Genomic DNA, 42,708 nt, shown 5'->3' with positions numbered 1-42,708 from the left:
GGGCGGGGTCGAACGCCTCGCCGAGCCAGTGCAGCACGACCGGCGCGGACGCCCGGCCGAGCACGGAGGCGTACACGCGGCGGTAGGTCGCGGCGGGGTCGGCCGCGGTGCGTGCGAGGCGCGCCAGGTGCCGGCTCGCCATGAGGACGACCCCGGCGCCGACGTCCTCGGCGTGGTGCAGCTGCCCGACGTAGGCGTCGACGACCTGCTGCTCCGACACCGGTTCGTCGGGGAGGTCGTCGGTGTTGACCCCGACGACGAGCCGGCCGCCGACCGACTGTGCTTCACTGGCGCTGCGGGCGATGAGCTCGCGGGTCGCCGAGGGGTCGAGGCCCATGTTCCGCTGGGCGGTGTCCATCGCGTCGGCCACGCCGAGTCCCCACGACCAGAGGTGGTGCCGGAACGCGAGGGTGGCGTCCCAGTCCAGGTCGGCCGGGGCTCCCGGGGTGTTGTCCGCGGCGGTGCGCGGCACGACGTGCGCGGCGGCGTAGACGACACGCTCGGTCAGCGGCCCGGACGGCCTGCTCGTGGACATCGGCGCGCGGAGCGGTTCGGTGCTCGTGGTGCCGTCCGGGGCCAAGAGGGTGATCCGGTCGCTCATGCGCCGACCGCCCCGACGGTCTCGCCGTGCTGCGCGACCTCGTCGACGTCGCTGGGTCGCGCGACCTGGTCGACGTCGCCGTCCTGCGCGACCTCGTCGACGTCGCCGTCTTGCGCGACCTCGTCGGCATCACCGTCTTGCGCGACCTCGTCGGCGTCGCCTGTCGTCGGTGCGGCTCGGGGGTCCGCCTGGAGGCTCGGCTCGGCCGGGGTGCGCAGGTCCAGCTCGGGCAGGTCGATGCGTCGGCCTTCGGCGCTGGACCGCAGACCGGCCTCGGCGAGCGCGACGCCGCGGGCGCCCGAGAGCAGGTCGTAGCGGTGCGGCCGCCCGGCGACGAGGTCGCGCACGAAGTCTTCCCACTGGGCCCGGAAGCCGTTGCCGAAGTCCTCGTCGGGCACCTCGAGCCACTGCCCGCGGTAGTCACGGTCGTCGCGGAGGTCCGGGTTCCAGACCGGCTTCGGCGTCGCGGTCCGCGGTTGGACGCGGCAGCCGAAGAGCCCGACCACGGCGCTGCCGAGGGTTCCGTCGACCTGGAACTCCACGAGTTCGTCACGGTCGACGCGGACGGCCCAGCTCGAGTTGATCTGCGCGGTGATGCCCCCGGCGAGGTCGAACACCCCGTACGCGGCGTCGTCGGCGGTGGCAGCGTACGGACGACCCTGCTCGTCGGAGCGCTGCTCGATGTGGGTCACCGCACGGGCGTACACCGACTCGACCCGGCCGAAGAGCTGCTCGAGGACGTAGTTCCAGTGCGGGAACATGTCGACGACGATGCCGCCGCCGTCCTCCTTGCGGTAGTTCCAGCTCGGGCGCTGCGCGGCCTGCCAGTCGCCCTCGAAGACCCAGTAGCCGAACTCGCCACGCACCGAGAGGACCCGGCCGAAGAACCCGGAGTCGATCAGCCGCCGGAGCTTCCGGAGCCCCGGCAGGTAGAGCTTGTCGTGCACGACCCCGTTCGGGACCCCGGCGTCGTGTGCGAGCTGGGCGAGTTCGAGCGCCTCCGCGGAGGACTCGGCGGTCGGCTTCTCGGTGTAGACGGCCTTGCCCGCGGCGATGGCCCGACGGAGGGCTCCGGCTCGGGCGCTCGTCACGGCGAAGTCGGCGAACACCTCCCAACGCGGGTCCGCGAGCGCGGCATCGAGGTCGGTCGTCCAGTGCTCGAGGCCGTGCCGCGTCGCGATCTCCTCGAGCCGGTCGGCGTTGCGTCCGACGAGGAGCGGTTCGAGCTGCACGCGGGTGCCGTCGGGCAGGAGCACGCCGCCCTCCTCGCGGATGGCGAGCACCGAGCGGACGAGGTGTTGGCGGTACCCCATGCGCCCCGTGACGCCGTGCATGATGATGCCGATCGTGCGTGTGGTCATCGCGTGCTCCCTTGCTCGCCGCGCCGCCTCCGCCTCTACGGAAAGCGCTTGCCAGGCAAGGTACACCACGAGGAGCGCGCTGCGCAGCCCTCGGTCGTGGATCACGATGCGTCACCCGGTACGGACACCCACCCCGAGGTTCCAGAATTCTGGGATCTCGGGGTTGTCAGCGACGCTCCGTGGAACCTCGGCGCCGAACACGCGAAGTGTCGTGGAACCTCGACGTTCGTGCACCGGTGCAGCACGTCCTTCTCGCGACAGCAATCGGTGCCGCCCCCGTGCCGAGGAGCGACCTCGCCACGCGCTACCGGGCGGTGCTCGCGCGCAGGACGACCTCGCCGTCGACGGCACCGCCCGTGTCCGTCCCGAGTGCCCGCCGGACCGCCCGCGCACCGATGTCCTCGAGCGGGAGCCGGACGGTGCTGAGCGCCGGCACGACGTCGGCGAGCATCCGGACGTCGTCGAACCCCGCGACGCCGATGTCGACGCCCGGGACGAGTCCGCGCTCCCGGATCGCCGCGAGCGCCCCGACCGCCATGAGGTCCGTGACCGCGAACACGCACCGCGGCAGCGGTGCCGCTCCCCCGGCGGCTGCGTCGAGCAGGGTCTCCATCGCCCGGTGTCCGCCGTCGCGGGTGAACGCGGACGGAACGACCCACCGGTCCGGCACGCTCAGTCCGTGTGCGGCGAGCCCGGCCACGAACCCCTCGTAGCGGGCGTGCGCGGTGGCGAGCGTCGGGTCCCCGGCGAGGACGGCGAACGAGTCGTGCCCCTGCTCGACGAGGGCACCGGCGAGCGCCGCGGCTCCGCTGAGGTTGCGGATCACGAGCCCTTCGACCCCGGGGACGGACCCGCCGTCGAGGTCGGAGACGAGCGCGGCGACCCCGGCACCCCCGGCGGCGAGCGCCTGCACCGCGGCTCCGGTGTCGGACGCAGCACCGAGCCTGCGGCTGACGGCGAGCACCACGGCCCGGGGGCGGAGGCCGGCGACCACGGCGAGCACCTCCTGCTCGCGCGAGGCGTCCCCGCCGGTGGACGTGATCGTGACGACGAGGCCGGCCTCGTCGGCGGCGCGGATCGCCCCGGCGGCGATCGCGGCGAAGTACGGGTCGGCGATGTCGCCCACGACGAGGGCGAGGGTCGTGGTGGTCCCGCGGGCAACGGCCTGGGCCTGCACGTTGGCGGTGTAGCGGAGCTCCTGCGCGGCGGCGTGCACGCGGTCGAGCGACTCCTGCCGGACCTTCCGCGTACTGCCGTTGAGGGCCCGCGAGGCGGTGGCGAGCGAGACGCCTGCCCGCTCGGCCACGTCCGCCAGGGTGACCGTGCTCCGCTCGGGCATGTCGTGCCTCCAGTCCGGACCGCGACCGCGGTCTGGTCGCGAGGATAGCGATTTCCACCCCGTTCCGCGCCGCTCGGCGGCGCACGTCGCGTTGTCATCACATGATTTCGGAAAGCGCTTGCCAAGCCGCCCCGGCTCGTGTAGACCTGTGGCACTCGGCCGAGACCCCCTGAACGCTCGCCCGCGGCGCACGCCGTGGTCCCGAACGAAAGCAGTGACGATGAAGTCCTCCAAGAGAATGCTCGCCCTCGCCGGCGGCATCGCCGCGCTCGCACTCCTGAGCGGCTGCGCGTCCGGCGGCTCCGGCTCGAACGGCGGGAAGGTCGACCAGCTCACCTTCTGGCTGTCCACCTCGACCGCGCAGGAGAAGGGGTACCAGGACCTCGCGGACTCCTACGAGAAGAAGACCGGCGTCTCGGTCAAGATCGTGAACCTCCCCTACGACGGCCTGCAGACGAAGCTCCGCGAGTCCGCACAGGCGAACTCGCTGCCCGACGTCGTCCGCGCCGCCGGTATCGACCCGATCTGGACCGGCAAGACGGTCGACCTCGCGTCCATCGTCGACGACGGCGCGAACAAGATCGACCAGGACATCATCGCGAAGGAGAAGGGCGGCAAGATCACCTCGATCCCGTCCGACGTCACCGCGGCGGGGCTGTTCGTCAACAAGTCGCTGTTCGACAAGGCCGGGGTGTCCTACCCGACCGACCCGTCGAAGGCCTGGACCTGGGACGAGTTCCTGCAGAAGGCCGACCAGGTCAAGGCGAAGACCGGCGCGAAGTACGACCTCGTGTTCGACTCCTCGCCCTCGCGGCTCCGCGCCTACATGTTCACCAAGGGCACCGACTTCATGCAGCAGGAGAAGGACGGCTCCTTCCCGACCGACTCGAAGACCGTGAAGGCGCTGCAGGACTTCGCGGACATGAACGACGACACGACCATGCCGAAGTCGGTGTGGACGAGCGGGCAGGACCCGAACGCGCTCTTCAAGAGCGGGCAGGTCGTCGCGTACTTCTCCGGTGTCTGGCAGTCGTCCGACTTCGCGTCGAACATCACCGACTTCGACTGGGCGAGCGCAGCGACCCCGGCCGACCCGACGCACGCGACCGAGATCAACTACGGCGGCAACATCGTCGGGTTCGAGAACTCCGACACCCGGGGCGCCGCGGCGAAGAAGTTCATCGCCTACATGTACGACCCGACGAACTACGCGAAGCTCGTGACGACGAACGGCTTCCTGCCGGTCGAGTCCGGCCTCGACATCTCGTACCCGTTCGAGTCGCAGGCGGCGAAGGACTCCTTCGCGCTGTACCAGAAGGAGATCGAGGCGGCCGCGCCGATCTCCAGCTCCTACGCCAAGGAGAGCGCCCGCTGGGGTGTCGAGGGCAAGGAGCTCGGCACCGACCCGACGACCGCCGAGGTGGGGAAGCTCATCAACGGGCAGCAGTCGGCGAAGCAGACGCTCGAGACGATCACGAAGTACTACGAGGACCACGTCGGCTGACGGACCGGGCCGGGCGCACGAGCGCCCGGCCCGTCCGGCACTCGGGCCGGGCCCGTCCGGCTCCCACCCCAGACCGCGACGAACGAAGAGGACCACCGTGAGCACCCAGACCGCCGTCCCCCGAGCGGTGCCGTCGAACGACACCGTCCGACCCCCCGGCCCCGGCACCCGCCGCCGACGCTCCGGCGTCCGGAAGCCCCTGCTGGCACCGATCGCCTTCGTCAGCGTCAACGTCGTCCTGTTCGCGGTGTTCTTCGTCTGGCCCGCCGTCATCGGCCTCGGGTACTCGTTCACCGACTACAACGGCGTCGTCTCCCCGAACTTCATCGGCCTGCAGAACTACGTCGAGCTGTTCCAGGACGACACCTTCTACGCCGCCCTGTTCCGGACCGTGCTCTACGCGGTCGTCGCCGTGCCGCTGGGGTTCGTGCTCTCCCTCTCGATGGCGCTCATGCTCACGAGCAGTGCGGCGAAGGGGAAGAGCGTCGCCCGGATCGTCTTCTTCGTACCGTGGCTCATCTCCCCGATCGTCACCGGCGTCATCTGGCGGTGGATGTTCGGCGAGAACTTCGGCCTCGCGAACTTCGTCATCGAGTCCCTCGGCGGCAAGGCCGTGCCGTGGCAGTCGAACGCGGACCTCTCCCTGCTCGTGGTGGTCTTCGCGAGTGCGTGGGCGGGGTCGGCGTTCAACATGCTGCTCTTCGTCGCCGCGATCCGGAACGTCCCGCAGTCCTACTACGAGGCAGCCGCGCTCGACGGTGCCGGCGCCTGGCACCAGTTCCGGTACATCACGCTGCCGAGCATCGCGCCGACGTCGTTCATCGTCGTGCTGCTGTCGTCCCTCGGCGCGTTCAAGGAGTTCGCGACGATCCAGGCCCTCAACGGCGGCGGCCCGGGAACGGACAACAACCTGCTCGTGCAGTACATCTACACGAACGGGTTCCAGAACGCCCACATCGGCTACGCCTCGGCCGCGTCGATGGTCCTCATGCTCATCCTCATGGCCATCGCCCTGATCCAGCTGGCCCTGAACCGTCGGACGGAGAAGCGCCGATGACCACCACCCTGCCCGGTGCCGGAGCGCCGGGCGCCGCGAACCCGGACGCCACCCGGCCCGACGCCGTCGACGGCGACGCGACCCGTTCCGTCAGCACCGCCGGCCGACGCGCAGCGAAGCGCGCCGCGAAGCAGGCCGCCACCCGCGGCGGACTCGACCGGGTGCCGAAGCCCCAGGCCATCGCGGTCAGCGCACTGCTCTGGGTCTTCATCATCGGCTTCGGCTTCCCGGTGCTCTGGTTCGTGCTCAGCGCGTTCAAGCCCGGCGGCGAGTTGTTCTCGTACCCGCTGACGCTGTTCCCGGAGCAGTGGTCGGTGTCCGGCTTCGTCGAGGCGTGGCAGAGCTTCGACTTCGCCCGGTACTTCGGCAACACCATCGTCGTCGCGCTCGTCACCACCGTGCTGACGGTCCTCGCGAGCGCCGCCACCGGGTACGCCCTGGCGAAGTACGACAACCGGTGGCTCAAGGTGTTCTTCGTGTGCATCCTCGCGACGACCATGCTCCCCACCGAGGTCATCCTCGCGCCGACCTTCATCGTCATCCGGGACCTTGGCATGTACGACTCCCTCGCGGGCATCATCGTGCCGTCGATCATCACCGCGACGGGCATCTTCATGTTCCGGCAGTTCTTCCTCACCGTCCCGGACGACCTCGTCGAGGCGGCACGGATCGACGGTGCGAGCGAGTTCGGGATCTTCTTCCGGATCATGCTGCCGATCTCCCGCCCGATCATGGTGACCCTCGCGATCTTCTCGTTCCAGTGGCGGTGGAACGACTACATCTGGCCGCTCCTGGTGCTCAACGACCCGCACCAGTTCACGATCCAGATCGCCCTGCAGAGCATCGTCGGCGCCGAGAACGTCAACTGGACCGTCCTGCTCGGTGCCTCGGTGATCTCGATCCTGCCGCTGCTGCTCATCTACCTGGTGTTCCAGAAGTACGTGAACGGCGCGGACCTCAACGCGGGACTCAAGGACTGATGGGGTTCGTCGACGCGGTCGGCCCCGCCGCCGAGGCCGAGCTCGCCGCGTGGCGCGCATCGCCGGGTGACCCGGCGGCGCTGTCGCACCGCGAGCTGATGGCGCGTGCCCTCGCCTTCGTGGGTGCCCGGGTCCGGCAGGAGCGGCCGGGAGGCACGGGTCGCCTCCCCGACGACGACCTCGCCACCGCACACGGGTACGTCCGGCACCTCGCCGCGCTGCAGTCCCCCGGCGGCACGTTCGTCGGCGGCGACAACGTCACGTCACCACCGGACTCCGCGTTCACGGTCAACGACGTGTGCGACGCCCTCGAACTGCTCGGGCCGCTACGCGACGGCGATGCCGCAGCCGATGCCCTCGCCGCCGACCTCGACCGGATCGTCGAGCGGGCGACGCCGGCGCTCCTCACCGGTGGCGTGCACACGCCGAACCACCGGTGGGAGATCAGCGCGGCGCTCGCGCGCATCCACCGCCTGCACCCGTCGGACGCCCTCGTCGAGCGCATCCACGAGTGGCTCGCCGAGGGACCGGACATCGACGCCGACGGCCTGTGGTCCGAGCGGAGCCCGAACTACGCCGCCGCGGTCTCGTGCCCCTCGTTCCTCGTGCTCGAGGACGTGCTCGACCGGCCGGCGCTCCTCGGCCCGGTCCGCCGGTCGCTCGACGCCACCCTCGCGCTGCTGCTCCGCGACGACACCGTCGAGACCGTGCAGTCCCGGCGACAGGACCAGTCCGAGCCGTTCGGGATCGGCCCGTTCGCGCCGCTGCTCTGGCACGTCGCGGTGCTCGACCAGCGTGGGGACCTCGCCACCGTGGCGGCCCGCGCGGCCGTGGCCCCGATGTGGCAGCCCGCCGTGACCGCGGCCCGGGCGATGACCGACCCGCTCCTCGCCGAGCCGCTGCCGGAGCCCGCACCGCTCCCCCTCGGCACGACCGTGTTCCGGGACGCCCGGCTCGTGCACGTCCGCGAGGAGCACCGGGACGTCGTGCTGTTCGCCGGCTCCGACGTCCCGACGCAGGGTCACGTGCGGTCCGGGCTCGCGAACAGCCCCACGTTCCTCCGCGTGCTCTCCGGCGACGCCGTGCTCTCCGACGTCCGGCTCTCGCGGGAGTTCTTCGGCCTCGGACCGTTCCGGCCGACCACGCTGGAGCCGCTCGGTGACGGTCGGTGGCGGCTCAGCGAGACCGTGTCCGCCGGGTACCACCAGCCGCTCGCCCCCGCTGACCGCCGGGCGGACGGGGACTACGCCCTCGCGGACGAGGGTCGGTTCTCCGGCTCGATGGCCTTCGGGTCCCGTGCCGTCGACACGGTGTCGCTCCGCACGACCGTCACCGTCGCGGTCGAGCCCGAGCGGGTGGTCGTCGACCTCGAGACCGACGGCGCCGACGTACCGTGGTCGCTCCAGCTCACTTTCCGCGACGGGGGTACGGTGACCGGTGTGAGCACCGACGCCGCCACCGGGGAGACCGTGCTCGTCGAGGGCACCGGAACCCACTGCGTCGGGGAGTCGACGATCACGTTCGGACCGGGCTCCGGCACCGGGTACGCGCAGCCGGCGTTCTACGCGCCCGGTCAGGACTACGCGTTCCTCGGCGGCACCGACCGTCCGGAGGGGCAGCACGTCCACGTCACGGGCCGCGCGCCCGGACGTGCGCGCATCGTCATCGGCACGCCGGTCCCGACCGGTGGAGCGGCCGCGACCACCGGCGTCGCGACGAACGACGTCGCCACCGCAGCGGTCCGGTGACCGTGACCGGCGGCGGGCCGCAGCCGACGGGACGGACCGGTGGCGGGCCTCCCGGCATCGTCCTGGTCGGCGCCCGCGGGTACGGGCTGCACCACCGCGCGACCATCGACCGGATGGTCGTCGCGGGCCGGTGCGTCCTGACCGCCGTGGTCGACCCGACCCTCGGGACCGACACCGACGGCGGTGTGCCCGTCGTCGCGGACGTCACCGCCGCCCGCGCACACGGCGCCGTCGACGTCGTCGTGGTCGCCGCGCCGATCGGCGCGCACCTGCCGCTGGCGACGGCGGCACTCGAGGCCGGTGCCGACGTCCTGCTCGAGAAGCCGCCCGTGACGACCCGCGCTGCCCTCGCGGAACTGCTCGACGCCGAGCGCCGCACCGGTCGGGTCGTGCAGGTCGGGTTCCAGAGCCTCGGCTCGGCCGCGCTCCCGGCGCTGCGCGACGGATCGGTCGTCGGGCCGGTGCGGTCGGCCGCCGCGGTCGGGACGTGGACGCGCGACCAGGCGTACTGGTCGCGTTCGGGATGGGCCGGCCGTCGCCGGGTGGCCGGGATCGATGTCCTCGACGGGGTCGTGACGAACCCGCTCGCACACGCCGTCGCCACCGCCCTGGCGCTCGTCGGGTGCCGCCACGCCGCGGACGTCGCCCGGGTCGAGGTCGAGCTGTACCGCGCGAACGCGATCGAGGGCGACGACACCTCCGCCGTCCGGGTCACGACCACCGCGGGACGGGAGGCCACCGCCGCCCTCACGCTCTGCGCACCGACCGAGGTGCTCCCGACGGTGCGGGTCACGGGCGCGACCGGACGGGCTGTCCTCGGCTACACGACCGACGAGGTCACGGTCGACGGGACGACCACGACGTACGAGCGGACCGAGCTGCTGGAGAACCTGCTCGACCACCGGACCACCGGAGCGCCGCTCCTCGTGCCGCTCGTCTCGACCGGGGCGTTCGTCGAGGTCCTCGAGGCCGTCCGCGCCACCGAGCCCGTGCAGATCGACCACCCGTGGGTCACGTGGGAGGGCGACGGCCCGGGCCGCCGACCGCTCGTCGCCGACGTCGAGGCGATCGCCGACCGGGCGGCCGACCGGCTCGCGCTCTTCTCGGAGGTCGGGGCACCGTGGGCGCCCACGGCGCACGACGAGGTGCTCGCGACGCTCCGGGTCGGTGGCACAGCGGTCGGCGAGGTCCTCGACGGCGCGGGGACCATCCCGACGTCGTCGCCGCGGCCCTACCTGCACCCGGTGCGGACCCGTGCGGGCGTCACGGTGTCGGCGCACCACCCCGGCGACCACGACTGGCACTGCGGTCTCGGGGTGGCGATCCCCGACCTCGACGGCGTGAACTGCTGGGGCGGCCGGACCTACGTGCACGGCGAGGGGTACGTGTGGCGCGAGGACCACGGCCGCGTCGACGTCCTGCACGCCGAACAGCGGCCGGGGTGGCTCGGGCAGGAGATCGTCTGGCGGTCGCCCGACGGCGGCGTCGTCCTGCACGAGGACCGGGTGCTGACCTGGGCCGCGCAGGAGGACGGCTGGACGCTCGACTGGTCGTCGTCGTTCCGGGCGCCGGGGCACGCCCCGGTGCGGCTCGGCGGGCCGGGGTCGAACGGGCGCGTCGGGGCCGGGTACGGCGGGTTCTTCTGGCGCTTCCCGACGTGCGACCGGGTGTCCGTCCGCACCGCCGACGCCGTCGGTGAGGACGCGGTGCACGGGTCCGTCGCGCCCTGGGTCGAGTGGGCCGCGGACTTCGACGGCGGTCCGGCGACGATCCGGGTCACCGCGCTCGACCACCACGATCCGTGGTTCGTCCGCGTCGCCGAGTACCCCGCGATCGGGTCGGCGCTCGCGTGGCGGTCCGCCGTGACCGTCCGGCCGGACGTGCCGCTGGTGCGGTCGTTCCGGGCGTCGGTGCGCGACGGTCGCTGAGCGTCGGTCACGCTACGGTCGCCGAGGATCGGTGCCGCTACGGTCGTGGGATGACCGATGCTTGGGAACACGACGTCGCCGAGACCTGGGCGGCGGACCTCGACGACGAACAGCTGGTGTCGCGGATGACGTCGCTCGCAGCTGTGGCGCCGCACCCGGCCCTCGCCGCCTTCGAGCTCGGCGGGGCGTACGACTCCACCGGACGCGAGGCCGACGCGGACGTGCAGTACGCCGCCGCCACCGCCGCTGGCCTCGGCGAGGTCGACCCCGACCGTGCGGCACGGATGGTGGTGCAGCACGCCTCGACCCTCCGGAACCTCGGCCGGGTCGACGAGGCGATCACGATGCTCCGGGACGCGCCCGAGCACCCGGCGACCGGTGCCGCGCCGAAGGTCTTCCTCGCCCTCGCGCTGCACAGCGCCGGACGGGTGGACGAGGCGCTGCGGGTGGCGATCGAGGCCGTCGAGCCGACGCTCCCCCGGTACCACCGGTCCGTGCGGGCGTACGCGGCGGCCCTCACCGACTGACCCAGTACAAGGAAATCCGATCCTGGCCGGTTTTCCTTGTACACTGCCCCGCATGGACGTGTTGCGCGGGTTCGACCTCCTCGGATCGCTCGGTGCCGGTCGCACCACGATCCGGGCGACGTCGGCGACCGAGGCTCGCGTCGAACACGACGGTCTCGGCCACGATGCCCGCGTCCGAGCCGTCGACAGCGCCCCCGGGCCGGCGCGCGTCGCCCGAGAACTCGCCGCGCTCGACCATTCGTCACGGCACGACGCCGTGCTGTACGTCGTGCCGCACGTCACCTCGTCCCTGCGGTGGACGGCACTGCACGACCGCAGGCTGATCGTCACCGGCGTGGACGACGGCGTCGTGATCATCCACACGCACGAGCTCCGAGCGCCGTCCTCGACACGGGGGATGTCGCCTCGACCCCGAGGTCGCCGGCCGTGGGGTCGGTTCGCGCTCCTCCGAGCCTTCGTCCGGACGGCTGAGCCGCGGACCCAGGTACGACTGGCGCGGGAGACCGGGATGACCCAGCAGGCGGTCGCACTCGCCCTCACCGGCCTGCGCCCGCTCGGCGTCGGACGGTCGGGCGACGGCTGGACCGCGGTCGACCCGGCAGTGCTCTGGGACGCGTTCCTCGACGAGTACCCGGGACCCGACGGGGTTCGCCGCAGGTGGGCGGGGGCGGCGCCGGTCGTCGAGCAGGCCGAGCGTGCACTCGCGGTCGCGCGTGCGACGTCGACCGAGGCACTGCTGTCCGGCGACGTCGCGGCGGACGAGCAGGCGCCGTTCCGTCGGCCGTCCGTGGGGGTCGTGTACGCACGCACGGAGCTCGACCTCCACGCCCGCTCCGCCGTCGCCGACGCGGGCAGCGAGACGCTGTCCGTCGTCGTACCGGCGGACCCGACGGTCTTCGCGAGCGCGGCGGCGTGGTCGGGCTCGGCCCCGCGCAGCACCGATCCGCTGCTGACCGCGTGGGAGGTGGCCCACGGTCGAGGAGCCGACCGCACCGACGCCGTCGCGAACCTCCGCAGCGTCACCCTCGCCGGGTGGGCGGACCGGTGATGCGCCGCGCCGTGACGATCCCGAGTACGTCGAACGCAGACGACCTGGCCTTCGGGGCGCTCGTCGACGCCGTCACGGTCGCAGACGGCCTCGACGGCTTCCGCATCGTCGGAGGGCACATGGTGGGGTTGCTGCTCGCCGCCTTCCCCGTGCCTGGCCTGCAGGTTCGCCGGACCATCGACGCCGATGCCGGCCTGAGCACCGAGCTGGCCGCGGCCGGCTCGGTCGTCGAACGACTGCGCCTCGCCGGCTACTCCCCGACCGCCGGCAACCGCTTCGAACGGCAGGGACGCACGATCGACCTCCTCGTCGAGTCGCTCGGCGGACGCTTCCGGCCACGGTCCCTCGGCGGGCGGCAGTACGACGCGAGCCCCGGCTTCGACCTCGCGCTGCTGCATCCACCGATCACCGTCGAGACGACGCTCGTCTTCACGGACGGTTCGTCCACCCGGGTCTCCGTCCCCGTGCCGACCGTCGAACTCGCCACGCTGTTGAAGGCGTACAGCGTGGCGTCCCGCCGAGCGGCGAAGGACCTCGTGGACCTCTCGCACCTGTTGGAGATCCGGCAGCACCACGGAGCGCACGACGTCGGTGGATGGGGTCTGGATCGCACGCCGGCGGTGGGGAGACGCCTGGACGTCGCACGGATCCTCCGTGGGATCCGTGGCGACGACCCGCGTTTCGCGGTGGGCGACGTCGACCCGATCCGCTTCACTGCGCTCGTCCGCGAGCACATCGCCGTCGTCGACTGAGTGGGATCAGCGCGGGCGGTCGAGGGGCAGCGCGTCGCTGGTCGTCCGCAGGGACTCCTGGCGCAGCTCGAGCTGTGCCACGGCGAGCGCCGCGAGGTCGCGCAGGTTCGCCAGGTCCGACTCGGTCGCCTCGCGCGGCTTCGCGTCGAGCACCGCGAGGGTCCCGATCGTCGTGCCGTCGTGCTTCACGAGGGGGACGCTCACGAAGAACCGGATGCCGAGCGGCCCGGTGACGAGCGGACTCTCCCGCATCTCCGGGTGGGTGGCGCCGTCGGGGATGACGACGGGTTCGGGCACCGGTGCGAAGCCATTGCGGAAGCTGATCTTCCGCGCGGACGGGTCGACGCCGTCCGCGATCCACGACTGGGACCACTCCCGGTCCTCGTCGAGCACCTCGACGAGCGCGATGGGTGCGTCGAAGAGCCGGGCTGCCATCGCGGTGGTGCGGTGCAGGGCCTCTTCGGGCAGTTCGTCGAGCGTGGCCGGCCGGTCGCCCGTGCCCGCAGGTGCGGCCGCAGCGTGCGCGCCGGTCGGAGCCACGGCCGCCGGGGCCGAGGCGGCGGCGGACGGGGCTCGGGTGCCCTGGTCGTGCGCCCCGTCAGGCGTGAGCTGCGTGACGGGCGCGGTGGGTGCCTCCAGGCCGTCCGGGTCGACCACGTGGTCGGGTGCCGACGTGTCCGCGATGACGACGTCGCGGAGCATCGCGACGAGCTCGGCCCCGAGGGGCCGGTCGGCCGGGTCCTGTGCGGTCATCGCGCGGAGCGCGGTCTTCCAGTGCTCGGGGAGCGGCTCGGGCACGACGGGGTCGCGGGACAGCCGGGCGATCGCCGACTCGACGACGGAGCCGGGGAACTCCCGTCGGCGGGTGAAGCACTGCAGGAGGACGAGGCCGAGCGAGTAGACGTCGCTCGCCGGTCCGACCTCGCCGCCGCGGGCCTGCTCGGGGCTGAGGTAGGCGGCGGTGCCGGTCGTGACACCGTCGGCGGTGAGGCGTTCGGCACCCTCGGCGATCGCGATGCCGAAGTCGGTGAGCCGGGCACGGGCCCGGTCGACGTCGTGGCCGTAGTCGACGAGCAGGATGTTCGACGGCTTGATGTCGCGGTGGACGACCCCGTGCGCGTGGATGTAGTGGAGCGCCTCGGCCATGTCGAACCCGACCTCGGCGATGTGCCGGACGGCGAGGGGGCCGACCTTCAGGCGCGCCTCGAGGTCCTGTCCGACCACGAGCGACATGACGATGAACCGCTGCTGGCCTCCGTCAGCGTTGGTGAGGACTCCCGCGTCGAGGAGGCCGACGAGGTTGTGGTGTTCGAGCGAGGCGAGGACTCCGAGCTCGGCGTCCTGCCGGGCGATGTCGACCGAGCCGGAGTGGAAGACCTTGACGGCGACCGGTCGGCGGAGCACCTCGTCGGTGGCCTGGTAGACGACCGACATGCCGCCCTGGCCGATGGCCCGTTCGACCCGGTACCGGCCGTCGAGGAGCGGCGCTGCGTCGTCGTGCGTCATGGGGTCCTCGTGCTCGGCGGGTCTGACGTTGCATCCTCCCATCCCGGCCGGTCCCGTGCCCGGGCCGCTTCGCGCAGCGGACCGAGCAGCGGTGCTGGCCCGCAGCGGTGCTGGCCCGCAGCGGTGCTGGCCCGCAGCCGGCAGCGGACCGCTGGCCGCGGTACCGGTGGCAGTGGCAGTGGCGGTGGCGGTGGCAGTGGCAGTGGCAGTGGCAGTGGTGGCGGTGGCGGTGGCGGTGGCGGTGGCGGTGGCGGGCGTAGCATCTCGGCATCGCAGGTCCGACGAGGGAGTCGCCATGCCCGCACGCTTCGTGTACTGGATGAACGTGTCCGTCGACGGCTTCATCGAGCGCGCCCCCGGGGAGCACAGCGGCCCGGACGGCCCCGAGTGGGTCAGCATCGACGAGGAACTGCACCGCGAGTTCAACCGGCGTGCTGCGGCGATGGTGCTGTCCGTCGAGGGGCGCGTCGTGCGGGACATGATGGACCCGTACTGGCCGGACGCCCGCACCGACGAATCCCTGCCCGAGGTCGAGCGCGAGTACGGGGAGATCTACGTCGCGCAACCGAAGGTCCTCGTCTCGCGGACCCGGACGACCGCCGATCACAACACCCGCGTGATCGGTTCCGACGGTCGGGCGATCGAGCTGCTCGCGCGGATCCGACAGGAGACGGAGGGCGACGTCGGGGTCGGTGGGGCGGACCTCGCGTCGCAACTGTTCGATGCGGGGCTCATCGACGAGCTCATGCTCTTCACGCACCCCGCGGTGCTCGGCGGCGGTCGGCCGCTGTTCGACCCGCCACGCTCCGGCGAGCGGGCGCCGGTACGGCTCGCGCTGCTGGAGGAGCAGCGCTTCGGCTCGGGCGTGGTGTTGCGGCGGTGGGACGTCTTGCGGGCGCAGTGACATGTCGTACGCAATGCGCTGGTGATCGCTCGCCCGGCTGCGTTATCGTGGTCGGGAACACGGAGGGGGTCCGCGTGGGGGATCTACAGGTCGACACGGCGTCGCTCGACGCCCTGACGCACGCCATGGCGCCGCTACCGGCGACGGTGCGGATGGACCGCTCGATCGCGGATCCGCGCGAGGACGCACTCGGCTCCTCCACGGTCGCGGCCGCGCTCGGCGACGCGGGCTCGACCATCACCGACCGCGGCGAGGTCCTCGCGGAGTCACTGACGTCCATCGGGCAGTACCCGGCCCAGGTCGCGTTCCAGATCTCGACGACCGAGGGCGAACTCGCAGCACAGCTGGGCGGTCGTTGATGGCCTGGTCGAACACGGATCCGGGGCAGGGCGATCCTGCTGCCGTCTCGGCGATCGCGGCGTCCCGACGCGACAAGGCCGACGACCTCCGCGACACCGCGCGGTCGCTGCGGGTGTTGGCGCACGACGGCCAGACCGCTGACTGGCGGGGTCGAGCGAAGGAGCCCTTCCAGGTGAACGTGGGCGCGTTCACGACCGACGTCGGGACCCTCGCGACCGCTCTGGACGAGCAGGCGAGCGCCCTCGAGACCTACGCGTCCGCGCTGACCGCGATCCAGGAAGACCAGCGCGATCTCGAGACGCGCCGCTCGTCCGCAGCGCAGGCGCTGACGGACGCGCAGGCGGCTGCGAGCAACGCACGGTCCGAGGCGCAGGACACCGCACGCTCGTCCGACAGCACGCCCGAGCAGATCGCGAGCGCGAGCAGCACCGCGAACCGACGCGCGGACGACGTCACCGACGCGCTGACCGCGGCCCGCAGCATCGACCTCGAGTGGGACGCGCTCGTCGAACGGCGGCGTGCGGCCGACCGCGCGTGTACCGATGCGCTCGACGCCCGTGCAGCGAACGGGCTGCCGAAGCGGCTGACCGACTCGGACGTCGCGAGCGCCACCCCGCTGATGCTCCTCGCGCTGTTGCAGAGCATGAGTGCGGACGACGCCGCGGAGTTCCTCCGGAAGCACCCCGACGTGGCGGCACGGATCGAGACCGCCGACCCGGGTGCCGTCCGCGCCTGGTGGAAGTCCCTCGGGACCGGTGACGACACCCGCCTCTCGGCCGAACAGTCCGCCCTCGTCGGCGCGATCCCGTCCGTCATCGGCGCACTCAACGGCGTCCCGGCGCAGGCTCGGGTCGCAGCGAACCGGAGCCTCGCCGCCGACCGGCTCGAGGACGCGAAGACCCGGCTCGCAGCGTTGCAGCTCACCGAGGGCGTCCTCGGGCAGTCCCTCGGCCACGGCACGAAGGCCAACCGGGACGAGATCGCCGCGCTGCAGCAGGAGATCAAGTACCTCGAGGGTGTGGTCAAGGAACCGCCCGAGCACCAGCTGTACCTCTACGATCCGTCCCAGAAGCGGATCATCGAGATGTACGGCACACCGGGGCCGGACACCAAGCACGTCATCACGTACGTGCCCGGGACGTTCAGCAACATGGAAGGCTTCTACAACGACGGCATCCAACAGGTCGGCAACTGGTTGCACGAAGCCTCACCGAACGACAGTGTCGTCTTCGTGGCGAAGGACGGTGTGTTCCCCGGAGAAGAGACTGCCGGCGTCGGAGGCATCAACGAAGCGAACGACCCAGAGTTCGCGCTCGGGCCTGCGGAGCGGCTCCGACAGCTTGCCGCAGGCATCAGCACGGATCCCAACATGACCAACGCTCTCACCACCGCCATCGGTCACAGTTGGGGAACGGCCAACATCACGACCTCGGAGACGCTCGGAGCCGTGTACAACCAGGTGGACTCGCTCTCGGGCGCCGGCATGCCGCAGGACTGGAAGCCGAACGCGCTGACCGAGTACAAGGACTACTCGTACCTCGACATCCTGCAGGTCGGGCAGGCGACACGGCACGTCTGGGACGGCAACAACCCGCGCTGGAACCCGGCGTTCGGGCACGACGCCTACTACGGGCCGAAACCGGAGGACGTGAACCCGTACGATTACGGGTTCCTGCTCGATGAGCACAACCGGGTCGCTCGAGTCGAGGGCAACCGCACCGTACTCGACGACCTCTCCGAGGACATCTACAAATGACCCAACGCCCGCTCACAGCCGTAGCACTCGGCATCCTGTCACTGCTGACGCTGGCTGCCTGTGCTGGAGGACCGTCAATGGAACAGTCACCGTCATCAACGCCCGTGTCGCGCGGCCAGGCAGAGCAACGGTCTGCTGTTGTCCAGCATCGGATCGTCGAAGCCTTCCCCGACGGTTCGGTCACCCGGGCCGACGATCGCAAGTGGGTACTGCTCTCGTGCTCGAACTCCGAGGTTCAAGCTGCCGGGGGCGTCGCCGTCACCTTGGCCGCCCCAGTTGACGTGGAGCAGACCTACGATTCGATCACGCGCGCCGTGGAGCACGACGGGTACAAGGGGACGATCGACACCACTCCCAAGGGAGCGAAGCGCCTGACGATCACGGGCCAGGACAACGACCAGTACCTCGTGACGATCTACGTCGAGGACAAGGACGTACGAATCTCCTCGTTCTCCCAGTGCTTCCCGGGGTCCCTGTCCGACAGCTGATCAGCCGATCGAGGACGCGGGGGCTCGGTCTTCCTCGGTGCTCGACGATCTGAGGACGGACATCGACCCGTGACCCCCAAGACAACCGCTGCGATCCTGCTGAGTTCGACGATGCTGTTCGCCGTGACGGCATGTGCAGGAGGCCCCGCCGTGCCTGGACCACCGACGCCGAGCTCGAAGATCACCCGTGCGGATGCCGAAGAGCGCACCGCGAGCGCGCAGCGCCGGATCATCGATTCGTTCCCCGACGGTGCTGTCGAACGCACGAGCACAGGCGGCTGGGCCTTGCTCGATTGCTCCGAGAACGAGATCCAGTCCTCGATCAGCGCGACCTTGACACTTGCCCGAGCCGTGCCGATCGACGAGACCTACGACGCGATCTCGCATGAACTGCAGGCCGACGGCCATCGAGGAGAGCAGAGCACGAACTCACTCGGTACGGAACTCGTCATCACGGGCGAGGCGAACGACCAGTACTTCGTCGCGATCGAGAACGACAAGAAGCGCGTGCTGATCTCTTCCTTCTCACAGTGCTTCCGCGGTTCGCTGGCGGACCAGTGAACAGGAACTGCGCATGTCACAGGCGGTGGCCCAGCAGAAACGGAACGGCACTCCGGTGAGCGTCAGGCGGACCGGAGCGCTCGTGGTGACTGCTCTGAGCATCCTCGGTCTCAGCGCCTGCGCGCACAACCCCACTGAGAGGGCGACGCCGACGGCCACCCGCGCTGAGGCGCAAGAGCGGACAGCCGACGTGCAGCGCCGGATCATCGACGCGTTTCCCGCGGGGTCTGTCGGCGAGACCCGGACGGGGAGCTGGACGTTGCTCGACTGCTCTGAGGATGACGTCCAGTCGTCGATCGGTGCTGATCTGACGCTCACGCGGGAGGTCCCCGTGGAGTCGACTTACGACACCATCAGCCGAGAACTCCGTTCCGCTGGCTACGACGACGAACGGAACACGACCTCGCACAGGAGACGCCTGGTCGTGACCGGGCCGGGGAACGACCAGTACTTCGTCTCGATCCTCAATGACTCGAAGCGCGTGCAGATCTCCTCCTTCTCGCAGTGCTTCCCGGGTTCGCTCACCGACGGCTGATCCAGCTCGCCGGTGTCGTCGGTGGAGCCGGCTCCTGACACTGCCCGTCGCCGCGTCCACACCCAGTGCCCGCCGCCTGGCGCGCCTGGCCCTCGGGGCGGCCGCGCACGCTGTCCCCTCCTGCACCGACGATCGGGCCGACCGCAGTACGGTCGGGCCCGTCCGGACGACGACGGGAGGCCGAGCTGATGAGTGTGCTGCTCCGGGATCGACCCGGTGAATGGACGTGGGCCCGCCGGAACGGACTGTTCCTCGCGAACGCCATCGTCTTCCTGCTGTGCTTCGTCGGCATGGTGCTCGCGGGGTGGCGGGTGTCCGTGCACGACGCGCTGCTGCACCGTCAGGCCGTCGAGTCGCTCTGGGGGTTCCTCACGAGCGGCGACTTCGCCGAGGCGACGTTCGAGAACTGGGAGAGCGAGTTCCTCCAGATGGGGTCCTACGTGGTGCTCACGACGTTCCTCTTCCAGAAGGGGTCGAGCGAGTCGAAGCCGCTCGACGACGAGGCGCCGCAGGACGCCGATCCCCGGGAGCACTCGGGCGAGCGCCGCGCTCCGTGGCCGGTCCGTCGCGGCGGCGTAGCGCTCGTGCTGTACGAGAACTCGCTGCTGCTGCTCTTCGCCGTGCTCTTCGTCGGCAGCGTCGTCGGGCACGTCATCGGCGGTGCCGCTGCGTACAACGAGGAGCAGGTCGAGCACGGCGGCGCGGTCGTGACCGGCTGGCAGTACCTCGGCACGTCGCAGTTCTGGTTCGAGTCGATGCAGAACTGGCAGTCCGAGTTCCTCGTCATCACGGTGATGGTGGTCGCGACCGTGTGGTTGCGGCAGCGCGGGTCGAGCCAGTCGAAACCGGTGGCAGCGCCCGACACCCAGACCGGCGACTGACCTGGCCCGGTACCGCCGCCGCTGCACCAGCCGGGCCCGCGGTCAGTCCGCCGACAGGAACGCCGCGAACCGCTCGATCGTCCGGAACGCTTCGGGGGTGCCCTCGTCGTTGAGGTGCCCGTGGAAGGTCCCCGGCTCGACCGCGTACACCACCGGGACGCCGGCAGTCCGCAGCTCCTCGGCGAACGCGGCGCCGCTCGCCCGCAGGTCGTCACGCTCGGAGTCGACGATGCACGTCGGCGGGAAGCCCGAGAGGTCTGCCCCGCCGGCGAACACACCGTCGGTGACGCCGTCTGCGTGGTTCGCGTTCATCCGCCGTACCGCTTCGGGTGTGAACCGTCGTGCGGCATCGACGCCGTCCATCGCCGCAGCGAGCTCGTCGGACAGGGGCGGCAGCTCGGCGTGCACGGTCGGGTACGCGAGCAGGACCTTCCGTGGGGCCTCGCCGTCGGCGACGAGCCGGAGCGTCGCGGAGGCGGTGATCGAGGCCCCGGCGCTCGCTCCCCCGATGGCCCAGTCCCGGCCCCCGGTGTCGAGGGACGCATCAGCGCGGACGGTGGCGAGGACGTGCCGCACCTCGTCCTGCGGCACCGGGAAGTGCACGCCGTCGGGGCGTTCGTCACTCGGTGCGAGGCGGTACTCGACCTCGACGGTCGTGATGCCGCGGGCAGCGAGCTCGCGGGCGGTCTGCACGGACTCCGGCATGTCGAGGTCGCCGAACACGAAGCCGCCACCGTGCGACCAGACGAGCGCAGCGCGCGCGGGGCCGTCGGTCGTGTGGACCCGGATGCGCAGCGGCCCGTGGGGTCCGTCGAGGGTTCGGTCGGTCGTCGTCATGTCGTGTCGTCCTCGTCACGTCGGGCCGCGGCTCCGCGGCGGTGCGTGTCGTCACGGTACCGGACGGCGGCGGCGCGCTGCGCCGGCAGCGGTCGGCCTGGAGGCGCGGTGCAGGTGAGCAGGTGCGCGCACCGGCACCGCGTCTCGGCCTGGAGGCGCGGTGCACGTGAGCAGGTACGCGCACCGGCACCGCGCCTCCAGGCCGTCATGCCGCACCGCGGCCGCTGCGCGCCCGCAGCAGACCGGCGACGACGATGCCGGCCGCGAGCACCGTCAGGAGGATCCCGGAGACGGTGAGTCCGTCCTGGAAGGCGGCGAGCCGGGCCGCGGACGAGGCGCCGGCGGTGATGCTCCCCGGGACGAGCGCAGCGAGGACCGTCCCGACGACGGCCGTGCCGGCGCCGGTCGCGACCTCGCTCGACGTGTCGACGAGGGCGGCCCCGATGGACGTGCGGTCCGCCGGGAGGCCGTGCAGGACGTCGTTGCCCGCGACCGCGCCGACGACGCGCATGCCGGCGCCGACGAGCACGAGGGCGAGGGCGATCCAGGCGTAGCCGGCTCGGCTGCCGAGCGCTGCGACCGCGAGCCCCGCGACGACGGCGGAGGCGCTCGTCCAGGCCGCGGTGCCGGTGCCGACCCGTTCGACGAAGGGGCCGACGAAGCGACCGCCGACGAGCAGGACGACGACCATCGGCAGCATCGCGATCGCCGCGCTGGACGGCGCCCAGCCCCAGACGAACTGGAGCTGCAGCGTGGTCAGGTAGGTGAGACCCGACACGGCGAGGCCCGCGGCCGCCTTGTACGCGAGGCCGCTCGCGACGAGGGGCCGGGCGAGCAGGGCGAGGTCGAGCAGCGGGCGCGCCGCCGTCCGTTCCCGCCACACGAACGCCCCGGTAGCCGCCACCGTGGCGACGACGGCCGCGGTACCGACGCCGCCACCGACCTCGACGAACGCCGTCGGGGTGAGGAGCGCGCCGACGAGGGCGACGGTGCCGAGCAGGGCGCCGGCGACGTCGATGCGGTCGGGGTGGAAGTCCTCCGGGCGGTCGGCGGCGATGCCCGCGCGGATGCCGACGATCGCGAGCACGGCGACCGGGACGTCGACGAGCAGGAGGGCCTGCCACGGGACCACCGCGAGGGCGAAGCCCCCGATGGTCGGACCGACCGCGTAGCCCACGAGTCCGGCGGTCGAGATCACGGTGAGGGCACGGATGCGGAGGTCCTGGCGGTCGAACAGTCGGAAGGCGAGGGCCATCGAGCCGGGCGTCGTCATCGCGGCCGCGAGGCCGGTGACCGCACGGACGGCGATGAGCTCGCCCGGCGTGTGCACGAGGGCGGTGGCCGCGCTGGCGACGGCGAGGAGGACGAGCCCCGTGAGCATCACCCGGCGGCGGCCGAAGCGGTCGGCGACGGCGCCGAAGAGCAGCATGGTGGCCCCGAAGACGACCGAGTAGGCGCTCGTCACCCACTGGAGGCCGACGGTGGAGGCGTGGAGTTCGCGGCCGATGGTGGGCAGTGCGACGGTGAGCACGGCGTTGTCGAGCATCTCGAACAGGAACACCGCGGACAGGCCGGCGAGTGCGAGCCAGGCGTCGCGGAGACGAGCGGGGGCCGGGCGCTCGGTGCGGACGGGGGCCGTGGACCGGGACGTGACGGACATCGGGACTCCTTCGTGGTGAAGAAGTAGCGGCCCGTTCGGTGCCGTGTCCGTGCGCCCTCGCGGGCGGTTTTCCCTCTGGGGCGAGTGTCACACGCCGCTCGCCCCGGCGCAAGCTGCGGGTCAGGCGGTCGTCGTGGGCTCCTTGCTGAACCGCTGCACGAGCTCACGCTTGAGCACCTTGCCGCTCGGCCCCAGCGGCAGCGCGTCGAGGACGTGCACCACGCGCGGGTACTTGTAGGCGGCGATCTCCGCGGCGACCATGTCGATGAGGTCCTGCGGCGTGACGGTCGCGCCGGCGCGGAGCACGACCGCGGCCTCGACCTCTTGTCCGTGCTGTTCGTGCGGTGTGCCGAACACGGCGGCCATCGCGACGTCGGGGTGCCGGGCCAGGACCTCCTCGACCTGGCGCGGGTAGACGTTGTACCCGTTGCGGATGATCATGTCCTTCGTGCGGTCGACGATCGTCAGGTAGCCGTCGTCGTCCTTCGTGCCGAGGTCTCCGGTGCGGAACCAGCCGTCGACGATCGCGGCGGCGGTGTCCTCCGGCCGGTCGAGGTAGCCGTTCATCAGGTTGTGGCCGCGGATGACGAGCTCACCGATCTGCCCGTGCGGCAGCATCACGATGCGGTCCTGCGTCTCGGGGTCGGCGATCTCCACGTCGACGCCCCACACCGGGGTGCCGATCGTGCCCGGCCGAGGGGTGGTGCCGACGTGGTTGAACGACGCGACGGGCGAGGTCTCGGTGAGCCCGTAGCCCTCGTGCACCGGGGCGTCGAACACCTGCTGGAACCGCTCGAGGACGGCGAGCGGCAGGGAGGCCCCGCCGGAGATCGCGTACCGGAGCGGCGGCCGGGCGTCGGTGCGGGTGGCTGCGTCGAGGAGCGCCATGTACATCGTCGGCACGCCCATGAAGACGCCGGTGCCGTGCTCGACCATCGCGGCCAGGGCACCGTCGCCGTCGAACTTCGGCAGCAGGACGATCGTCGCGCCGACCCGGAACCCGGTGTTCATCGTGCAGGTCTGCCCGAAGGTGTGGAACAGCGGCAGCGCTCCGAGCATGACGTCGCCGCGGTGCAGGTCGAACGTGCTGAGCAGGTTCGTGTTCGCCTGTTCGAGCAGCGCGAAGTGCGACCCCTCGGCGCCCTTCGGGTGGCCGGTGGTGCCGCTCGTGTAGAGGATCGTGGCGGTGTCGAAGGGGTCGCGGGGGACGTAGGTGTCGAGCGGCTCGGCGGACTCGGCGAGGTCCTCGAGCCGGTCGGGGGCGTCGGCGCTGGTCGCGGTCAGCGCGTCGCTGGTCCCGGTCAGCGCGTCTGCGCCGGTCGCGCTCGTCGCGTCCGCTCCCGCGGGCGCCGGCGCCATCACCGTGACGACGTCGACCCCGGCGAGCGCTGCGCCCGCCGCGCCCTCGCCGAGGAGCGGTGCCGCGCACACGAGCAGCGACACGTCGGCGTCACGGAGCACGTACTCGATCTCGCCGCGCTTCAGCAGCGCGTGCACCGGCACGACGACGGCTCCGAGCGCGAGGGTCGCGTAGTACACGCGGGGGAAGTCCTCGACGTTCGGGACGAGCATCGCGACCCGCGAGCCCTCCGCGATGCCGCGCGCACGCAACGCGCCCGCGTACGCCAGGGTCTGCGACCAGAGTTCGGCGTAGGTGGTCCTCCGGTCTCCGACGACCACGGCGACGTCGTCCGGGAACCGGTGCGCCGACTCGGCGAGGATCGCGGCGACCGACGCGGTGGCCTGGAAACGGCGGGTGGTGTGCTGGGTGTCGGTCATGCCGGTCTCTCATCTCCGTCGACGCAACTCGTGGCCCGATCCTACGGCCGCTGCTCGGGCGGTGTTCCACTCCCGGTGCCACCGCGGGCGCGTCGCAGGGTCTCGCTCGGCGCCTCGCCGAACCGCTCGGCGTAGTTCGCGGCGAAGCGGCCGAAGTGGCCGAACCGCCACCGCCGGGCGACGTCACGGACGTGCGTGCCGGGCTCGGCGAAGCGGAGGTCGGTGCGGGCCCCGTCGAGCCGCTCGGCACGCAGCCGTTCCATGGGGGTCTCGTCGAACCGGCGCCGGAACGCGCTCTGGAGCCCGCGTTCGCTCAGCCCGACAGCCGCCGCGATGTCGCGCAGGACGATGGGGTCGGCGGCGTGCTCGTGCACCCAATGCGCGGCACGGACCGCCGCCGAGGAGGGCTCCCCCGGGTCCGTGGTGAGCAGCGGGAAGGCGTCGACGACCGAGGCGGCGATCTCGGCGTTCAGGGCGTCCCGGTGGGCTCCGTCGACCTGCTCGTCGGTCAGGGCGGCGGCACGGTTGCGGAGGATCGCACGGAGCGGACCCAGCGCGGAGGCGATGTCCGACTGTTGGCCGAAGACGAGCGGGCCGTGCACGACCTGGTCGCGCCGGGCGAGCGCCTGCCGGAGGATCCGGTCGGAGAGGTGCAGCATCGTGATCTTGCGGGTGTCGGCGGTGAAGCGGTACGGCACCGACGCGGAGAGCACCACGGGGTGGCCCGGCAACGCGGTGAGGACCTCGCCGCTCGTGCAGTCCTCGACGGTCGCGGTCCCGTCGCCGATCCAGAACACGATGCAGTCCGGACGGGGGTCGAGCCGGCCGGAGCGGGTTCCCTCGACCTCGGCACCGCGCATCGACACGTCGACGTCGCCGGCCCCGACGTACCGGTAGGCCTCGAGCGCGCCGCCCACCCCGTCGACGATGCCGTACGTGCGGTCGATCTCGGGGCTGCGGTTCTCGCTGATGGTCTCGACGCGGAAGCGACGGAAGGACGGTGCGTCCTCCCCCGGTGTCGTCGTTCCCATGATCGGAATCATGGCAGGTTCCGCGGTCCCGCCGGGCGGGCCCCCCGGCGCGGCGCGCGTCACGGGACCGGCGCCAGCCGGTAGAGCACCTGCGGACGCCCCCGCCGGCCGTACCGGTGCGCGAGGTCGATGGCGCCGGTCGCGACGAGGTGGTCGAGGTACCGCCGCGCCGTCGCCCGCGACGTCCCGGTGGCGGCCGCGACCTCGTCGGCCGACCGGGCGACCGCGGGGTCGAGCGCAGCGACGACCCGTTCGAGCGTCGGGGTGCTCACTCCCTTGGGCAGCCGCTGCCCGTGCGCGTCCGCGGCTGCACGCGTGGGGACGGCGATCCGCACCGACCCGGTGGCGAGCAACCGGTCGACGTCGCCCTGTTCCATCGGTACGTCCCGCTGCGAGGCGTCCCGACCATGGCCGTCCGAGGCGTCCCGACCGTGGTGCTCCGCAGCGTACGCCCGGAGCCGGTCCTGGAGCGCCTCGCGGTCGAACGGCTTCATGAGGTAGCCGACCGGGTGCGCCGCGAGTGCCTGACGGACGGTGACCTGGTCGCGCGACGAGCTGACCACCAGGACGTCGGTCGCGTCGACACCCGCGCGTCGCATGCGGTGCAGCACCTCGACCCCGCTGATGTCGGGCAGGCGCATGTCGAGGAGCACGAGGTCGACGCCGTGCTCGACGTGGGCCAACGCCGCACTGCCGGAGGCCACGGCGCCGACGACCTCGAACCCCTCGGTCGCGGCGACCCACCGCACGTGCAGCGCGCGGGCACCGGCGTCGTCGTCGACGACGAGCACGCGGACCGGCGCCGTCACGGGGCCACCGCCATCTCGACGTCGATCCGAGCGCCGCCGAGGGATGCCGACCTCCCGACCACCACCGAGCCGCCGCGGTCGGTCGCCGTGCGTCGCACGACCGCGAGGCCGACGCCCCGACCGAGGCCCGTGTCGTCGGTCTTCGACGACCACCCGTGCCCGAACACCCGGTGGGCGTCAGCCGGGTCGATGCCGGGGCCGTCGTCCTCGACCGTGATCGCCACCGCGTCGCACCCGCCGACGGTCCCCCGACTGCCGGTGGTGCAACGCACCCGTGTCGCACCAGCCTCGGCCGCGTTGCGGCAGAGGTTCGCGATGACGAGCAGCACCTCGTCGTCGAGCACGACGTCGTCGGCGACCCGCAGTTCGAGCGTCGCTCCGTGCGCGTCGACCTCGGAGCGCACCGCCTCGATCGTGGCGGTCGCCACGGCGCCGCGACGCGGGGACCCGGCGCCGCCACCGCTCGTCAGCCCCGGCGCGACCGCGTCGATGTACGCCAGCGCGTCCGGCCCGTCGCCCTGCGCCACGAGTCCGCGCACGACGTGCAGGCGCGTCCCGAACTCGTGCGCCTGCTCGCGCAGCGCGTCGGTCGTCCGCCGGACCTGGCGGCTCTCCGCGTCGACCGCGTCCGCACGACGGAGCCGGCGCGCGATCCCGATCGACAGGAGCACGCTCGCGAGGGTCGCCACGAGGAGGGCGCCCGTGCTCCACGGCAGCAGCGCGCCGAACGCCCTGGCACGGTCGGCTGCGATCGTCGACTCCAGCACGCCGACCGCGACGACCCCGGTCACGCGGCCGGCGTCGTCCGTGACCGGCACCTTCGCGCGCAGGGTCGGGCCGGACGGCCCGGTCTCGGTGCCGACGAACCGTTCGCCCGCGAGCACGGGTGCGATCGTGGTCTCGACGAGCTCGCCGCGCTCCGACGGGTCGGGGTGGGTGATGCGCACGCCCTCGTCGTCGGTGACCACGACGTACGACACCCCCGAGGCACCCTCGACCAGGGAGGCGATCGGCTGGAGCGACGCCGTTGCCGATGCGAGCCCGTCGGCGTCGGCGAGCGCGCCGGGAGCGCCGCTGTCGACGACCGACGCGACCATGGCTCGGACCTCGGGCAGGGCGGCGAGGCTCGACGCGACCCCGGACACCTGGTCGACGACGGACGCCCGGATGCTCTGCTCCTGCACGGCGACGGCGACCCCGGTGGTCACACCGGTGGCGGCCAGCACGATGACGCTCGGCAGGGCGAGCACGGCGACGCGTCCGAGCCGGGTGACGGATGGTCGGCGCACCGTGGCCCCCTCTCCGGTCGTCGTGAGCGTCAATGAGCACAACTCCGCCGCCGGACACCGTTCCGGGCGGCGGCTGCCATCGTACTTCTCGACCTGCGACACGACGACGTGCGCAGGAGGGAGCCATCCATGACAGAGCAGTCAGCACCGGCGACGCCCGGTCCGCCCCGGGCGCGTCGAACCGTCGCGCGCGCGGTCGGCGCGGCCGTCGCCGCGGTGTCCATCGGTGTCGCGGCCTTCGGGTCCATCACCTCAGCCGCGGCCGGCGGCGACCCCACCACGTCGGTCACCATCGTCGCGCCCGCTGCGGCCGGCGGCGGGTGGGACGGCGTCGCGCGCTCGATGCAGCAGGCACAGCGCGCGAACGGGATCGTGAACTCGGTGCAGGTCGTGAACATGCCCGGTGCCGGCGGCACGATCGCGCTCGGCAACGTCGCACGGCTCGAGGGCCAGACGGACACGCTGCTCGTGGGCGGGACCGGCCTGCTCGCCGCCGAGGTCCAGTTCGGCTCCGCCGTCACCCACGACGACATCACGCCCCTCGCGGTCACGGTGGAGGAGTACGACGTCATCGTCGTCCCCGCCGACTCCCCCTACGAGACGCTCGACGACCTCGTCGACGCCTGGCGCGAGCATCCCGGGTCCGTGCCGTGGACGGGCGGCGGCTCGTTCGACCAGCTCGTCGTCACCGACCTCGCGGTCTCGGCAGGTCTCGACCCGGCCGACACGAACTACATCCCCTCGGACGGCGGCGGCGAAGCGATCCAGGCGCTGCTGAACGGCACCGCCGCGGCGGCCTCGGGCGGCTACCCCGACAACATCGACCAGATCGAGACCGGCCGACTGCGCGCGCTCGCGCTCGTGGCGCAGCAGCCGGTCGAGGGCATCGACATCCCGACCGCCGTCGACCAGGGCTACGACGTCACGCTGACCAACTGGCGGATGATCGCCGCTCCGGGTGGCCTCGACGAGGCGGAACGGACGCAGCTGACGGGCATCGTGCTCGACACCCTGCGGACTCCGGAGTGGCGCGACGCGATGGACCGGTACCACTGGACGGAGCGGATCATCACGGGACGCGAGCTCGACGCCTTCATCGGTGACGAACGCGAACGCATCCAGGGGCTGTACGAGGAGCTGGGCCGATGACCCGTCCGAGCAACCCCACGTCGTCGTCAGCGGTCGTCGGGCAACGCCTCGCGTTCCGCGCCGACCCCGGCCGTGTCGCCGAGGTGGCGAAGGAGCTCACCACGCCGGCGCTCTTCACGGCCTTCGCGACGTACCTCATCGTCGGCATCGTGACGATGGAGGTACCCGCCGGGACCGCGTTCCCGGGGCCCGCGGTCTTCCCGGGCCTGGTCGCCGCGGCACTCCTGCTGCTCGCCGCGCTCCTCGTCGTCCGGTCCGTCCGGCAGCTGCGGCACGGTCCGGACAGCGAGCCGGCCGCCGGAACCACAGCCCCGCTCACCGCAGGAGCCGCCGCCCCGGCCACCGCAGGCACCGCCACGACCGACGCCGCCACGGCCAGTACGGCCGACACCGCCCTCGCGGTCGACGCCGCCGCCGCGGGCCCGCAACGCGCCGTCCGCGTCGACTGGCGCTCGCTCGCCTGGGTCGTCGTGTCGTTCGCCGCGTTCGCGCTGCTGCTGGACGTGCTCGGCTGGATCGTCGGCGCGGGCCTGCTGTTCCTCGGTGTCGCCAAGGGCCTCGGTGCTCCCGGCTGGCTCCGCCCCCTCGTCGTCGGGCTCACGGTGGCAGCACTCAGCTACATCGCCTTCGACATGGTGCTCGACCTGTCGTTGCCCTCGGGCATCGTCGGCTGGAGGTTCTGACATGGACGTTCTCGGTCTCCTCGGAGAGGGCTTCGCCGGTGCGCTGACACCCGCCAACCTGCTCTGGGTCGTCGTCGGCTGCCTCCTCGGCACCGCCGTCGGCGTGCTCCCCGGCCTCGGGTCGTCGATGGCGGTGGCGCTGCTGCTGCCCGTGACGTTCTCGCTCGACCCCACGGCGGCGTTCATCATGTTCGCCGGCGTGTACTTCGGCGGCCTCTTCGGCGACTCGACGATGGGCATCCTGATGAACACGCCGGGGCAGGCCTCCGCCATCGCGTCGACGTTCGAGGGCCACAAGATGGCGCTGAACGGCCGGGCAGCGCAGGCGTTGGCGACCGCAGCGATCGGTGCCTTCGTCGGCGGCATGATCGCGTCGGTCCTCGTCGTATTCCTCGCCCCGGCGCTCGCGACGTTCTCGTCGAGCTTCGGCCCCGCCGAGTTCTTCGCTCTCGCGCTCTTCGCGTTCGTCACGACGTCATCGGTCGTGACCGACGACGCACTCAAGGGGCTCGGATCGCTCTGCCTCGGACTCGGCATCGCGGTCATCGGCGTCGACGGCATCTCCGGCGCACCCCGCTTCACGATGGGCGTCCCGGAGCTCTTCGACGGCATCTCGCTCGTCACGGTGACGGTCGCCATCCTCGCGCTCGGCGAGGTCATCCACGTCGCGTGTCTCGCCCGGCACCTGAAGGACGGGAAGATGGTGCGGGCCACGGGTCGCCCGTGGCTGTCGAAGAAGGAGCTCCGCGAAGCGGCACCCGCGTGGCTGCGCGGCACCGCGATCGGGCTGCCGTTCGGCGTCGTCCCCGCAGGAGGTTCCGAGATCCCGACCTTCCTGGCGTTCGGCCTCGAGAAGCGGCTCGACGCCCGACGCCGCGACCCGCAGTTCGGCCGCGGAGCGATCCGCGGTCTCGCCGCACCCGAGGCGGCCGGCAACTCGACGACCGGCATGGCCATGGGCGCGTTGCTGTCGCTCGGCCTCCCGGTGTCGGCGACCGCCGCGATCATGCTCGCCGCGTTCCGGCAGTACGGCCTGCAGCCCGGTCCGCTGCTGTTCGACCGGTCCCCCGACCTCGTCTGGGCGCTGCTCGCGTCGTTCTTCATCGCGATGGTGGTGCTGCTGGTCATCAACCTGCCGTTCGCGATGCTCTGGGCGAAGCTGCTCCGCATCCCACGGGCGTACCTCTACGCGGGCATCGCGGTGTTCTGCGGCCTCGGCATCTACGCCACGAGCGGCTCGGTGTTCGACCTGCTCATGCTGCTCGGCATCGGCATCGTCGGGTTCCTCATGCGGGCACTCGACGTGCCGCTCGCGCCGCTGGTGATCGGCATGGTGCTCGGTCCGCTCGCCGAGACGAGCCTCCGGGATGCCGCGCTGAGCGCCGACGGCGACTTCTCGGTGCTCGTGGCGGGGCCGATCCCGATCGTGCTCTACGCGGTGCTCGCCGTCGTGGTCGCGCTCACCGTGCGGAGCCGCGTCGTCGCCCGACGGGCGGCCCGGCGGGCCGTCGCGAGGGAGCTCGTCGACCGCTGACGGGGCACGGCCGGTCCCGACGCGGCCGGGTGACGGACGGGAGGCCCGTGGCGACGCCGCCTCGGGCCTCCCGTCCGTCGTTCCGCGCTTCGTGCTGGCGCGCGACAGGTTCCGCGGCGTCGCCGCGGCGGATCCGTGGATCGGGAGCAGGTCGCCAGCGCAGAGCCGGTCGACCAGACACTCGGCCGTCACGGCGTGCGAGCCGGGACGATGCCCCGCGGCCCCCACAGCTCCCCGAGCGTGACCGTGGCGACACCGGGAACGCTCAGGGCACGCACCGCCGCGGCCGTCCAGACCCGTGCGGCCGCGCTGTGCTGGTCCGGGTCCGTCGCGTCCGGGACGAGGTGCGGTCCGTACCCGCCCGCCGCCGTCGCGTCGGTGACCCGCGGCCGCGGCGACGTCGCCACCGCGTTGAACCGCGGACGCAGCGTCACCGGTCCGACGTGCAGCGGCCTGCCGGCAGCCAGCCTGGAGGCACTCGTCGCCACCCAGCGCAGCATCCGCAGCGACTCGCTCACCTGGGCACGCGTCCGGTCGTGCATCTGCGGCGTCACGCTGAACGACAGCGGTCCGTCCCACGCGCCGTGGAGGTCGATGGTCCGGTTCAGTTCGGTGAAGTGCGCACGCGTCCCCGCCACGACCTCGAGGTCGCCGACCGCACGCGCCGCATCCCGCAGGGCCCGCTGCAGCGGTGGCGTCGTCACGTGCGTGACAGGGTCGTACGCGCCCACCCGGGCCACCGGTCCCGCCTCGAGGACGGCGTCGATCGCGGCGCGCAGCGCGTCCGGGTCGTCCGTGACGAAGCGGACGTCCAGAGGTGCTCCCCGCGCGTCCCACCGGGCCAGGGCGAGCACGCTCCCGGGATCGGGCTGGTCGAGCACCGGCTCGACCAGGACCGGTGCCGGAGCCGGCAGGTCCGCGTCGTCGGGCCGCGTCGCGGCCGGGGCCGACGACGCCGTGTACTGGAGGGTCGGCGGTGGGGTCGGTGCGGAGGTCGGAGCCGCGCCGTCGAGGGCCGCGAGGTCCGGGGCGGGGGCGGGAGGGCCTCCAGGCCGTCGGGTCGCGCGCAGCGTGAGCGCCTGTCGGATCCGGGTGCCGGCCGGGAGTGCGACGGGGAACGGCTCGGCGAGGGGGGTCGAGTACGTCTTGAACGAGGCGTCGGTCCAGTTGCGCTGGTCCTCCGTCTCGAACACCTCCCCGTCGAGGTCGAGCGCGAGTTCGTGGCCCCCCACCCGCCACGTGAGACCCACGACGTCCGTCGCAGGCTGGTGCGGTGCGATCCACGTCGGGAAGGACTGCTCGGTCGGCGGACCGACCGGGTGGCGGATCGTGACGGGCCGGCCGGCGACCGTCGGCGGGTGGAGCACGACGAGGCCGATGCGGTTCCGGCGGAACGCGGTGGTCGTCGCCGCGCTCGCCTCGACGCGCACGGTGTCGCCCTCGACGATGAGGTCGAGGGTCGATCGGAGCACCTCGTGGGCGTCGAGGGCGGCTGCGACCTCGGTGCGGATCCGGACGCCGGTCGCGGTCGGCGTGGTGCTGCGGTGCGTCACGGTGTCGTCTGCGGTGCGCCAGTCGTGGTCGCGGGTGACGAACCGGACGGCGCGGAGCACCACGACGCCGTCGTGGGCGAGGTCCGCCACCTCCGCTCCACGCAGGGTCAGTCGCCACGGTCCTGCGGTGACCACCTCTTCCGCCTCGGCGCTCGGCCAGGGCGGCAGGGGTGCGTCCCAGGGGCGTCCGTCGGCTGCTCGGCCGTCGACCGCTGGCTCGTCGGCTGTTCGCCCGCCTGCTGGTGCGTCGCGCACGGTCGGTCCGCCTCAGAGGCTCGTCATGCCGCCGTCGACCCGGAAGACCGACCCGGTGGCGTAGGAGGACTCGTCGCTGGCGAGGAAGACCATGATCCCGGTGACGTCCTCCGGACGGCCCGGCCGACCGAGCGGGGTGCGCGACACGATCGCGGCGCGCGCGTCGGGGTCGTCCGCGATCGTCGTCACGAGGCCCGTCTCGGTGTAGCCGGGCACGACCGTGTTCACGCGGATGCCGTCGCGGGCGTACGCCATCGCCGTCGCCCGGACGAGTGCGTGGATGCCGCCCTTCGTCGAGCTGTACGCCGCGAAGGTCGAGCCCTCGCCGTTGAGACCCGTCGGACTCCCCGTCGCGATGATCGACCCGCCACCGTTCGCGAGCATCGACCGCACCGCGTGCTTCACGGTGAGGAAGGTCCCCGTCAGGTTGACCGCGACCGTGCGGTTCCACGTCTCGAGGTCCACGTCCGCGACCGCGGCGTCGAGGCCGAAGAGCTGGACCCCGGCGTTCGCGACCACGACGTCGACGGTGTGCCCGGCCCGTGCGACCGCGTCGTACGCTGCGACGACGCTCGACTCGTCGGCGATGTCCATCTCCTGGGCGATCGCGTTCGGCGCCGTGGCGGCTCGGCGGGCGGCGTCGGCGTCCCGGTCGGCGTACACGACCACCGCGCCCTCGGCGACGAAGGCATCGGCGATCGCGCGTCCGATGCCGTTCGCGGCGCCGGTGACGAGCGCGGTCTTGCCGGTGAGGCGGTCGGTCATGGGGTTCCTGTCTGTCGGTGGTGTCGTTCGCCTGGTCAGGCAGCTCGGCGGAGGCGGACGGCGATGTACGGACGGCCGGGCAGTTCGACCACGAACCGGCCGGAGACGCCCCTGGCAACGGTCTCGACCGTCGTGTTCCAGGTGTCGATGACGTCGACGTCCCAGGTGGTGGACGGGTCGTGGAAGAACCGTCGGAAGGTCGGCTGGCTGAAGCCGAAGTAGTAGAGGACGTGTTCGCCCACCACGCCGGCGGCCGGGGCGTCCCAGTCGCCTGCGACCGGTTCGAGGACCCCGCCGGGCGCCTCCTCGGTGATCCGCGCGAGGAACGCCATCCGCTCGGGGCTCGTCCCGTGGAGGTCGCCGCCCTTCGCCCACCAGAGCACCTCGTCCGGGTCGACGTAGGTCTCGCCGTGCCCGACGTAGCCACCGCGGACGGCTCCCTCCCAGCACCGGCGCACCATCTCCTCGCCGGAGATGTTGCCCCAGCCCTGGTCGATGTTGCCCTCGTACGCACACTCGTCCACCACGACGGGCTTCTGCCAGCGCCGCCACTCGGTCGTCATCTCAGCGGTCTTGTACGCGTCCGTCCGCTGCATGCTGACGTGGGTGATCCACGGCCGACCCTGGTCGTAGACCACGCGGCAGTTGTGGATGGAGCGCAGGTGGTCGGTCGCGTCCCACCGCTGCACGATCCCCGCCCACCGCTCCCAGTCGGCCTCGGTCTTGTCGAAGAGCAGGTCGAACTCGTTCGCCATCGACCACCAGACGTTCCGGAACGCCGAGAGCCGCGCGGTGGCGTACCGCACGTAGCGGTCGTCCGACGCCGGGTCCATGCGGGAGAACCCCCACCGGTCGTAGGCGTGGAAGAGGATGAGGTCCGCTTCGATGCCGAGGGCGTCGAGCTGGTCGATGCGCTGCTCGAGGTGCGCCCAGTACGCGGGGTCGAACCGGTCGAGCAGGAAGCCGCCGTCGCTGTCCCTGATGAACGGGAAGCGCTCGGGTTCGTTGCTGTTGAACGTGTACGACTTCGGGAACACGCACATCCGGATCTTCGTGAACGGTGCGGTGCCGAGGGTGCGGAGGGTCCGTTCCTCGAGGTCGTCCCCCTGGTGGGTCCACGCGTACGCGGTCGTCCCGATCGGCAGGTACCGGGTGCCGTCCGCGTACCGGAAGTGCATGCCGTCGACGCGGACCGGTCCCCTCGACGTGCTGGCGGTGACCTCGAACGCTCCGGCGAGCCGGTCGAGGCTGGCGGCGTTGCTCGCGGTCTCGAACCGCCAGGTCCCCTCGACCGGCGGGAGGAACCGGATCCGGTAGCGACCGTCGCCGTCGTAGAACCCCAGGACCTCGGCCGCGGCACCGTCCGGGCCGAGGAACCGCGCGGTCAGCTCGACGTCGGTGAAGGGGTTGCCGTGCGCCGGCCCGGCGATCACCACCTCGAACCGTTCCCAGCGCCCCACCGACGGCGTGTGCGTGGTCTCCGCGGATCCGACCGCGGTCCCGGCCGGCTCGTACTGCGCCGACGGTGCGCTCGGGGCGGGGGTCGGGTTCGTCGCTCGGTCGGTCGAACCCGGGGCGATCTCTGCGAGTTCGGCGAGGACGGCTTCGCGGTCCGCCGTGGACAACTCCTCCTCGGTGTCGAGCACCAGGCCGAGCGGCTGCGAGTGGAAGGTGTGCAGCAGGGTCGACCCGACGATGGACGGGGCGTGCCGGCGCAGCACGTCGGCGGCCGAGGGGTCGCGGAGGACGTCCCAGAGTGCGGTCCGTGCGCCGAAGGTCGGTTCGGTGGTCGTCATGGTCATCCCTTCACCGCGCCGGCGAGGGCGCCCTGGACGAAGTAGCGCTGGAACAGCAGGTAGACGATCAGCACGGGGAGGATCGACATGATGATGTACGCGTTCAGCTGGGGGTAGTTCGACCCGTACTGGGTCTGGAAGCTCGTGATGCCGAGCGGGATCGTGAACTGGTCGGTGGTCTGGAGCAGTGTCAGCGCCATCGGGTACTCGTTCCACGTGGACACGAAGTCGAGGATGAAGAGCGCCGCGAGCGCGGGCTTCGCGAGCGGCATGATGACCTGCCAGAAGAGCCGCCAGTTGCCGGCGCCGTCGATGCGTGCGGCCTCGTCGAGCTCCTCGGGGATCGCCTTGAAGAAGCCGTAGAGGATGAACACCTGGTACGAGACGCCGAACGCCAGGTACGGCAGCATCAGACCGACCTTCGTGTTCAGCAGGTTCAGGCTGAGCATCGTCGAGAAGAGCGGGCCGAGCGCCACCTGGACCGGGATGAGCGTGCCGAGCGCGATGACGCCGAGCAGGAGCTGCTGCCACCGGAACTTCAGGCGGGAGAGCGCGAACGCGGCCATGGCGGCGAGGAGGAGGCCGAGCGGCACCTTGATCACGGCGATGATCAGGCTGTTCGCGCCCGACACCCAGATGTTCCCGACCTGCGCCGCGTCGGTGTAGTTGCCCCACTCCCAGTGCGTCGGGAGGGCCCAGGGCGCGAGGTTGGCGATGTCCGCCTGGCTCTTCACCGAGGTGATGAACATGAAGACGAAGGGCACGATCCAGATGATCGCCGCGACGACGAGCCCGATCCAGAGTCCGATGAGCGGCCAGTCGCGTCGCTTCGGTCGCGTGGCGACCGCACGGGAGGCCCGGGGCGCGTCGGCGGATCGGCTGCGGTCGATGCGCGGTGCGGGTTCGATGGCGGTGCTCATGATTCCTTGCTCCCTCGGAAGGTCCAGATCATGTACGGCACGACGAGGATCATGCTGACGACGAAGAGGACCGTGGCGATCGCGTTCCCGAGTCCGAAGACGTGGTTCGAGAACGACTGCTGGTAGGACCACAGGGCGAGGACCTGCGTCGACTGTGCCGGGCCGCCCCCGGTGGTGCCGACGATGAGGTCGAACACCTTGAGGGAGCTGATCATCGTGAGGACGACGACGATGATGGTGGTCGGGCGGAGCGCCGGCCAGGTGACGGCGCGGAAGATCTGGAACCTACCGGCGCCGTCGAGCTTGGCCGCTTCGACGAGTTCCTCCGGGACGTTCTGCAGCCCGGCCAGGTAGAGGACCATGTTGAAGCCCGCGGTCTGCCAGACGAACGCGACGAAGACCGCGTAGAGCGCGATGTGCGCGTCGCCGAGCCAGTCGTGGGCGAGGGCGTGCAGACCGATGGCGTCGAGGACGCCGTTCACGAGGCCGGACTGCGGGTTGTACAGCCAGACCCACATCGTGGCGACGGCGATCGAGGCGAGCACGGCCGGGATGTAGAACGCGGAGCGCAGCAGGTTGCGTCCGAAGAGCTTCCGGTTCAGCCCGAGCGCGATGCCGAGTCCGAGCGCGGTCGGGACGAGGAGGGACAGCACCACCCAGATCACGGTGTTGCGGAACGCCGGCCAGAACACCGGGTCCTGCGTGAAGATCCGGACGTAGTTGTCGAACCCGACGAACGTCTTCGGCGACGTGATGAAGCCGTCCCAGGAGAAGAAGCTCATCACCACGGTGGAGGCCATCGGGTAGACGAGGAACCCGACGAACAGCACGAGCGTGGGGAGCACGAAGGGCAGGGCGCCCCGCCATCCGGCGGCGGAGCGCCCCCCGCGCCGACCGGGTGCCGGTCGACGCGGGGAGGTGATGCGGGTGGACGACATCGAGGTCAGTTCCCGGACCGGTTCTTGATGAAGGTCTGCATCTGCTTCCCGGCGTCCGACGGCGCGATGGAGCCGGTGGCGACGCCGTTCATGATCCGCCAGTACTCGGTCGTGACGTCGAGCGGGAGGGTCTGGTCGTTGTTCTGGAACTGCCCCTTCGCCTGGGACGCCAGCTCGTTGAACGGCTTGCTCAGCCCGACACCGTTGTCCTTCACGGGCACGCCCTCGACCACCGGTACCTGCGACCACGAGCCGGCGTACTTGGTCTGCTCGTCCTTGCTCATCCAGAAGTCGAGGAACTTCGCGGCAGCGTCCGGGTTCTTCGACGTCTTCGAGATGTAGTTCGCCTGCTGGAGCCCGTAGATGCGGCCGGTGCCGGTCGGGAAGGCGAACACGCCGAGGTCGCTCGTCGGGCTGAACTTCGCCTGGTCGAGGAAGCCGGCGAACCAGTCGCCCTCGAGCGCCATGGCGGCCTTCTTCTGGTAGAAGACCTGCTGTCCCTGGGCGTCGCTCATGCTCACCCAGCCCTTGTTGAAGTACTTGGTCGCCCAGGTCTTGAGCTCGCTGAACGACTTCGTGACGCAGGCCTCCTTGCTCCAGTCGGCCTTGAGACCGGTGAGGCGGTCGTTCAGGTCGGCACCGCAGTTCGTCTCGAGGAGGTTGTCGAGCAGGCGCATCACGTACCAGTTCACGTTGCCGCCGAACTCGATCGGGGTGATGCCCGCGTCGCTGAGCTTCTGCGCGTCCGCGACCAGCTCGTCGTAGGTCGTGGGTGTGGACGTGATGCCGGCCTTCGCGAAGAGCGCCTTGTTGTAGACGATCGCCTCGACGTTCGCGGTGTACGGCACGCCGTGGTAGCCGCCGTACTGGGTGACCGACGACAGCGCGGACTTCGTGAACCGCTTGTCCCACCCGTACTGCTTGTAGTACTTGGTCAGGTCGAGGTCGACGCCCTGCTTGACGTAGGTGCCGCCGAGCCCGAGGCCGGACCACTGGAAGTAGACGTCCGGCATGGCCGGGGTGCCGGCCGCCTGCCGGAGCGAGGTCTTGAGGTTGTCGGTGCTCTTCTGCGTGACGTTCACCGTGATGTCCGGGTTCGCCTTCTCGAAGTCGGCCACCATGCCCTTGAGCGCCGTGGCCGCCGGCCCCTGCTGCGTGGTGATCCAGTAGTTCAGCGTGGTCTTGCCCCCGCTGCTGGCGTTCCCGCCGGCGGAGCAGCCCGTCAGCGCCAAAGCGATCGCGGCACCCGCGGCGATCGCCGCGACACCGATCCGTCGTCGTGCCATGTCATCTCCCTCGATGTCCGTCCGTCAGCTCTGACGGCGGTGGTCCGTACCGCTTGTGTTATCCGTAACACCTCGGCGTTACGCATAACATAGACACGCGTCGAGCATCGGTGCAAGCAATTCGCCGAAATTGGTCCACCGGTTGACAGGAGGGGGTGCCGAGATGTCAGGGACCGAGGTGTCCGGGCGCCGCCCGAGCATGGCGGACGTCGGGCGGGCGGCCCACGTCTCCGCGCAGACCGTCTCCCGGTACCACACCGGCGGGTACGTCTCCCCGGACGCGCGGGCGAGGATCGCACGAGCGGTCCGTGACCTCGGGTACCAGCACAGCCGGCTCCCCGGGATCCTCCGCTCGCAACACACCGACACGCTCGGGTTCATCACGATGGGGCCCTTGAACTTCGGCAACACCGGGATCCTGGCCGGTGTCAACCGAGCCGCTCGCGACGAGGGACAGCAGCTCCTCACCGCGCAGCTCGACCTCGACCCGTCGGCCCCGAGCAGCACCGCGGACATCCGCCGGACCCTGCAGAGCCTGACCTCGATGCGAGTGGACGGCATCGTCGTCGGTACGCCCTACATCGGGGTCGAGGCACTCCTCGACGAAGCCGGCTCCATCCCGGTGGTGTCGTTGTCCGAACGGGCGCCGGAGGGTGTCGACACCGTGCACGCGGACTCGTACGGTGCTGCTCGCCTCGGGGTGCGGCACCTCGTCGAGCTGGGACACCGGCGGATCCTGCACCTCGCCGGACCGGACGACCGCAACGAGGCCAGCGAGCGTGTGCGCGGGTACCTCGACGAGCTGGCTGCTCACGACCTCGATCCCCTGCCCGTCGAGGCGTGCGCCGAGTGGGACGCCGACTCCGGTGCGGCCGCAGCGCGACGGGTCGACCCGACGACGTTCACCGCCGTGGCATCGGGCAACGACGAGATCGCGCTCGGGTTCATGAGCGTCATGCACGAACGCGGACTCCGGGCTCCCGACGACTACTCGATCGTGGGCATCGACGACATGCCCGAGGCGAAGTACTTCACGCCGGCGCTGACGTCGGCGCGGCTGGACTTCGAGGCGCTCGGCGAGGCGGCACTCCGGCTCGTCCTCGACCGGATCCGCGGCACGTCGGTCGTGCAGGAGCGCGTGCTGCCGAGCGTCCTCGCCGTGCGGGCGTCCACGGCCGCGGCTCCGCAGTGACCGTCACGCGTGCCGGCGTCTCCGAGACCGGCACCTGTGGTGCCCGGAACGAGACCGGGACCCGGACCCGTTCGCAGCCCGGCGCGCGTCAGGAGCGGCCGCGGAGGACGAGCTCGGGTGAGGTCCTCCGCGGATCGATCCTCAGCCCTGGATGACGACCTCGTGATCGTCGTGCTTCGTCACGAGGTCCCAGTACCGCGGTGCGATCTGCTCGGCGGTCAGGCTGGGGACGCCCTCCGGGGCCTGGTCGGTGATCCAGACGCCGATCGCCACGTGCGCGACGTGCACGCCGCTCTCGTCAGCCTCGAGTGCGGTACCGAGGTTCAGCGCCCAGTTGCGGAGTGCTGCGCCGCCGGCGGTGACGTTGCCGAACATCGGCACCGGGTAGACCGATCCTGCGCCGGTGGTGACGATGATCGTGCCGGCGCCGGCTTCGAGCATCGCGGGCAGCACGGTCGCGGTCGCAGCCATGGCGCCGTAGAGGGAGTACTCGACCTGCGGTTGCACGTTCTCCGGAGTGGCCCGCCGGACGTCGACCGGCGCGGTCGCACCCGAGGTCGCGTCGGCCGGTGAGTACTCGAGGACGTCGATGCTGCCGAAGCGCTCGGTCGCCGCTTCGAGGGCTGCCGTCAGCGAGGGACGGTCGAGGACGTCCGCGGCGAAGCCGGCGGCGGTGATGCCCTCCGCTGCGAGCGTCTCGGCGAGCGTGTCGAGCTTGTGCTGGGTACGGGAGATCAGGGCAACTGAGTACCCCTGGGCGCCGAACGTGCGGGCGATGGCGAGTCCGAGGCCGAGGCCGGCTCCGATGATGGCGATGGTGGGCATGAGGCTTCTTCCTGTCGTGGGTGGTCAGCGGCGGCGCTGTGCCGGGTCGGTCAGTGCCGCTTGAGGGTCTGCTGGGCCGTGAGGACGAGGTCGTCGCGCTGTGCTGGTGGGGTCCCGGACGACCGGGAGGCCGAGCGTCGGCGCAGGGTCACCGATCGCCGTGGCGCTCGGGCCACACCAGCCAGGGCTGCGGCGGCGATGCAGGCGCTCTCGATCGTCGTCCGGCTTCGTCGTGTCGTGCATCTCGTTCACCTCACTGGTAGTGCGTAACGAGATCATCGACCCATCCGGGGAGCCGTACAAAAGGCACATCGAAGTGCGCCGTCGATGGCGGCGCCCAGCGCGAACGCGTGCGGGAACGGCGTCCGCGGCGCGGTCGGCGTCAGCTCACCTGGTCTGCCGGTCGAGGCGCTTCCGGGCGCGGCCGATGCCGATCCGGTCACTCGCGGAGCGGTTCGCGGCGACGGTTTGGTGGTTCTCGGCCGCCCACCCGGCCAGCTGCAGGACGGCACGCTGCAGCGACCGTCCGAGCTCGGTGACCTCGTACTCCACCCGCGGCGGCATCTCCGCGTACGCCTGCCGGACGACGAGTCCGTCGCGCTCGAGGGCCTTCACGGTCACGGTCAGCATCCGCTGCGAGATACCGGGGATGCTCGCCTGCAGATCCGAGTACCGCAGCGCTCGGTCGCCGAGGGTGCTGAGCACCAGGACCGTCCACTTGTCGCCGATCCGGTCCAGGACCTCCCGGATGAACGCGCTGTCCTCCGGCCACGACGTGCACGGCCCGACCACCACGCGCTCCGCCGCCGACCGTCCCGCCGCCGTGCGTTCCGGTGCCATGTCCGCCTCCTCGATCAGCGCCACCGTAACAACTCCCGGGCAGCGGGTCAGCCCTCGTCGCTTCCGAACTCCCGTTCTCCGGGATCGGCTCCTCGCCGGTGTGCGCTCGGGCAACACTTGTTGTTTAGGCTGGCCGGATGACCAGGATCACCACCCCGTTCACCGCCTCCTCCACAGCGGTTGAGGTCCTCGATGGAGTCGACCTGCGAGGCGTCCGCATCCTGATCACCGGCGGGGCATCCGGGATCGGTGCGGCCACGACCGAAGCCCTGTTGAGCGCTGGCGCCTCGGTCGTGATCGCTGTCCGCGACCCGGCGCAGGGCCGAGCGGCTGTCGGACGGCTCCGTTCGACCATCGACGGCGCCGAAGTCGACACGCGGACCGTCGACCTCGCAGACCAGGACTCCGTCGCCGCGTTCGTCAGGGACTGGGACGGACCGCTGCACGCCGTGGTCGCGAACGCCGGCATCATGGCGACTCCCGAGACCCGAACGCGTGAGGGTTGGGAGCTGCAGTTCGCGACCAACCACCTCGGACACCACGCCCTGATCACCGGCCTGCACGACGCGCTCTCCGCCGGCGCAGCACGACGGGGCGAGCGTTCACGTGTCGTGGTGCTGAGTTCGGCGGGCCACCACACCGCCGGAGTCGACTTCGACGACGTCATGTTCGAGCGACGCCCGTACGACCCCTGGATCGCGTACGGGCAATCGAAGACGGCCAACGCGCTGTTCGCGGTCGCTGCGAACCGCCGCTGGCACGATGACGGGATCGTCGCGAACGCGGTGCATCCCGGGGGCATCCTCACCGACCTGTCGCGCCACCTCGACCACGAGCAGGCACTCGCGATCGGCATCGTCCACGAGGACGGTTCCCCGGCCGAGGGGTTCAAGACACCGCAACAGGGCGCAGCGACCTCGGTCCTGCTCGCCGCATCACCGCTCGTCGACGGCGTGGGCGGGCACTACTTCGAGGACTGCGCTGAAGCGGTCCCCGCCGCGGACGACCAGCCGCTCGTCGGTGTCCGGCCGTGGGCGCGGGACGAGAGCGCTGCGTCACGGCTCTGGGACGTCAGCGAAACGCTCCTCGCCGGACGCTGAACAGGGTGGAGGTGCACCGCCCATGCCGTTCCGCGACGCCGGGTCACCCGACAGCCGGCCGCCAGGCGTGCTGAACCGTCGGACCGGGTCGATGTCCGAGCGGAGCGAACGACGCCGAGCCGAGGAACGCAGGAAGCCCCGACAGGACCTGGATCCTGTCGGGGCTTCGTCGTGCGGTCGGGCTGACAGGATTTGAACCTGCGACCCCTTGACCCCCAGTCAAGTGCGCTACCAAGCTGCGCCACAGCCCGCGAGGCCCGACGAGCGGACCCCACTGCCCCGTCCGGAGCAGCCCGACCAGCATAGCGGACGCCGGACCCCCTCCGTGCACGCCCCCGTTGACGCAGCGTGGAGCCGCCACTCGTAGGGTGTCCGGATGCCCTCTCGCACCACCCGCCTCGCCATCGCCTTGACGACCGCCGGACTGTTGCTCGGAGCCGCAGGCTGCACCGGCGGAACGCAGACCTCCCCGCGGGCCACGCTCGCCGCTGCGGCGTCCGACACCGTGACCGTGGTCGACCAGGCGGACGCGTCCGATCTGTCGGTCCGGGCGAGTCGCGCCCTCTTCGCCTCCGCGCCGGGAGCGGTGGTCGCCCCGGCCGACGATGCGAGCGCGGTCGCGGCGGCAGCG

At 71.6% G+C, this 42,708-nt stretch carries 38 protein-coding genes, 1 tRNA gene and 1 pseudogene; 21 read left to right on the top strand and 19 right to left on the bottom strand.

Annotated features, from left to right (window positions below):
- From ACSW7Y_RS03120 to ACSW7Y_RS03110, 3 genes and pseudogenes are all read right to left on the bottom strand, one after another.
- On the bottom strand, positions 1-601 hold a 601-nt coding region (locus ACSW7Y_RS03120; RefSeq protein WP_438124881.1), incomplete at its 3' end, for a DUF993 family protein.
- A 215-nt stretch (positions 602-816) separates the two neighbouring features.
- Positions 817-1,962 (bottom strand): annotated as a pseudogene (locus ACSW7Y_RS03115) (Gfo/Idh/MocA family protein); the annotation flags it as partial.
- Between the two features lie 304 nt (positions 1,963-2,266).
- Positions 2,267-3,301, bottom strand: coding sequence for a LacI family DNA-binding transcriptional regulator (locus tag ACSW7Y_RS03110; RefSeq protein ID WP_438124880.1), 1,035 nt, complete (start codon positions 3,299-3,301; stop codon positions 2,267-2,269).
- A 220-nt stretch (positions 3,302-3,521) separates the two neighbouring features.
- Here ACSW7Y_RS03110 and ACSW7Y_RS03105 point away from each other — a divergent pair, with 220 nt between their 5' ends.
- The 8 genes from ACSW7Y_RS03105 to ACSW7Y_RS03070 all read left to right on the top strand — a co-directional run bounded on the left by ACSW7Y_RS03105 (position 3,522) and on the right by ACSW7Y_RS03070 (position 12,845).
- Positions 3,522-4,805 (top strand): extracellular solute-binding protein, encoded by a 1,284-nt coding sequence (locus ACSW7Y_RS03105; protein ID WP_438124879.1) that lies wholly within the window; start codon positions 3,522-3,524, stop codon positions 4,803-4,805.
- A 97-nt stretch (positions 4,806-4,902) separates the two neighbouring features.
- On the top strand, positions 4,903-5,862 hold the full coding sequence (locus ACSW7Y_RS03100; RefSeq protein ID WP_438124878.1) for a carbohydrate ABC transporter permease: 960 nt from the start codon (positions 4,903-4,905) through the stop codon (positions 5,860-5,862).
- Positions 5,859-6,842: a carbohydrate ABC transporter permease gene (locus ACSW7Y_RS03095; protein ID WP_438124877.1), complete on the top strand. Its 984-nt coding sequence runs from the start codon at positions 5,859-5,861 to the stop codon at positions 6,840-6,842. The genes ACSW7Y_RS03100 and ACSW7Y_RS03095 overlap by 4 nt, the downstream gene beginning before the upstream one ends.
- On the top strand, positions 6,842-8,590 hold the full coding sequence (locus tag ACSW7Y_RS03090; protein ID WP_438124876.1) for a hypothetical protein: 1,749 nt from the start codon (positions 6,842-6,844) through the stop codon (positions 8,588-8,590). The genes ACSW7Y_RS03095 and ACSW7Y_RS03090 overlap by 1 nt, the downstream gene beginning before the upstream one ends.
- On the top strand, positions 8,587-10,518 hold the full coding sequence (locus ACSW7Y_RS03085) for a DUF6807 family protein (RefSeq protein WP_438124875.1): 1,932 nt from the start codon (positions 8,587-8,589) through the stop codon (positions 10,516-10,518). Before ACSW7Y_RS03090 ends, ACSW7Y_RS03085 begins: the two co-directional genes overlap by 4 nt.
- A gap of 50 nt (positions 10,519-10,568) precedes the next feature.
- Entirely contained in the window at positions 10,569-11,045 is a 477-nt protein-coding gene (locus ACSW7Y_RS03080; RefSeq protein ID WP_438124874.1) for a tetratricopeptide repeat protein, read from the top strand.
- A gap of 52 nt (positions 11,046-11,097) precedes the next feature.
- Positions 11,098-12,093, top strand: coding sequence for a hypothetical protein (locus ACSW7Y_RS03075; RefSeq protein ID WP_438124873.1), 996 nt, complete (start codon positions 11,098-11,100; stop codon positions 12,091-12,093).
- 11 nt (positions 12,094-12,104) lie between these two features.
- Entirely contained in the window at positions 12,105-12,845 is a 741-nt protein-coding gene (locus tag ACSW7Y_RS03070; RefSeq protein ID WP_438124872.1) for a hypothetical protein, read from the top strand.
- Between the two features lie 6 nt (positions 12,846-12,851).
- On the opposite strand, the gene ACSW7Y_RS03065 is transcribed toward ACSW7Y_RS03070, so the two are convergent.
- Positions 12,852-14,351 carry a protein kinase domain-containing protein gene (locus ACSW7Y_RS03065; protein ID WP_438124871.1) on the bottom strand — a complete coding sequence of 500 codons (1,500 nt, stop codon included), beginning with the start codon at positions 14,349-14,351 and terminating at the stop codon, positions 12,852-12,854.
- A 295-nt stretch (positions 14,352-14,646) separates the two neighbouring features.
- Here ACSW7Y_RS03065 and ACSW7Y_RS03060 point away from each other — a divergent pair, with 295 nt between their 5' ends.
- The 7 genes from ACSW7Y_RS03060 (at position 14,647) to ACSW7Y_RS03030 (ending at position 19,836) form a co-directional block, all read left to right on the top strand.
- The gene (locus ACSW7Y_RS03060; protein ID WP_438124870.1) at positions 14,647-15,255 is read left to right on the top strand and encodes a dihydrofolate reductase family protein; all 609 of its coding nucleotides are present in this window, start codon (positions 14,647-14,649) and stop codon (positions 15,253-15,255) included.
- Positions 15,256-15,329: 74 nt separating this feature from the next.
- Positions 15,330-15,614 (top strand): hypothetical protein, encoded by a 285-nt coding sequence (locus ACSW7Y_RS03055; protein WP_438124869.1) that lies wholly within the window; start codon positions 15,330-15,332, stop codon positions 15,612-15,614.
- The gene (locus ACSW7Y_RS03050; RefSeq protein ID WP_438124868.1) at positions 15,614-17,371 is read left to right on the top strand and encodes a hypothetical protein; all 1,758 of its coding nucleotides are present in this window, start codon (positions 15,614-15,616) and stop codon (positions 17,369-17,371) included. The genes ACSW7Y_RS03055 and ACSW7Y_RS03050 overlap by 1 nt, the downstream gene beginning before the upstream one ends.
- Positions 17,368-17,859, top strand: a complete 492-nt coding sequence (locus ACSW7Y_RS03045; protein ID WP_438124867.1) for a hypothetical protein — start codon at positions 17,368-17,370, stop codon at positions 17,857-17,859. Before ACSW7Y_RS03050 ends, ACSW7Y_RS03045 begins: the two co-directional genes overlap by 4 nt.
- A 111-nt stretch (positions 17,860-17,970) precedes the next feature.
- Positions 17,971-18,420, top strand: a complete 450-nt coding sequence (locus ACSW7Y_RS03040) for a hypothetical protein (RefSeq protein WP_438124866.1) — start codon at positions 17,971-17,973, stop codon at positions 18,418-18,420.
- 13 nt (positions 18,421-18,433) lie between these two features.
- Positions 18,434-18,955, top strand: a complete 522-nt coding sequence (locus tag ACSW7Y_RS03035; protein WP_438124865.1) for a hypothetical protein — start codon at positions 18,434-18,436, stop codon at positions 18,953-18,955.
- A gap of 188 nt (positions 18,956-19,143) precedes the next feature.
- On the top strand, positions 19,144-19,836 hold the full coding sequence (locus ACSW7Y_RS03030) for a DUF6766 family protein (protein WP_438124864.1): 693 nt from the start codon (positions 19,144-19,146) through the stop codon (positions 19,834-19,836).
- A 42-nt stretch (positions 19,837-19,878) separates the two neighbouring features.
- On the opposite strand, the gene ACSW7Y_RS03025 is transcribed toward ACSW7Y_RS03030, so the two are convergent.
- The 6 genes from ACSW7Y_RS03025 to ACSW7Y_RS03000 all read right to left on the bottom strand — a co-directional run bounded on the left by ACSW7Y_RS03025 (position 19,879) and on the right by ACSW7Y_RS03000 (position 27,241).
- Entirely contained in the window at positions 19,879-20,673 is a 795-nt protein-coding gene (locus ACSW7Y_RS03025; protein WP_438124863.1) for an alpha/beta hydrolase, read from the bottom strand.
- A gap of 205 nt (positions 20,674-20,878) precedes the next feature.
- The gene (locus ACSW7Y_RS03020; RefSeq protein WP_438124862.1) at positions 20,879-22,333 is read right to left on the bottom strand and encodes an MFS transporter; all 1,455 of its coding nucleotides are present in this window, start codon (positions 22,331-22,333) and stop codon (positions 20,879-20,881) included.
- A gap of 120 nt (positions 22,334-22,453) precedes the next feature.
- Positions 22,454-24,112: a long-chain-fatty-acid--CoA ligase gene (locus ACSW7Y_RS03015; protein WP_438124861.1), complete on the bottom strand. Its 1,659-nt coding sequence runs from the start codon at positions 24,110-24,112 to the stop codon at positions 22,454-22,456.
- Between the two features lie 41 nt (positions 24,113-24,153).
- Positions 24,154-25,143: a helix-turn-helix transcriptional regulator gene (locus ACSW7Y_RS03010; protein WP_438124860.1), complete on the bottom strand. Its 990-nt coding sequence runs from the start codon at positions 25,141-25,143 to the stop codon at positions 24,154-24,156.
- A gap of 59 nt (positions 25,144-25,202) precedes the next feature.
- On the bottom strand, positions 25,203-25,952 hold the full coding sequence (locus ACSW7Y_RS03005; protein WP_438124859.1) for a response regulator: 750 nt from the start codon (positions 25,950-25,952) through the stop codon (positions 25,203-25,205).
- The gene (locus ACSW7Y_RS03000; protein ID WP_438124858.1) at positions 25,949-27,241 is read right to left on the bottom strand and encodes an ATP-binding protein; all 1,293 of its coding nucleotides are present in this window, start codon (positions 27,239-27,241) and stop codon (positions 25,949-25,951) included. Before ACSW7Y_RS03000 ends, ACSW7Y_RS03005 begins: the two co-directional genes overlap by 4 nt.
- A 129-nt stretch (positions 27,242-27,370) precedes the next feature.
- Here ACSW7Y_RS03000 and ACSW7Y_RS02995 point away from each other — a divergent pair, with 129 nt between their 5' ends.
- The 3 genes from ACSW7Y_RS02995 to ACSW7Y_RS02985 are packed head-to-tail and all read left to right on the top strand — an operon-like array spanning position 27,371 to position 30,607.
- Positions 27,371-28,390, top strand: a complete 1,020-nt coding sequence (locus ACSW7Y_RS02995) for a tripartite tricarboxylate transporter substrate binding protein (protein WP_438124857.1) — start codon at positions 27,371-27,373, stop codon at positions 28,388-28,390.
- Positions 28,387-29,073, top strand: coding sequence for a tripartite tricarboxylate transporter TctB family protein (locus ACSW7Y_RS02990; protein WP_438124856.1), 687 nt, complete (start codon positions 28,387-28,389; stop codon positions 29,071-29,073). The genes ACSW7Y_RS02995 and ACSW7Y_RS02990 overlap by 4 nt, the downstream gene beginning before the upstream one ends.
- A gap of 1 nt (position 29,074) precedes the next feature.
- Positions 29,075-30,607: a tripartite tricarboxylate transporter permease gene (locus tag ACSW7Y_RS02985; protein ID WP_438124855.1), complete on the top strand. Its 1,533-nt coding sequence runs from the start codon at positions 29,075-29,077 to the stop codon at positions 30,605-30,607.
- Positions 30,608-30,795: 188 nt separating this feature from the next.
- On the opposite strand, the gene ACSW7Y_RS02980 is transcribed toward ACSW7Y_RS02985, so the two are convergent.
- The 6 genes from ACSW7Y_RS02980 to ACSW7Y_RS02955 form a co-directional block, all read right to left on the bottom strand.
- The gene (locus ACSW7Y_RS02980; protein ID WP_438124854.1) at positions 30,796-32,295 is read right to left on the bottom strand and encodes a hypothetical protein; all 1,500 of its coding nucleotides are present in this window, start codon (positions 32,293-32,295) and stop codon (positions 30,796-30,798) included.
- A gap of 132 nt (positions 32,296-32,427) precedes the next feature.
- Positions 32,428-33,180, bottom strand: coding sequence for an SDR family NAD(P)-dependent oxidoreductase (locus ACSW7Y_RS02975; protein ID WP_438124853.1), 753 nt, complete (start codon positions 33,178-33,180; stop codon positions 32,428-32,430).
- Positions 33,181-33,215: 35 nt separating this feature from the next.
- On the bottom strand, positions 33,216-34,976 hold the full coding sequence (locus ACSW7Y_RS02970) for a DUF5605 domain-containing protein (protein WP_438124852.1): 1,761 nt from the start codon (positions 34,974-34,976) through the stop codon (positions 33,216-33,218).
- Between the two features lie 2 nt (positions 34,977-34,978).
- Positions 34,979-35,896, bottom strand: a complete 918-nt coding sequence (locus ACSW7Y_RS02965; RefSeq protein ID WP_438124851.1) for a carbohydrate ABC transporter permease — start codon at positions 35,894-35,896, stop codon at positions 34,979-34,981.
- Positions 35,893-36,834 (bottom strand): carbohydrate ABC transporter permease, encoded by a 942-nt coding sequence (locus ACSW7Y_RS02960; protein WP_438124850.1) that lies wholly within the window; start codon positions 36,832-36,834, stop codon positions 35,893-35,895. Before ACSW7Y_RS02960 ends, ACSW7Y_RS02965 begins: the two co-directional genes overlap by 4 nt.
- Positions 36,835-36,839: 5 nt before the next feature.
- Complete coding sequence (locus tag ACSW7Y_RS02955; RefSeq protein ID WP_438124849.1) at positions 36,840-38,120, bottom strand: ABC transporter substrate-binding protein; 1,281 nt, start codon at positions 38,118-38,120, stop codon at positions 36,840-36,842.
- A 163-nt stretch (positions 38,121-38,283) separates the two neighbouring features.
- Here ACSW7Y_RS02955 and ACSW7Y_RS02950 point away from each other — a divergent pair, with 163 nt between their 5' ends.
- On the top strand, positions 38,284-39,312 hold the full coding sequence (locus ACSW7Y_RS02950) for a LacI family DNA-binding transcriptional regulator (protein ID WP_438124848.1): 1,029 nt from the start codon (positions 38,284-38,286) through the stop codon (positions 39,310-39,312).
- Positions 39,313-39,453: 141 nt separating this feature from the next.
- Here ACSW7Y_RS02950 and ACSW7Y_RS02945 read toward each other — a convergent pair whose 3' ends face one another.
- Together ACSW7Y_RS02945 and ACSW7Y_RS02940 are read right to left on the bottom strand one after the other, a co-directional pair.
- Positions 39,454-40,137 carry an SDR family NAD(P)-dependent oxidoreductase gene (locus tag ACSW7Y_RS02945; protein ID WP_438124847.1) on the bottom strand — a complete coding sequence of 228 codons (684 nt, stop codon included), beginning with the start codon at positions 40,135-40,137 and terminating at the stop codon, positions 39,454-39,456.
- 387 nt (positions 40,138-40,524) lie between these two features.
- Positions 40,525-40,977 carry a winged helix-turn-helix transcriptional regulator gene (locus ACSW7Y_RS02940; protein ID WP_438124846.1) on the bottom strand — a complete coding sequence of 151 codons (453 nt, stop codon included), beginning with the start codon at positions 40,975-40,977 and terminating at the stop codon, positions 40,525-40,527.
- A 137-nt stretch (positions 40,978-41,114) separates the two neighbouring features.
- Between ACSW7Y_RS02940 and ACSW7Y_RS02935 the strand changes: the two genes are divergently transcribed.
- Positions 41,115-42,077 carry an SDR family NAD(P)-dependent oxidoreductase gene (locus tag ACSW7Y_RS02935; RefSeq protein WP_438124845.1) on the top strand — a complete coding sequence of 321 codons (963 nt, stop codon included), beginning with the start codon at positions 41,115-41,117 and terminating at the stop codon, positions 42,075-42,077.
- Positions 42,078-42,254: 177 nt separating this feature from the next.
- Here ACSW7Y_RS02935 and ACSW7Y_RS02930 read toward each other — a convergent pair.
- A tRNA-Pro gene (locus tag ACSW7Y_RS02930) sits at positions 42,255-42,328 on the bottom strand.
- Positions 42,329-42,453: 125 nt separating this feature from the next.
- On the opposite strand from ACSW7Y_RS02930, the gene ACSW7Y_RS02925 reads away from it, so the two are divergent.
- Positions 42,454-42,708, top strand: a 255-nt coding sequence (locus ACSW7Y_RS02925; protein ID WP_438124844.1) for a hypothetical protein, incomplete at its 3' end; no start/stop codon positions are given.

This window comes from Curtobacterium flaccumfaciens, from assembly GCF_051548005.1.
Taxonomy (GTDB): Bacteria; Actinomycetota; Actinomycetes; order Actinomycetales; family Microbacteriaceae; genus Curtobacterium.
The sequence above is the reverse complement of the archived record's forward strand: the minus strand, read 5'-3'. Positions and strand labels throughout refer to the sequence as shown.

What these genes read in the sequence shown, in the direction of transcription:
- ACSW7Y_RS03110 (WP_438124880.1), bottom strand. Translation starts at nt 3,301, where the DNA reads ATGCCCGAGCGGAGCACGGTCACCCTGGCGGACGTGGCCGAGCGGGCA.
- ACSW7Y_RS03105 (WP_438124879.1), top strand. Translation starts at nt 3,522, where the DNA reads ATGAAGTCCTCCAAGAGAATGCTCGCCCTCGCCGGCGGCATCGCCGCG.
- ACSW7Y_RS03095 (WP_438124877.1), top strand. Translation starts at nt 5,859, where the DNA reads ATGACCACCACCCTGCCCGGTGCCGGAGCGCCGGGCGCCGCGAACCCG.
- ACSW7Y_RS03090 (WP_438124876.1), top strand. Translation starts at nt 6,842, where the DNA reads ATGGGGTTCGTCGACGCGGTCGGCCCCGCCGCCGAGGCCGAGCTCGCC.
- ACSW7Y_RS03080 (WP_438124874.1), top strand. Translation starts at nt 10,569, where the DNA reads ATGACCGATGCTTGGGAACACGACGTCGCCGAGACCTGGGCGGCGGAC.
- ACSW7Y_RS03075 (WP_438124873.1), top strand. Translation starts at nt 11,098, where the DNA reads ATGGACGTGTTGCGCGGGTTCGACCTCCTCGGATCGCTCGGTGCCGGT.
- ACSW7Y_RS03065 (WP_438124871.1), bottom strand. Translation starts at nt 14,351, where the DNA reads ATGACGCACGACGACGCAGCGCCGCTCCTCGACGGCCGGTACCGGGTC.
- ACSW7Y_RS03060 (WP_438124870.1), top strand. Translation starts at nt 14,647, where the DNA reads ATGCCCGCACGCTTCGTGTACTGGATGAACGTGTCCGTCGACGGCTTC.
- ACSW7Y_RS03050 (WP_438124868.1), top strand. Translation starts at nt 15,614, where the DNA reads ATGGCCTGGTCGAACACGGATCCGGGGCAGGGCGATCCTGCTGCCGTC.
- ACSW7Y_RS03045 (WP_438124867.1), top strand. Translation starts at nt 17,368, where the DNA reads ATGACCCAACGCCCGCTCACAGCCGTAGCACTCGGCATCCTGTCACTG.
- ACSW7Y_RS03040 (WP_438124866.1), top strand. Translation starts at nt 17,971, where the DNA reads ATGCTGTTCGCCGTGACGGCATGTGCAGGAGGCCCCGCCGTGCCTGGA.
- ACSW7Y_RS03035 (WP_438124865.1), top strand. Translation starts at nt 18,434, where the DNA reads ATGTCACAGGCGGTGGCCCAGCAGAAACGGAACGGCACTCCGGTGAGC.
- ACSW7Y_RS03030 (WP_438124864.1), top strand. Translation starts at nt 19,144, where the DNA reads ATGAGTGTGCTGCTCCGGGATCGACCCGGTGAATGGACGTGGGCCCGC.
- ACSW7Y_RS03025 (WP_438124863.1), bottom strand. Translation starts at nt 20,673, where the DNA reads ATGACGACGACCGACCGAACCCTCGACGGACCCCACGGGCCGCTGCGC.
- ACSW7Y_RS03020 (WP_438124862.1), bottom strand. Translation starts at nt 22,333, where the DNA reads ATGTCCGTCACGTCCCGGTCCACGGCCCCCGTCCGCACCGAGCGCCCG.
- ACSW7Y_RS03015 (WP_438124861.1), bottom strand. Translation starts at nt 24,112, where the DNA reads ATGACCGACACCCAGCACACCACCCGCCGTTTCCAGGCCACCGCGTCG.
- ACSW7Y_RS03010 (WP_438124860.1), bottom strand. Translation starts at nt 25,143, where the DNA reads ATGGGAACGACGACACCGGGGGAGGACGCACCGTCCTTCCGTCGCTTC.
- ACSW7Y_RS02995 (WP_438124857.1), top strand. Translation starts at nt 27,371, where the DNA reads ATGACAGAGCAGTCAGCACCGGCGACGCCCGGTCCGCCCCGGGCGCGT.
- ACSW7Y_RS02990 (WP_438124856.1), top strand. Translation starts at nt 28,387, where the DNA reads ATGACCCGTCCGAGCAACCCCACGTCGTCGTCAGCGGTCGTCGGGCAA.
- ACSW7Y_RS02985 (WP_438124855.1), top strand. Translation starts at nt 29,075, where the DNA reads ATGGACGTTCTCGGTCTCCTCGGAGAGGGCTTCGCCGGTGCGCTGACA.
- ACSW7Y_RS02975 (WP_438124853.1), bottom strand. Translation starts at nt 33,180, where the DNA reads ATGACCGACCGCCTCACCGGCAAGACCGCGCTCGTCACCGGCGCCGCG.
- ACSW7Y_RS02970 (WP_438124852.1), bottom strand. Translation starts at nt 34,976, where the DNA reads ATGACGACCACCGAACCGACCTTCGGCGCACGGACCGCACTCTGGGAC.
- ACSW7Y_RS02965 (WP_438124851.1), bottom strand. Translation starts at nt 35,896, where the DNA reads ATGAGCACCGCCATCGAACCCGCACCGCGCATCGACCGCAGCCGATCC.
- ACSW7Y_RS02960 (WP_438124850.1), bottom strand. Translation starts at nt 36,834, where the DNA reads ATGTCGTCCACCCGCATCACCTCCCCGCGTCGACCGGCACCCGGTCGG.
- ACSW7Y_RS02955 (WP_438124849.1), bottom strand. Translation starts at nt 38,120, where the DNA reads ATGGCACGACGACGGATCGGTGTCGCGGCGATCGCCGCGGGTGCCGCG.
- ACSW7Y_RS02950 (WP_438124848.1), top strand. Translation starts at nt 38,284, where the DNA reads ATGTCAGGGACCGAGGTGTCCGGGCGCCGCCCGAGCATGGCGGACGTC.
- ACSW7Y_RS02945 (WP_438124847.1), bottom strand. Translation starts at nt 40,137, where the DNA reads ATGCCCACCATCGCCATCATCGGAGCCGGCCTCGGCCTCGGACTCGCC.
- ACSW7Y_RS02940 (WP_438124846.1), bottom strand. Translation starts at nt 40,977, where the DNA reads ATGGCACCGGAACGCACGGCGGCGGGACGGTCGGCGGCGGAGCGCGTG.
- ACSW7Y_RS02935 (WP_438124845.1), top strand. Translation starts at nt 41,115, where the DNA reads ATGACCAGGATCACCACCCCGTTCACCGCCTCCTCCACAGCGGTTGAG.